Genomic DNA, 56036 nt, shown 5'->3' on the forward strand with positions numbered 1-56036 from the left:
ACCTGCGCCCCGCGCGCCGCCAGCGCCCGCGCCGCCGACACCCCGAGCAGCCCGCCGCCGACGACCACCGCGCGGGCCCCGGGGCGCACCGCCGCCGAGAGCGCCAGGCAGTCGTCCATCGTCCGGAAGGCGTGCACCCCCTCGGGGAAGGAGCCGCCGTCCTCCGCGAACAGCCCGCGCAGCGGCGGAAGCACCGGATTGGAGCCGGTCGCCAGCACCAGCCGGTCGTACCGCAGCACGCCGCCGTCGTCACAGACCACGGCCCGCTCGCCGCGGTCGATCCGCACCACCCGGACACCCCTGCGCACCACCGCGCCGGGCACTCCCGGCAGGGCGACCGCCTCCGGCGCATACCGGCCCGCCAGCACCTCCGCGAGCAGCACCCGGTTGTACGGGGCGTGCCGCTCCTCGCCGACCACCGTGACGTCCGCCCCGGAGGGCGCCAGACGCTGCGCGAGGCGCGCCCCCGCCATTCCGCCGCCGACCACCACCATCCTCATGGCACGAGCCTGCGGTGCCGCTGTTACCCGGCCGGATCCCCGCCGTTTCCCCCGGGGAACAGTGCCCTCAGCGCCGGACCGGCCCCGCTGTGAGCCCGGAGCGGCCGCCGGTCACGGCCGGTCGACCCTGATCATGGGGATGCCGGGCCGGACCTTGGCCACCGACGCGAAGTCCTGATCGGCGTGGATCAGGGTCAGACCGTGGGCCTCGGCGGTCAGCGCGATGAGGATGTCGATGGGCGACGGTCCCCTGTGGTGCCCGATGGCGATCAGATCACGCTGCACGGCGTGGATCCGGCGCCAGGGATCGTCGAGAGCCGGGCACCAGCCGAAGGTCCGGCGCAGTACGGAGAGAAAGGGCTCGTACTCCCGATCGGTGCGCACACCGGTCATCAACTCGGCTTCGACCGGCGGGCACATGGCGACCAGACCCCGGGCCACATGCGTGGGCCACGGCTCGGGGATCTGCCGCCGCAACAGGCGCCACACCGCGGAGGTGTCGGCGAGGTAGCTCATCGGCCGCCGCGCTCCTGCTCCGCCAGGTGGTCGAAGTCCAGGACGTCCTCGGCGTGCTCCTGGAGCCATGCGAGACCGCGGGCTCGGTCGTCGGCGCTCGTCCCGGCCGCTATCGACAGGGCCAGGTTGATCGTCTCGCGCTTCGTCTTGGTGCCGAGCTGCCGCTGGGCGAGGGCGAGCATCGCGTCGTCCAGATCGATGACCGTGCGTGCCATGGCGGCCTCCCTGTTGATATCAGGTGGGATGCCAGTATATCAACAGTGATATCAGACGTCGACGGCCCGTGGTTCCGCCCGCTCGACGCGGACCGCGCACACCTTGAACTCCGGCATGCGGGACGTCGGGTCGAGCGCCGGATTGGTGAGGGTGTTGGCCCGGCCCTCGCCCGCCCAGTGGAAGGGCATGAAGACCGTGTCCGGACGGATGGCGCGGTCCACCCGGGCCGGCGCCACCGCGCGGCCCCGGCGGGACGTGACGGCGACCGGGTCGCCGTCGGCGACACCGATGCGCTCGGCCAGACGCGGGTGGAGCTGCACGAAGGGACCGGGCGCGGCGGCGTTCAGCTCCGCCACCCGCCGCGTCTGGGCGCCCGACTGGTACTGCGCCAGCACCCGGCCGGTCGTCAGGTACAGCGGGAAGTCCCCGTCCGGCTCCTCCGCCGCCGGGCGGTGCAGCACCGGCACGAACCTGGCCCGGCCGTCCGGCGTCGCGAACCGGTCGAGGAACAGCCGGGGCGTACCCGGGTGCGCGGCTGCCCGCCCGGCCGCCGGCTCCGGGCACGGCCAGAACACGCCGTCCTCCGCCTCGATCCGGCGGTAGGTGATCCCCGAGTAGTCCGCGGGCCCGCCCGCCGACGCGCGGCGCAGCTCGTCGAAGACCTCCTCCGGGTCTGCCGGGAAGCCCTTCTCCCGGCCCAGCCGCGCGGCCAGCCCGTTCAGCACGTACAGGTCGCTGCGCACGCCCTCCGGCGGGTCCACCGCCCTGCGCCGCAGCAGCACCCTGCCCTCCAGGTTCGTCGTGGTGCCCGTCTCCTCGGCCCACTGCGTCACCGGCAGCACCACGTCGGCCATCGCCGCCGTCTCCGACAGCACCACGTCGCACACGGCGAGGAAGTCCAGCGCCGCGATGCGCTCCGTGACGTGCGCCGCCCGCGGCGCGGAGACCACCGGGTTGGAGCCCATCAGCAGCAGGCCCCGCACATCCCGGCCCAGCGCGTCCAGCAGCTCGTACGCGCTGCGCCCCGGTCCCGGCAGGTCGTCCGGGTCGACCCCCCACACCCCGGCCACGTGGGCGCGGGCCGCCGGGTCGTCGAGCCTGCGGTAGCCCGGCAGCTGGTCGGCCTTCTGGCCGTGCTCCCGGCCGCCCTGGCCGTTGCCCTGCCCCGTGAGGCAGCCGTACCCCGACAGCGGCCGCCCCGCGCGGCCCGTCGCCAGGCACAGGTTGATCCACGCGCTCACGGTGTCCGTGCCCTTCGACTGCTGCTCCGGGCCCCGCGCGGTCAGCACCATCGCCTCCGGCACGCCGCAGAACATCTCCACCGCCTCACGGAGCATCGGCACCGGCACCCCCGTGATCCGCTCGACCAGCTCGGGCCAGAGCGTCATCGCCGCGGCGCGCGCCTCCGGCCAGCCGGTCGTCCGCTCCGCGACGAACTCCTCGTCCACGCGGCCCTCCGCGACCACCAGGTGCAGCAGGCCCAGGGCGAGGGCGAGGTCGGTGCCGGGGCGCGGCTGCAGGTGCAGGTCGGCGTGCTCGGCGGTGCGCGTACGGCGCGGGTCCACGACGATCAGGCGGCCGCCGTTCTCCTTCAGCTCCGTGAAGTAGCGCAGCGCGGGCGGCATCGTCTCGGCGAGGTTCGAGCCGACCAGGATCACGCAGCCGGTCCGCGGGATGTCCGCCAGCGGGAACGGCAGGCCCCGGTCCAGCCCGAAGGCCCTGGAGTGCGCGGCCGCGGCGGAGGACATGCAGAAGCGGCCGTTGTAGTCGATCTGGGAGGTCCGCAGCACGACGCGGGCGAACTTGCCCAGGGCGTACGCCTTCTCGTTCGTCAGCCCCCCGCCGCCGAAGACGCCGACGGCGTCGGGGCCGTGGGCGGCCCGCACCCGGAGCAGGCCCTCCGCGACCCGGTCCAGGGCGTCCGCCCAGGGGGCCGGCTCCAGCAGCCCGGAGGCGCGGTTCCTGACCAGGGGCCCGGTCAGGCGCGCCTGGGGGGACAGCACGGCGGGCGCGGTACGTCCCTTGCCGCACAGGGCGCCCTTGTTCACGGGGAAGTCCCGCTCCACAACGTCCGGGACGCCCCCGTCCCCGGCGGCGGGGCGGAGGCCCATTCCGCACTGCAGGGCGCAGTAGGGGCAGTGGGTGTCGACGGTTCCGCCTGCGCTCGCGCTCATGCCGTCCACGATGCGGCGCCGGTGTTTCGCGTCGCGCGCGTGGGGGTTACGGCGGGCGCACGGTGCGCTCCCTGCGGGGCTGTGCGGGGTGTGAGGCGATGCGCCGGTGGGTGGGTGCGGGTGCGTCGTGGTTGGCGTGGGGGGTTGCCCACCCGCCCTCCCTCCCCCAGCCTTCGGCCGGGGGGACCCCCACCCGGATGGTTGGTGCGGGGCTGCGCGCGTGCGTGGTGGGCCGGGGTCGGGGCCTCCGGGGCTGGGCATTCTGTACCGCATATTTATGTGCATGGCGGGCGGTCCAGGTCCGGCCCCGCGATGCCGCACAACAAATACACGTCAGCGTCCAGAACGCCCACCCTCCCCCAGCCTTCGGCCGGGGGTGCCCCCAACTCCCCCGCCCCCTCCGTATCGTCGGGCGACCAACGGCCGGTGGGGTGTCAGAAGGCAGTCCGGGGCGCCGTACCCGTCTGACGCACCCCCTGGACAACACGCGCCCGCGCAAGGGGCAGGTGCATGGCGGGTTGCTCCCCCTGGCCGAAGGCCGGGGGCGACGAGCGGTGGACCCGGTGCGTTCTCTACTCCCTTGATGCGCCTAACTAAGGCTATCGAGAATCTCTTCGATGGCAGACTTTCGAGATCGAGCCGCAGATTTGGGAATTTGACTCAACTTGTCGACAGCTGCCGACATCCAGTCGGGATCGCCGAGATGATTTGCCTTGTTTCTTGCGATGACCTGCTTCAGGAACTCGTCCACCAGTTTGATGTGGTGACGCGGATACCTTCGGGAGTGATGATCGAAATCGGCGCCCCAGTCTTCGTATGGGTTTCGCAATGTCGCGCCGACCCGGGCGCCACCGCTGGCCGCATATGGAACCCCCGACAGATGTGCCAGAATTCTGGCTGTCCGCTCGAGACCCTTTGAGCTCGCTATTTTGCCAGGTTGAGTTTCCAGGCCGAAGTTCATGAGCCGCGACCAGGCGATGAGCTGCTGCTCGGTGCCATCCGACCAATGGGCTATCCCTTCTGGCTTCAGCTCCAGATGTTCCCCCGAAGGATCTCCGATGACCCAGTAAGCTCCGGCGTGTTCTAGCGGTCCCAGTTCTCTACGCATTGTCACCTGCGATGTTGTTGTTATGTGCGCCCTTGAAGGTTGAGAAACCAAACCCTACTGATCCGGCGATACCGCAAACGTGGGCAGTCGCGAACGTGCACGCGATGATGGGTGCGTATCCGATGCCTCTGAGCTCAAGCCGTGGGGCCGTTGGGGCAGAAAGCGGTTCGGGGCGCCCTGGACCACCTCCATCCCCCCACCGGCCGTCATGCGCCCCAACAACCGGAGGGGGTGTGGCGGGGTGCGCCCGGAAACGACGAGCGGTTAAGTGCGGCGCGGAATGATGTGGGGGTAAACCGCGAGCGTTCTGGGGGTCCCCCCGGCCGAAGGCTGGGGGAGTGCGCCGGCGCGGCCACGACCCAGGCACACGGTGCGGGACCCGCACTGACCGCGCCGGGTAATCGGGCGGGAGGGCGGGGGATAGCCCGCCGCAGGCGCAACGCACCCGCACCCAACCACCGGCCGCAAGGGGCACCGCACCGCGCACAGAACCGGTACCCCCCCTGGGAAGGAACCTCACCCCAGGGCGCGCCGAACCCCGCCCTCACGCGGGCCGAGGAAACGGGGGTCGGGGGTGAACGCCGCGTCGAAGGCGGCCTTCACGGCTCCCGCAACCTCTCGCGTGCCGCCGTAGTACCAGGTGGCGTCGTGCCGCTCGTCGACCCCGACCCCGTACGCCTCGATCCCGGCGGCCTCGCACAGCGCCAGCGCCCGCCGTATGTGGAAGCCCTGGCTCACCAGCAGCGCCCGGTCGACGCCGAAGACGCGTCGGGCCCGGGCGCAGGAGTCCCACGTGTCGAAGCCGGCGTAGTCGAGGACGACCTTGTCCCGGGGCACCCCGTGCGCGGCCAGGTAGTCGCGCATCGCGGTGGGCTCGTCGTAGTCGGTGCGGCTGTTGTCGCCCGTGACGAGGACCGCCCGCACCTTGCCCGCCGCCCACAGTTCGGCGGCCGCGTCGAGGCGGTGGGCCAGGTAGGGGGAGGGCTCGCCGTTCCACAGGCCCGCGCCGAAGACGACGGCGACGGGCTCCGCGGGGGCGTCCGCGACCGTGCGGACCCGGTCGCCCGCCGTGACCTGGAGCCACATCGCGGGCAGCAGCGCCAGCACGCCCAGCGCCACGGCGGTCCACAGCAGGTGCCGCCACCCCCGCCTGGAGCGCGGAAGCCGCGGCAGACCCGGCAGCCGCGGCGGCCGCCGCAGACCCGGCAGCCGCCGTACGACGGCCGCCACCCGCGATCCCGGCGTCTTCCGGTTCAGGCTTCGTTCCACGTCCGAGTCGACGTCCCGCACGTCCGTGCGGTTCCATGAAGTTGATGCGTGACGACCATTCCCGCCTCCCGTTCTTCGTGTACGGGACCCTGCGGCCCGGCGAGATCAACCACTCCTGGCTGCTGCGGGGCCGGACGACGTCCGAGACGCCCGCGGTGCTGCACGGCGCGCTGCTCTTCGACGGCCCGGGCTACCCGTACGCCGTGGCCGACGAGCGCGGCCGCGTCCACGGCGACGTGATCCATCCGGCCGAGGACCTGTACCAGGAGGTGCTCTCCGACCTCGACCGCCTGGAGGAGTACAGCCCCGGGGCGCCCGGGAACCTGTACGAGCGGGTCGTCCGCGACGTGCGCACCTACTCCGGGCAGACGCTGCCCGCCTGGGTGTACCTGGCGGCCGCCGACCACGAGCGGGACCTGCGCGAGAAGGGCCGCCCCATCGCCGGGGGCGACTGGAAGCACCGCTGACCCGGGTACGCCCTCACACCGGCGCGCACGACGTGTGAAGCGGCGGAAACCAGTCGTGACGCCGGTGCAACGGCCCGGCAACCCACGCTCGCGACACTCGGTGCATGACGGCCGAGCAGCCCGCGCCGCACGGCGCGCCAGGACCGGACCACTTCGACAGCACGGCACAGCTCATGTCCCGGATCACCGCGCAGCTCAGCACCCGGCTCTCCCGGGTGACGCTGCGCTCCGTGCCCCCGCGCCCCCCGGTGCTGGTCGCCGTCGCGCACGGCAGCCGGGACCCGGAGGCGCTGCGCACCGCGCACGCCCTGCTGGACCGGATCAGGGACCTGCGCCCGGGGCTGCCCGTGCGGCTGGGCCACATCGAGATCGACAAGCCGCCGCTCGACGACGCCCTCGCCGCCCTGACCGGCGAGGTGGTCCTGGTGCCGCTGATGCTGACCCGCGGCCACCACGTCGCACGGGACGTCCCCGGGGCGCTGGCCCGGGCCCCGCACCTGCGCGGACGGGTCGCGGCACCGCTCGGGCCGCACCCGCTGCTCGCGGAGGCGCTGTACGACCGGCTGGCCGAGGCGGGCTGGCGCACCGGCTCCGGGCGGGCCGCCCGGAGCGCCGGGGTCGTACTGGCCGCCGCCGGGTCCCGGAACCCGCGGTCGGCCCGCGACACGCAGGCGACGGCGGCCCTGCTGCGGGCGCGGCTGGGCGGTGACGTCCCGGTGGTGCCCGGGTACGCGTCGGCGGGGCCGGACGTCGCCACGGCGGTGCGCCGGCTGGCGGCCGAGGGCCGGGACCGGGTCGCGGTGGCGTCCTGCTTCGCCGCTCCGGGCCGCTTCGCGACGGCGACGGCCGCCGCGGCGCCGTGGATCGCCGCCGCACCGCTCGGCGCGCATCCGGCGATGGCGGCGCTGGTGCTGCACCGCTACGACCGGGCGCTGGCCGGCACGGCCGGTTCCGCCGCCGCGGCGCAGCCGGCCACCGCGTAGCCACCGGTATCCGGTCGCGCCCGCTAACGTCGCGGTATGGACGCGAACCACCCCGCGGCGGCCGACCACGCCCCCTACAGCGAAGCCGACACCGAACGCTATGTGCCCGAGCCCGACAAGCGGCCCGGCCGCACGTCCTTCCAGCGGGACCGGGCCCGCATGCTGCACTCCGCGGGACTGCGCAGGCTGGCCGGGAAGACGCAGGTGGTGGACCCGGTCGACGACGCCCGGGCGATCAACAGCAGCCCGCGGACGCGTCTGACGCACAGCCTGGAGTGCGCCCAGGTCGGCCGGGAGCTCGGGGCGGCCCTCGGCTGCGACCCGGACCTGGTGGAGACCGCCTGCCTGGCCCACGACATCGGCCATCCGCCCTTCGGCCACAACGGCGAGATGGTGCTCGCCGAGGTCGCGGCGGGCTGCGGCGGCTTCGAGGGCAACGCCCAGAGCCTGCGCATCCTGACCCGGCTGGAGCCGAAGCGGTTCGCCCACGCCGACGACGGCACCCTGGTCAGCGTCGGCCTCAACCTGACCCGGGCGGCGCTGGACGCGGCGACGAAGTACCCGTGGCCCCGCGGCGGCCACCCCACCGACCCCGCCAGCCCGAAGTTCGGCGTGTACGAGGACGACCTGCCGGTCTTCGAGTGGCTGCGCCGCACCGCCCCCGCCGACCGCCCGTACGGGCAGTGCTTCGAGGCGCAGGTCATGGACTGGGCCGACGACGTGGCGTACTCCGTCCACGACGTGGAGGACGGGCTGCACGCCGGCCACCTGGACCCGGCGGTGCTGCTCGCCGAGCCCGAGCGCCGCGAGATCTTCGCCGTCGCCGCCGGACGCTACGCCCCCGGGGCGGCCGAGGACGAGCTCGCCGAGGCACTGGACCGGCTGCTGGACATGGAGTGGTGGCCGCACGGCTACGACGGCTCCGCGATCGCCCAGGCCCGGCTGAAGGACGCCACCTCGCAGCTGATCGGCCGTTTCTGCCTGGCCGCGGAGCGCGCCACCCGGGACGCCTACGGCACCGGCCGGCTCACCCGCCACCGCGCCCAGCTGGTCGTCCCGCGCGACCAGCGGCTGGAGTGCGCCGTCCTGAAGGCGGTCGCCGACCGGTACGTCATGCAGCGCGAGGCGCAGGAGCGGCGGCGCGCCCAGCAGCGGGTGGTCATCGGGGAGCTCGCCGAGGCCCTGCTGGCCCGGGCGCCGGAGGGGCTGGACCCGCAGTTCCGCGGCATCTTCGACGCGGCCAAGGACGACCGGGCCCGGCAGCGGGCCGTCGTCGACCAGATCGCCTCGCTGACCGACGCCGCCGCGACCGCCCTGCACGCCCGGCTCAGCGCCTCCCGGTGAGCCCCCGGCGGGCTCCCGCCCGCCCCCGTGCGCCGCGCCGCCCCCGTTCCCGGTCGGCGCGGCACTCTTCACGTCGGCGCCGGGGTGCGGGACGCTCACATGACTGGCAATTGCCAGAGGGAGGGCCGCGGGGCACCCGAGGACACCAGGGAGGCGCACAGTGGTGGACGCAGACCACACATTCGTCATCGTCGGGGCGGGGCTCGCCGGGGCGAAAGCGGCGGAGACGCTGCGCTCCGAGGGCTTCACCGGCCGCGTGATACTGATCGGGGACGAACGCGACCACCCCTACGAGCGACCCGCGCTCTCCAAGGGCTTCCTGCTGGGCAACGAGGAGCGCGACTCGGTCTTCGTCCATCCCGCCGCCTGGTACGCCGAGCACGACGTCGAACTCCACCTGGGCCAGCCGGTCACCGGCCTGGACCGGGCCGCCCGGCGGATCACCCTGGGCGACGGCACCTCCATCCCGTACGACCGGCTGCTGCTGACCACCGGCGCCGAGCCGCGCCGGCTGGACATCCCCGGCACCGACCTGGTCGGGGTGCACCACCTGCGCCGCCTCGCGCACGCCGAGCGGCTGAAGAACGTGCTGACCTCGCTCGGCCGCGAGAACGGCCACCTGGTCATCGCGGGAGCGGGCTGGATCGGCCTGGAGGTGGCGGCGGCCGCCCGCGGCTACGGCGTCGAGGTCACGGTCGTCGAGCCGCAGCCGTGCCCGCTGCACTCCGTCCTCGGCCCGGAACTCGGCGAGGTCTTCGCCGACCTGCACCGCGAGCACGGTGTGCGCTTCCACTTCGGCGCGCGGCTCACCGAGATCACCGGCCAGGACGGCATGGTGATGTCGGTGCTCACCGACGACGGCGAGGAGCACCCCGCCCACCAAGTGCTCGCCGCGATCGGCGCCGCCCCGCGCACCGCGCTCGCCGAGGCCGCCGGGCTCGTCCTCGCCGACCGGGCCGCCGGCGGCGGCATCGCGGTGGACGCCTCCCTGCGCACCTCCGACCCGGACGTCTTCGCCGCCGGCGACGTCGCCAACGCCGAACACCCCCTGCTGGGCGGCCGGTTGCGGGTCGAGCACTGGGCGAACGCGCTCAACAGCGGGCCCGTGGCGGCGCGCGCCATGCTGGGCAAGGACGTCCTGTACGACCGGGTGCCGTACTTCTTCACCGACCAGTACGACCTGGGCATGGAGTTCTCCGGGCACGCCGCCCCCGGCACCTACGACCAGGTGCTGGCCCGGGGCGACATGGGCAAGCGGCAGTTCATCGCCTTCTGGCTGCGCGAGGGCCGGGTGCTGGCCGGGATGAACGTCAACGTGTGGGACGTGACCGACACCGTCCAGAAGCTGATCCGTTCGGGCCGCAGGGTCGACACCGACGCCCTGGCCGACCCCACGGTGCCGCTGGCCTCCCTGCTGGAGTGAGCGCGGTGGTGACCACCTAGCATGGCTGCCATGGAGCCCAGGACCGCCGTCGTACCCGTCGAGGACATCTTCGATCTGCGCTGGAGGGTCCTGCGGCCAGGGCTCCCGCGGGAGTCGGCGATCTTCCTGGAGGACGGTCACCCGCTCGCCTTCCACATGGCGGCCTACGGCGACGGCGGCGACGGCGGCGACGGCGGCGAAGAGGTCGTGGCGTGCGTCACGTTCTTCCCGGAGCAACTGCCCGGCGACACCGCGATCGCGTACCGGATCCGCGGCATGGCCACCGCCCCCGAGGTCCGCGGCCGCGGCTACGGGGCGGCGCTGCTGCACGCGGCGCTGGAGCAGGCCCGGCAGCGCGGGGCCGAGCTGGTGTGGTGCAACGGCCGCACCTCGGCCCGCGGCTTCTGGGAGGGGCAGGGCTTCATGGTGGTGGGGGAGGAGTTCGTGCTGGAGCCGGCCGGGCCGCACTTCCTCTTCGTCGCCAAGCTGGTCTGACCTTCCGCGGGCCGCGCCGTAGAATCCTTTTGTGGCTGGGCGGATCAGGGACGAGGACGTCAAGACGGTGCGGGACGCGGTCCCGATCGACGCCGTCGTGTCCGAGTACCTTCAGCTCAGGAACGCGGGCGGCGGCAATCTGAAGGGCCTGTGCCCCTTCCACGACGAGAAGTCCCCCTCCTTCCACGTCAGCCCGAGCAAGGGGCTCTACCACTGCTTCGGCTGCCAGGAGGGCGGCGACACCCTCGACTTCGTGATGAAGGTCGACCACCTGTCCTTCTCCGAGGCCGTGGAGAGGCTCGCCGCCGTGGCGGGCATCACACTGCGGTACGAGGAGGGCGGCTACACCCCGGGCCGCCAGCAGGGCGAGCGGATCCGGCTGATCGAGGCCCACAAGGTGGCCGCGCAGTTCTACGTCGAGCAGCTGGGCGGCGCCGAGGCCGAGATCGGCCGGAAGTTCCTCGCCGAGCGGGGCTTCGACCAGGCCGCGGCCGAGCACTTCGGCGTCGGCTACGCCCCGGCGGGCTGGGACCACCTGGTCCGCTTCCTGCGCGGCAAGGGCTTCACCGATCGCGAACTGATCGTCTCCGGGCTGGCCAGCGAGAGCCGCCGCGGCGGTGCCATCGACCGCTTCCGCGGCCGGCTGATCTGGCCGATCCGCGACATCACCGGCGAGGTGATCGGCTTCGGCGCGCGCAAGCTGCGCGAGGACGACCAGGGCCCGAAGTACCTCAACACCCCCGAGACGCCGATCTACAAGAAGTCGCAGGTGCTGTACGGCATCGACCTGGCGAAGAAGGAGATCGCCCGCACCAGCCGGGCCGTCGTCGTCGAGGGGTACACCGACGTCATGGCGTGCCACCTCGCGGGTGTCACCACCGCCATCGCGACCTGCGGCACCGCCTTCGGCGGCGATCACATCAAGATCCTGCGCCGGCTGCTGATGGACAACTCCAACGCCGAGGTCGTCTTCACCTTCGACGGCGACGCGGCCGGCCAGAAGGCCGCCCTGCGCGCCTTCGAGGACGACCAGAAGTTCGCCGCCGAGACCTCCATCGCCATCACCCCCGGCGGCATGGACCCGTGCGATCTGCGCCTGGCGGAGGGCGACGCGGCCGTGCAGCGGCTGGTGGACACCCGCACGCCCCTGTTCGCCTTCGCGCTGCGGTCGGTCGTCGCCCGCTACAACCTCGACACCGCCGAGGGCCGGGCCTCCGCGCTGGAGGCCGGCGCGCCCATCGTGGCCGGCATCAAGAACGCCGCCATCCAGCACGAGTACGCGGTGCAGCTCGCCGGCATGCTCGGCATCCTCGACTCGCAGTTCGTGGTGCGCCGGGTCGCCCAGCTCGCCCGCTGGCAGCGCGAACGCCGCCAGTCCGGCGGCCCGTCGGGCCCGGGCCAGGGGCCCCGCAACGGCCCGCCGCAGGGGCACCAGGGGGCTCCCGCCGGTCCTCCCGTGCCGAGCGGCCCCCGGCTGGACCTGCGCAGCCCGGCGCACCGCGTCGAGCGCGAGCTGCTCAAGCTGGCCCTGCAGCACCCCGGGCTGGTCTCCCCGGTCTTCGACGCCTACGGGGAGGACGAGTTCACCGCCCCGCCGTACGTCGCCGTGCGCCGCGCCATCACCGAGGCGGGCGGCGCGGAGTCCGCCGACGCCGGGTACCTGGCCCGCGTCCGGGACGTCGCGCCGGACGACACCGTCCGCAGCATGGTGACGGAACTCGCCGTCGAGGCCGTGATGCACAAGGCCCCCGACATCTACGCGGGCGAGGTCCTCGTCCGGGTCCGCCTGCTCGCGGTCGACCGCCGCGTCGCCGAGGTCCGCGCCTCCCTCGCCCGCCTCGGCCCCCGCGCGGACGAGGCCCAGCTCTCGGCCGTCCAGGGCGAGCTGTGGGCGCTGCAGCAGTACGGCCAGCGCCTGCGCGAACAGGGCGCCGCCGCCCTCTGAGCCGGGCCGCGCGGGGCCGTACGGCCCGTGGACGGACGGGAACGGACGGGAACGGACGGGAACACGGGCGTGACGAGGGGGTTGCCCTCCGTCACAAAAAAGCGGCGCACGACCCTCGTGGGCACGGTGTGCCGTACGCCACACTGGGGGCGGTGCAAGAGTCCTCGGAGCGCGGACTGCCGAGCGGTGTCGATGGTGACGCCACCGCGGTACCGCTGACGGCGAACTCCCGGACGGGCCGCGGCGAGGGCGCCGTGACCGTTCCGGCGGCGCGCGTCTCCGAGCCCGTGGCTGCGCTCACCGTGGAGGTCGCTCCCGTGCACATCCAGACCCTGAGGCCCCCGGCGGCCCCTGCCGACGACCTGCTGGAGCGCGTGCCGGAGCAGAACCACGCGGCCGTGCACCCCGAGGAACCGGCCGGGGAACCCGACGAGGCGGAGGCGCAGGCGCGCGCCGAGGCCGCGGCCGAGGCGGGCTCCGACCCCGACCCCGAGTCCGATCCCGACCCGGGACCGGTACGGCGGGCCGCCGACGAGGTCGCCGGCCCGTCCGCCGACCTGTTCCGCCAGTACCTGCGCGAGATCGGCCGGATTCCGCTGCTCACCGCCGAGGAGGAGGTCGAGCTCGCCCGGCGCGTCGAGGCGGGCCTCTTCGCCGAGGAGAAGCTGAACGGCACCCAGGACCCCGACTCACGGCTCGCCGTCGACCTCGACCGGCTGGTCGTGCTCGGCCGGATGGCCAAGCGCCGCCTGATCGAGGCCAATCTGCGCCTGGTCGTCTCCGTCGCCAAGCGCTACGTGGGCCGCGGTCTGACGATGCTGGACCTGGTGCAGGAGGGCAACCTCGGGCTGATCCGCGCCGTGGAGAAGTTCGACTACGCCCGGGGCTACAAGTTCTCGACCTACGCGACCTGGTGGATCCGCCAGGCCATGAGCCGCGCCCTGGCCGACCAGGCCCGCACGATCCGGGTCCCGGTGCACGTCGTGGAGCTGATCAACCGCGTCGTCCGAGTCCAGCGCCGCCTGCTGCAGGAACGCGGTTACGAGCCCACCACCGAGGAGGTGGGCGCCCACCTGGAGATCTCCCCGGAGCGGGTGAGCGAGGTGCTGCGCCTGGCGCAGGAACCGGTGAGCCTGCACGCCCCGGTGGGCGAGGAGGAGGACGTCGCCCTCGGCGACCTCATCGAGGACGGCGACGCCGCCTCGCCCGTGGAGTCCGCGTCCTTCCTGCTGCTGCGCGAGCACCTGGAGGCGGTGCTGTCCACCCTCGGCGAGCGCGAGCGCAAGGTCGTCCAGCTGCGCTACGGCCTGGCCGACGGGCGCCCGCGCACCCTGGAGGAGATCGGCCGGATCTTCGGCGTCACCCGTGAGCGCATCCGGCAGATCGAGTCCAAGACCCTCAACAAGCTGCGCGACCACGCCTTCGCCGACCAGTTGCGCGGCTACCTCGACTGAGGACGCGGGAGCCCCCGCCGGCCGGGCCGGCGGGGGCTCGTGTCGCGGTGGCGCCGACGGTCAGTCGACCTCCGCCACCGCCTGCGCGAACTGCGCCGCGTACAGCCGGGCGTAGGCACCGTCCTTGGTCAGCAGCTCCTCGTGGGTGCCCTGTTCGACGATGTCGCCGCTCTCCATCACCAGGATGACGTCCGCGTCGCGGATCGTGGACAGCCGGTGCGCGATGACGAAGCTGGTCCGCCCGTGGCTGAGTTGCGCCATGGCCCGCTGGATCAGCACCTCGGTGCGGGTGTCGACCGAGCTGGTGGCCTCGTCCAGGACGAGGATCACCGGGTCGGACAGGAACGCCCGCGCGATGGTGATCAGCTGCTTCTCGCCGGCGCTGACGCCGGTGCCCTCGTCGTCGATGACGGTGTCGTACCCGTCGGGCAGGGTCCGGATGAAGCGGTCCGCGTGCGCGGCGCGCGCGGCCTCCTCGATCTGCTCGCGGGTGGCTCCCTCGGTGCCGTACGCGATGTTCTCCGCGATCGTGCCGCCGAACAGCCAGGTGTCCTGCAGCACCATGCCGATGCAGGAGCGCAGCTCCTCGCGCGGCATGGACGCGATGTCGGTGCCGTCGAGGGTGATCCGGCCGCCGGTGACCTCGTAGAAGCGCATGAGCAGGTTGACCAGGGTGGTCTTGCCCGCGCCCGTGGGGCCGACGATGGCCACCGTGTGGCCCGGCTCGACGGTCAGCGACAGGTCCTCGATCAGGGGCTTCTCCGGCTCGTAGCGGAACGCCACGTCCTCGAAGCGGACCTCGCCGCGCCGCACCTTGCGCAGCCCCGGCGTTTTCGGCTCCGGGCTCTGCTCCTGTGCGTCGAGCAGTTCGAAGACCCGCTCGGCGGAGGCGACCCCGGACTGCACCAGGTTGGACATGCTCGCCACCTGGGTCAGCGGCTGGCTGAACTGCCGGCTGTACTGGATGAAGGCCTGGACGTCGCCGATGGACAGCGCGCCGCTCGCCACCCGGAGGCCGCCCACCACGGCGACCAGGATGTAGTTGATGTTCCCGATGAACATCATCGCGGGCTGGATGACGCCTGAGATGAACTGCGCCCGGAAGCCCGACTGGTAGAGCGCCTCGTTCTGCTCGCGGAAGGCCTCCGCGGACTCCTCCTGGCGGCCGAAGACCTTCACCAGGGTGTGCCCGGTGTACATCTCCTCGATGTGCGCGTTGAGCTTGCCGGTGGTCCGCCACTGCTGCACGAACTGCGGCTGGGCCCGCTTGCCCACCGCCGTGGCGACGAACACCGACAGCGGCACGGTCACCAGTGCCACCAGCGCGAGCAGCCAGGAGATCGAGAACATCATCACCAGCACGCCGACGATCGACAGCAGCGCGAAGATGATCTGCCCCATCGTCTGCTGCAGCGTCTGGCCGATGTTGTCGATGTCGTTGGTGGCCCGGCTCAGCACCTCGCCGCGCGCCTGCCGGTCGAAGTACGACAGCGGCAGCCGGGACAGCTTCGCCTCGACGTCCTGGCGCAGCCGGAACACGGTGCGCTGGATGACCGTCGTGGCGAGCCGGCCCTGGACGATCGCGAAGACCGCGGCGCCCGCGTAGATCGCGAGGGCGGTCAGCAGCACGTGGCCCACGGCGTCGAAGTCGATCCCGGCGCCGGGGGTGAAGTCGGCGGACTGCAGCAGGTCGGCGAGCGTGTCGTTGCCCTGCTGCCGCAGGTGCTCGATCGCTCCGGCCTTGTCGGTGCCCGCGGGCAGCGAACGGCCGAGGACCCCGGCGAAGATCAGGTCGGTGGCCTTGCCGAGGATCCTCGGGCCGATGACGTTGAGGGTGACGCCCAGCGTCGTGCAGGCCAGCATGGCGACGACCAGGGCGCGTTCGGGACGCATCAGCCCCAGCAGGCGCTTGCCGGAGCCCTTGAAGTCCATGGACCGCTCGGTGGGCTGGCCGCCCATGAACCGCATCGGCCCCGCCGTGGGTGCGGGCCCCCTGCGGGGCGCGGGGACGCTCATGCCGCCTCCTGCTCGGTGAGCTGGGAGAGCACGATCTCCCGGTACGTGGGATTGCCGTCCATCAGTTCGCGGTGGGTGCCGGTGCCCACCACGCGGCCCTCGTCGAGGACCACGATCCGGTCGGCGTCTCGGATGGTGCTGACCCGCTGCGCGACGATCACGACCGTCGCGTCCGCCGTCTCCCGGCCCAGCGCCCGGCGCAGCGCGGCGTCGGTGGCGTAGTCCAGCGCGGAGAAGGAGTCGTCGAAGAGGTAGATGCCGGGCTTGCGCACCAGGGCCCGCGCGATGGCGAGGCGCTGGCGCTGGCCGCCGGAGACGTTGGTGCCGCCCTGCGCGATCGGGGCGTCGAGCCCGGAGCCGCCGTCCTCCTGCGCGAGCCGTTCCACGAAGTCCCGGGCCTGCGCGATCTCCAGGGCGTGCCACAGGTCCTCGTCGGTGGCCTCGGGGTTGCCGTAGCGCAGGTTGGAGGCGACCGTCCCGGAGAACAGGTACGGCTTCTGCGGGACCAGGGCGACCGTCTCGGCCAGCTGCACCGCGTCCAGTTCGCGGACGTCCGTGCCGTCGATCAGCACCCGGCCTCCGGTGGCGTCGAACAGCCGCGGCACCAGCCCGAGCAGGGTCGTCTTGCCGCTGCCGGTGGAGCCGATCACCGCCGTGGTCTCACCGGGCCGGGCGATCAGGTCGACACCGCGCAGCACCTCGGCCTCGGCCCCGGGGTACGCGAAGTCCGCGGCGCGCAGTTCCAGCTCGCCGCGCCGTGCCGGCAGCCGCACCGGCGCGGCGGGCGGGACGACGCTGGGGTCGGTGCCGAGCACCTCCTCGATGCGCTCGGCGCACACCTCGGCGCGCGGCACCATCATCACCATGAAGGTGGCCATCATGATCGACATCAGGATCTGCATCAGGTAGCTGATGAAGGCGGTCAGCGCGCCGATCTGCATGCCGCCGCTGTCGATCCGGTGGGCGCCGAACCACAGCACGGCCACGCTCGTGACGTTCACGACGGCCATCGCGACCGGGAACATCAGCGTCATCATCCGCCCGGCGCGCAGCGCGACGTCCGTCAGGTCGTCGTTGGCCTTGCGGAAACGGTCCTGCTCGAAGTCGTCCTTGACGAAGGCGCGGATGACCCGGATGCCGGTGATCTGCTCGCGCAGCACCCGGTTCACCGTGTCGAGCCGCTCCTGCATGGAGCGGAAGAGCGGCCGCAGACTGCGCACCAGCAGCAGCACCAGCACGCCCAGCACCGGCACCACCGCCAGCAGCAGCGAGGACAGCGGCACGTCCTGGCCGAGGGCCATGATGATGCCGCCGAAGCACATGATCGGTGCCGAGACCATCAGCGTGAAGGTCATCAGCACCAGCATCTGGACCTGCTGGACGTCGTTGGTCGTACGCGTGATCAGCGAGGGGGCGCCGAACTGCCCGACCTCGCGCGAGGAGAAGCGCTGCACCCGGTCGAAGACCGAGGCGCGGATGTCCCGGCCGACGGCCATCGAGGTGCGGGCCCCGTGGTAGGTGGCGCCCACCGAGCAGGCGAGCTGGACCAGGGTCACGGCGAGCATGACGCCGCCGATCCTGAGGATGTAGCCCGTGTCCCCCTTCACGACGCCTTCGTCGATGATGTCGGCGTTCAGGGTGGGCAGGTAGAGCATGGCGAGGGTCGCCACGAGCTGCAGTACGACGAGCACGGAGACGGCACGCCTGTAGGGCAGGAGATGGGACCGCAGGAGACGGATCAGCACGACGGATGACCCTATAGTCCGATGGTTGCCGCAGGCACACGGTTTACCGGCTCATGGCCGACATCGGGATCAACCCGGGAACGCCCCCGGATGCGTCTGCTCACGCACCGACACGTACTGCTGCCGCACCGAGTGCCCGATCGGCCCGTCGTCCTCCCCCGGCTCGACCACGGCGTAGTCGGAGGGGTGCCAGTACGGGGGCTGCTCCGGCGAGTCCGTGCCGTTCACCACGCCCAGCGACCACGCCGCCTGCCGGGCCGCGCCCAGCGCCGCGTACTCGCCCGGCGGGGGAACCACGAGCTGCGCGCCCAGCAGCGCCGGGGCCATCGACCGCACGGCGGGCAGGTCGCCCGCCGGGCCCAGCAGGAAGATCCGGCGCACCTCCACCCCGCGCGCCCGCAGCACGTCCAGCGCGTCCGCCAGCCCGCACAGCATCCCCTCGAACGCGGCCCGCGCCAGGTGCTCCGGCTTCATGCTCTCGCGCCGCAGCCCGTGCAGCGTCCCCGCGGTGTGCGGCAGGTCCGGCGTGCGCTCGCCCTCCAGGTAGGGCAGCAGCACCAGGCCGTACGAGCCGGGCGTGGAGCGCATCGCCAGCTCGGACAGGCCGGCCAGGTCGGTGCCGAGCAGCTCGGCGGTGCCGCGCAGCACCCGTACCGCGTTGCGGGTGTGCACCACGGGCAGGTGGCGGCCGGTCGCGTCGGCGAAGGAGGTGATCATGCCCGACGGGTCGCTCAGCGCGTGGTGGTGCACCGCGAAGACCGTCCCCGCCGCGCCCAGCGACACCACCGCGTCCCCGGGGCCGACGCCCAGGCCGAGCGCGGCCGCCATGTTGTCCCCGGTGCCGGCCGAGATCAGCAGCCCCTCCGGGGTCCGGCCGGCCGGCTCGGCGGGGGCCAGCACCTCGGGCAGCTGCACCGGATGGCCGAGGGCCAGCTCCACGATGTCCGTACGCCACCGGCCGGTCGCCGCCGACCAGTAGCCCGTGCCCGAGGCGTCGCCCCGGTCCGTCGTACGCCGCTGGGGGCGGCCCATCAGCTGCCACACCAGCCAGTCGTGCGGCAGCAGTACATGGGCCGTGCGCTGCGCCGAGGCGGGTTCGTGCCGGGCCATCCAGCGCAGCTTCGCCACCGGGTACGCGGCCTGCGGCACCGCCCCGACCGCCTCGGCCCAGGCACCGGGACCGCCCAGCTCCTCGGTCAGGTCGGCGGCCTGGATCTGCGCCCGCTTGTCGTTCCACAGCAGTGCGGGCCGCACCAGCGCCCCGCCGGCGTCCAGCGCCAGCATCCCGTGCTGCTGTCCGGAGACCCCGATGGCCTCCACGCCCTCGAGCATCCCGCCCTTGGCGGCCTCGCCCAGCGACAGCAGCCACGCCTCGGGGTCGACCTCGGTCGGCGTCCCGGCGCCCTCGCCGCCCGGCAGCGGGTGCGGGGCGTGCGTCTGCCGGAGCACGGCCCCGCTCCCGGTGTCGCACACGACCACCGTCGTGCCGGTGCCCGAGCTGTCGATCCCCGCCACAATCCCCATGCGGGCATCATGCCGCACCCGGCGCGTACGGCGGAAAACCGGGCACTCGCACCCGCACTCGCGTTCGTCCGCGCCGCGCCGCGGCGTCAGGTGTTGCTGGTGCCCCAGTCGTCCTCGCCGGCGGAGCCGTTGCCGCGCACCCGGCGCAGCCGCTCCGCGACCGCCGGCGGCAGCCGGTCCCCGACCTTGGCGGTCACCACGTCCACGGCCTTCACGGCCGCCCCGCGCCCCGCCTGTCCCGCCGACTCCACGCTGTTCCGTACCGCCGGGTTCTGCGCGATGCGCTGCGCGCTCTTGCGCAGCTGCTCGTACCGCTCGCGGCCGGCCCGCGCCCCGAGCACGTACCCGACGGCGACCCCGCTGATGAACGTCAGCCGGTAGCGCATGGCTCCACCCTCTCCTCGTCTCGGGGCTGTGCTTCGCGCCTACCCGCCGTGGCCTGCGGACAACCACGGAGATACCGGTTGGCGGAGCACCCCCCACCTTGCGCTAATGTATGTGTCGCAGCGAGCGCACGCCGTCCGGGATGCCGGAAACGGGTGCATTCGGTGCAAGCGGAGCGATCCCCTGTAGCTCAATTGGCAGAGCAGCCGGCTGTTAACCGGCAGGTTACTGGTTCGAGTCCAGTCGGGGGAGCTCGCGCTCCTCTATCCCCTGTAGCTCAATTGGCAGAGCAGCCGGCTGTTAACCGGCAGGTTACTGGTTCGAGTCCAGTCGGGGGAGCAGCGGTCAAGGACCCCCTCGGGGGTCCTTTTTCGTGCCCCGGGGAACCGATCACCCGGTGATCGCAGTCCACCAGGTGGTGCGTCTGTGACCCGCGAGGGCGACAGATCGTATGAGCAGCTATGCTGCGGCAGACGGCGTGCACGGGATGGTGACGGCACGCCGTACGGGGCGGTAGCTCAGCCGGTTAGAGCAGCGGACTCATAATCCGTCGGTCGTGGGTTCGAGTCCCACCCGCCCCACCGAGGGCCGCGGGCCCGCAGGTTCGGGACCCGCAGCGAGATAACGAACGAAGCCCCTCCGGGTCACCCGGAGGGGCTTCATTGGTCGTTAGGCGGGCCGCTGTCGCTTGGAGTTGCCGGTGGGCCGCGCCCGACGCGCCGTCATCCCGGCAGGCTCTCGCCGGACATGAGGTGGCCCCGTCGGGCGGTGAGAGGGCGAGGGCCCCGGCCGTCAGCGGGGGCCGGTGTGGAGCGGGGCGGGCGCCCGCGCGATGCAGGCCTCGGCGTCGGCGCAGAGGACCAGGATGCCGCCCGGGCCGGAGCCGGTCTCGACGAGGCGGGAGACGGCGTCCTCGGTGTACCTCTGGCAGCGGGCGCAGGTGCCCGTGACGCGGTCGTCGGCGGCGCTCATCGCGGGCCCTTCCGGTGGCATCCGCAGCCGCAGCGCGGGGTGACGACGATGCCGGGGGAGCCGGGCAGGGTGTAGTCGGCGTCGCGCCTGCAGTCGTGGTGCAGGTCCTCGTAGCCCGGGCGCCCGGCCAGTTCGCAGTGTTCCGACAGGGCGGTCGCCTCGGCGGCTGCCCCTCGGGCGCGCGTGTCGGTGCCGTGCGGCATGTCGACCCCTTCCGGTCGGGCTTTCTCCTGCCACAATAGCCCTAGTGCTGGGTAGTACACCCCCTTATTCTACCGATCGCCGGTGCATACGGTGCATGCCTACCGTGCACTCGTGATCGACGAATGGGCCGAGGACCGGCCGAAGTGGGAGCAGATCGCCGACGTGATCCGGCAGCGGATCGCTGACGGCACCTACCCGCCGCGGTCCCGCGTGCCGTCCGTGCAGCAACTCGTCGCCGACACCGGAGTCGCCGTCGACACCGCGCAGAAGGTTCTCGCGAACCTGCGGGAAGAGGGCGCGATCTACACGGTGCGCGGCCTGGGCAGCTTCGTCGCGGAGCTGCCGGCGCCGGAAGCCTGATGGGCCGCAAGCGGGCCCCGCAGGCGGTCTGCACCGAAGTGTGGCGGGCCGGAGCCCGTCGGTCCTGAACGTACGAGAGAGCCCCCTGTCCGACACGTCATGTGCCGGACAGGGGGCGCTTCATGTCGCCGCGCGACGGGGCGTCACACCGTGGAGAGGTCGATCGCCCGGTCGGTGTCCGCGGGGCGCAGGACGCGGAGGATGCCCTCCAGGAGGTAGTAGTCGGCGTAGGGGACCGAGACCTCCACGCCGTCCTCGGCGGGGCGGTTGCGGGTGCAGCGGGCGACGACGGCCTGGGCGCGGGCGGAGCGGGTCGTCAGGCAGGTGCGGGACAGGGCGAGGAGCAGGCGCAGCGCGCTGTCGCGGTAGCGGGCCGTGCCGGTGGCCGCCGCGAGGTCGAGCAGGCCGCAGGCCATGACCGCGCCGGCCGAGGCGTCCTTGACGTCGTTCGGCTGCTGCGGGGCGAGGTAGTCCCAGACCGGTACGTGATCGGGCGTCAGCGCCCCGAGCGCGAAGTCGGCGAGCCTGCGGGCGGTGGCGAGGAACTGCGGGTCGCCGGTGCGGCGGAACATCGTGGTGAAGCCGTAGACGCCCCAGGCCTGGCCGCGGGACCAGCAGGAGTCGGGGCTGTAGCCCTGCACGGTGTTCGGGCCCACGGGGGCGCCGGTGGCAGGGTCGAAGTCGAAGGCGTGCGGGGTGGAGCCGTCGGGGCGCAGGAAGTGGCGCTGGGTGGTCCGCGCGTGCGCGACGGCGATGTCGAGGTAGGCCGTGTCCCCGGTCTGCCGGGCGGCGAAGGCCAGCAGGTCGAGGTTCATCATCGTGTCCATGATCACCCGGCCCGCGTTGTCCGGGCTGCCGAGCGCGCCCCAGGCCCGGATGAAGCGGCCCGCCGTGTTGTACCGCTTGCGCAGGGTGGACGCCGCCTGCAGTGCGCCGTCGCGCCACTTGGGGTCTCCGGTGAGACGCCAAGCGGTCACCCAGGACGGGTAGAAGAGGAAGCCGAGGTCGTGCGTGCCGGTGTCGGTGCGCCGGGGCGCCAGCCGTTCCGCGGCGGCGAGGGCCAGGGAGCGGAACTGCGCGTCGCCGCTGTGCAGCCAGGCCATCCAGAGCGTGCCGGGCCAGAAGCCGCCGACCCAGTCGCCGCCCGCGGAGTAGGTCCACTTCTCGAACTTCGTGATGACGGGGAACGAGGTCACGCCCGGTGCCACCGTGCGCAGTTTCGCCACGGCGTAGTCCGCCGCCTCGCGCAGCGTGCGGGTGGTCTCGGCCGGGTCGTCGGCGTACGTGGCGAACGAGCCGGTCCCGCCGGCCGCAGCTCGTGCCGGGGGTGTGAGCGCGGTGGTCGCCGCGGCCGCGCCGGCGGCGGTGGTCAGCAGATGGCGCCGGGAGATGCCCATGGGTGCCTGCCATTCGGTGTGGGGGGCGGTGCACGAGGAGGCCGCAGTCAGCGTGGCATGGCTATGACATCTCTGTACACCTATGTAGCGTCGATTCCTGTACGTGAACCCTGGCATCGGTGCGTTTGGCTGGAGAGACGCTCTTGACGCCCCAACGGCACCACCCTTGGATTCCGATTACGCGTTCCTGGAGCCGTGCTCTGTTCACGTACGCAAACCACGCGCCGAGCACGCCGCCCGCATCCTGCGCACCTGGTTCGTGGACCCGGCGACGCGGATGAACCCGAACCGGAGCAACGCCCAGGCCATGCCGTGCCGTTACTACGGCAGGGCCATCGGCATCGTCGACTTCTCCCGGGAGAACGGCTTCCACGACTGGCTGGCGGCTGATCGCCCCTCAGATCGCCGCCGACGGCAGCCGGCTGCAGGACCTCGCGCGGACCCGCAGCCGGCATTGCTCCACCTTCAACCCGGTGGCCTTCACCCGGCCCGCCGCCGTCGGCGACGACGTCGGGGTCGATCTGCGGCGCCACACGGGACCGGACGGCGCGTCACTGCGGCGGGCCGTCGGCTTCCTGCCGCCGGCCGCCGGCCGCCACCGGCGCCGCGCCCTGGCCCCACCCCGAGCCGGACCTCCACGCCTGCGCCGCCTCCGACCACGGTGACCGGGACGGCATCGCGGGCTGAACAGGGACGGCCGGGCCCGGTTCCGCTCCGGATGCGCCATCCGGGTGACTGTGATGTGCTGGGTCTGTCGATGACGGCCCGGCACCCGCGGGTGCCCCGGGCCCCGGCTATCCCGCCCCTCCCCAGGGGGCCGGTGATCCGCGCTCCCTCGCAGGCACCGTCGTGTGCCCGGTGCCTCGGGAGCGCCGGCACCGGCCGATCCGACCACCCGACCCGAGGCGGATCCCATGGCTCTCTCGAAGAAGCTCGCCGCAGGAACGGCCGCCGCGCTCGCGGCGGGTGCCCTGGCCTTCGGCGGCACCGGTACGGCCCTCGCCGACGACGGCTGCCACGGCGGGGACGCCCAGGGCGGTTCGCCGTCGCACTGCCTGCCCGGCGGATCGCAATGGTCCGCGGCGGACGTCCAGGAGGCGCTGCAGTCCTTCCTGCAGGCCCATCCGGACATCGCCGCCGATCCCCATGTGCAGGCCTTCGCCGCACTCGCCACGCAGTGGCTGGAGGCGCATCCCGGGATGACGGCCGACCAGTTGACGGCGGCGCTGGGGCCGGTCGTCTCCTGCCTGGAGGCGGGCGGCGCACCGGAGTCCTGCGTGACGCCGCCCTCCTGACGGAACCGGCGGAGCGGCCCGATGACGTCCGACAGCCCGATGATCCTCGTGACCGGCGCCGCCGGGAGCGTGGGAGCGGTCGGGCACATCACCGTCGAGTTGCTGAGGGAACGCGGCCTCCCCGTCCGCGCCTTCGTCCACCGGGAGGACGAGCGGGCCGAGCAGTTGCGGGCCACCGGGGCGGAGGTCTTCGCCGGCGACCTGACCAGGACCGCTGACGTCGCGCGGGCCTCGGAGGGCTGCGGCCGGATGTACTTCGGGATGGGCGTGTCGGCGCAGTACCTGCAGGGCGCCGCGACGACGGCGGCCGTGGCCCGCGCCCACGGGGGCCTCGACGTCCTGGTCAACATGTCGCAGATGACGGTCTCCCAGATGGACCTCACCAGCACCACCGAGTCGAAGCAGCAGTGGCAGCAGTGGCTGGCGGAGCAGGTCATGGACTGGTCCGGGGTCCCGGTCTGCCACATCCGGCCGACGGTCTTCATGGAGAACCCGCTCTTCCTCGGGCTCGGCTTCCGCTCGATCGCCCGGGACGGCACGATCCGCCTGCCGTTCGGCGACGGGCGGACCTCGCCCGTCCTGGCCCGCGACGTCGCCGAGGTGGTCACGGCCGTGCTGGCGGACCCGGCGCCGCACGTCGGCCGGGTCCACGAGCTGACCGGGGCGGAGTCCCGCGACATGACCGCGATCGCCGCCGAGTTCACCGAGGCGCTGGGGCGGAAGGTCCGCTACGTCGACGTGCCGTACGAGGAGTGGACGGGGGAGCTGGACGCCCTGGGGCTCCCCGACCACGTACGGCAGCACATCGCCACCATGGCCCGCCTCCACGCCGCGAACCGCTACGACCGCGCGACCGACGACATCGGGGAGATCCTGGGCAGACCGGCCTCCGGCATACCGGAGTTGGTCCGCGAGCACCCGGAGGTCTTCGGCTGACACCTCCCGCCGCCGCCGGAGCCGTCAGTGGTCCGCGCAGCAGGGCGTCGGGTTGGGCACCTCGAACGGGGCGAGACGTCCGCCGGCCGCGGGGACCAGCGGCAGGACGAGTTCGCCCGCGCGCCACTCGGGGCGGACATGGCCGCTGGTGAGGATCTCCGCGGACGGCCCGGGCGGCTCGTCCGCGGGGGAGCCGAGCACGACCAGCCGGGTGATCGGGGTGCCGGCCAGGAGTTCGGCGACGGTGACCGTGCCGGTGAGTCCGTCGGCGCCCGGGTAGACCACCGCCCGGCCCCCGGTGCGTGCCGCGGCCTCGGCGGCGGCACCGGCCGCCGCCTCGGCCAGGGCGGCCGGGCCGTGGCGGCGGCCGGCCAGGAAGACACCCAGCGGTGCGGCGCCCTCCGCCCCGGCCCCCCGCGCCTGCGTGAGCGCGTGCCACGCCGCCTCGGCGGCGGCGGGGTCCGCCGCCGTCAGGGAGACCGCCGTGTGCGGATCGCCGCCGCGGACGAAGTGCGTGCACGCGACGGTGCCCGCGGGGAGGCCGAGCCGGCCCACCAGGTGGTGGACCAGGTGGTCGGCCTTCCTCAGACCGGGGGAACCGGCGTCGACGCCGAGGACCGGGGGCGTTGTCACGCGGGCAGCACCCAGATCGGGTTGGAGTAGAACCACAGGTCCTTCCACGGGTCGGCGTCGCCCAGGACGTCGATCGCGGGACCGGCCGGGTCCACGGCGGCACCGTTGACGCCGACGGCGCCGCGGTTGCCGTCCGTACCGCGCAGGCGGACGTAGAGCGGCTTGTCGACGCGGCCCAGGGAGTAGGTCAGCCGTACCGACCCGGTCGAGCGGCCCACCTCGAAGGACTTCACGACCTTGGTGTCCGGGGTGGCGAAGGCGTCCTTGTCGGAGACCCGGCCGGTGACAGCGCCGCGGATGACGTCCAAGCGGGCCAGCTTCGGCACGAACTGCGCCCAGTTGGGGCCGTTCGCCAGGTCGATGTCGACGACGAGGTCGACCTTGTCGCCGCGGCGGACCCGCAGCATGCCGCCGAGCGTCTGCTCGCGGCCGCCGGAGCGCAGACGGGCGTCGAGGCCGCTGATCAGCCCGCCGTGGTCGACCCAGACGCGTCCCTCGCGGATGGCGTCCATGACCGCGTGGTACGAGAAGCCGTCGGCCCCGACGTGGGTGCGGCTGTACTGGCCGGGCCAGAAGTCGCCGTCGGTCAGGCTGAGGCCGCCGCCGTAGACCGGGTCGTCGTAGTGGCCCTGGGTGGCGAAGTCGCCGCCGCCGCGGACCGCGGTGTCGGCGTACACGTTGTGCGCGTCGGAGTTGGCGGTGATCCACCACGGCTTGCCCTCGGCGAGGAGGCTGTCCCACAGACCGCCGACGGTCGCGGTCATCCAGTCGAAGCCGCCCCAGGTGCGGTAGCTCTCCAGCGGGTAGCCGGGCCACGACTGGGCGCTCGGGCTGCTGTCGTAGAAGCCGCGGCCCGAACCGGGGCCCTGCGGCGCGGGCAGGCCGGCCGCCTGGTGGCCGGGCGCGCCCTCCATGCCGACCGCGATGGCGGGCTGGGCGTCGCGCCAGGCACGGATCTCGTGCGGGGAGTCCAGGCCCTTGCGCGCCGGGTGGTTGGCCAGGAACAGCGCGTCCTGCACCTTCTTGCGGCGGACGGCGTCGGCCAGGAAGTCCAGACCCGCGATGGCCAGCGCCTCGTTGGCGGGGGTGGGCGCGGTGGCGCCCTTGACCGAGCCGTCGAAGGAGTTCTCGAACTCCTTGAGCACGGCGACCTCGTTGCGGCCGGGGTGGACGAAGACCGTGCCGTGCTCGGCGGCCGGGATGTTCCACTCCAGGCCCTGGAAGACCAGGGTGTCGGAGATCTCGTCGCGGGCCGCGACGATCTGCGGGTTGACCTTCTCCACACCGATCTTGGCGTGCTGCTCGCTGCCGTGGTCGGTGATGACCATCCAGTCCAGGCCGTTCGCGTTCGCGTGGCGGACGTGGTCGATGACGCGGTACTTGGCGTCGGAGCTGAACTGGGTGTGGATGTGGTGGTCGCCGGCGAGCCACAGGTAGCGACCCGAGTTCGTCCCGCCGTGCCCCGGGTGCCCGTGCGAGGAGGAGCCGTGGGCGGCGGCCTGGCCGGCACCGGCGAGCACGCTGCCCGCGGCCAGCCCGGCGCCGAGCAGTCCGGTGCGGCGCAGCATGGAACGCCGGGACAGCTGGCTCGGCGTCAGTTCCCCGTCCGGGACGGAGAGGTCCAGCGCGGGCGGCAGGGACTCCGTGCCGTCGCCGTGGTGGTGTCCGTGGGTGTGGTCGTGTCCGTGCTGGTGGCCGTGGCCCATGATCCGCTCCTTGCCCTCCGGGAGGGCGCCGGTCCGCGCTGATTGGGGCGTGCGTCAGGAGAGCCTGCGGAGGCCGGATGAACGTCCCGGGCCACGGAGGTGGACACCACCGGGACGCGACATGTGGTCTGGGGCAAGCGGAACGGAGCCGATCACTCCACCGCGGCGTGGCACCGGTCGACGGCCGGGCCGGCGTGGAGCCTTGCGGGGGACGGCAGTTGGGCGTGCGGGCCGATGGCGCGGGGGCGTGGCGCCGGCCGATGCGCCGCCGCTGCCGGCGCGGAGCCCGGGGCCGCCGGGCCCTCGGGGCGGTGGCGCGGCCGCCGCCGGGCCGGTTTCACCCGTGGGACACCGGCTGCCGCCAGGCCGTTCACCGGGCGTTCCCTCGCCCGTCCGGCATCCGCGTCATCCTTGCGCCTCCGTTCCGACGCGATCAAGGAAACCCGCATGGCCCAGCTGCCCGATCTCCTGCCCGATTCCGCCGTGAAGCCCGACAGATGGGCCCAGTTCCGGGGACTTTCCCCGTGGCAGGCCGGGGGCACGGTCCTTCCGCTGGTGCTGATCGTCGTCGGCGGACTCCTCGGCGGACTCGCCGGCGGAGCGGCCACCATGATCAACCTGAAGATCGCCCGTTCCGGCTTGTCCTCCGCGATGCAGGCGCTCGCCATGGTGGGTGTCGTCCTCGCCGCCGCCATCGCCTACCTCGTGGCCGCCGCTCTCCTCTCCGCGGCGCTCGGCTAGGGGCCCGTCGAAGGGCCCGCCGAAGCGGCCGCAGGGGCGAAGGGACGAAGCGCCACGAGCCGGCTCTTAGGGTGGGGTCATGGCCACCTCGACCCCACCGAACGCCGCACCGAACGCCGCACCGGACGCAACGCCGCCCGGCCGGAGCCCCGTTGACCCCGCCGAGCTGATCGCCGACCCCTACGGGGCGTACGGCAGGCTCCGCGAGGCCGGTCCCGTCCACCGCGTCACCGGTACCGACGGGCGTCCCGCCTGGGTGGTGACGCGGTACGAGGACGTGCGCCAGGCGCTCGGCGACCCGCTGCTGTCCCTGGACAAGCGCAACGCCCTGCCCGGCAACTACTCCGGGTTCGCGCTGCCCCCCGCCCTCGACGCCAACCTGCTGAACATGGACCCGCCGGACCACACCCGCATCCGGCGCCTGGTGTCGCAGGCCTTCACCCCGCGCCGTGTCGCGGACCTGCGCGAGCCGGTCCGCCGTACCGCCGCCGAACTCCTGGACGCCGTCGCCCCCGACGGCCGCGCGGACCTGATCGCCGCCTACGCCGCACCGCTGCCCATCCGGGTGATCTGCGACCTGCTCGGTGTGGCCCCCGGCGACCGCCGCGACTTCCGGGGCTGGACGGACGCCCTGGTCGCGCCGGACCCGCAGCGCCCCTCCGCGGCGAAGGAGGCGGTCGGCGCGATGCTCGCGTACTTCGGGCAGCTCATCGCGCGCAAGCGCGCCCACCCCGAGGACGACCTGCTCTCGGCGATGATCGCCGCCCGCGACGACGGCGACCGGCTCAGCGAGGACGAGCTGATGTCGCTGACCTTCCTCGTCCTGTTCGCGGGGTACGAGAACACCGTGCAGCTCATCGGCAACGCCGTCCTGGCGCTGCTGACGCACCCCGGGCAACTGGCGGCGCTGCGTGCCGAGCCGGGCAGGACCGCGGCGGCGGTCGAGGAGCTGACCCGCTGGGACGGTCCGGCGCCGCTGGCCATCCGGCGCTTCCCCCTGGAGGACGTCACCATCGGCGGCGTCACGGTCCCCGCCGGGGAGACGGTGCTGCTGTCGCTGGCCGCGGCCAACCGCGACCCCGCCCGCTTCCCCGAGCCCGACCGGCTCGACCTCGGCCGCTCCGACACCGCGCACCTCGGCCTCGGACACGGCATCCACTACTGCCTCGGCGCGCCCCTGGCCCGGCTGGAGACCGAGATCGCGCTCGACGAGCTGCTCACCCGCCTCCCCGGGCTCGCCCTCGACGCCGACCCCGCGGAGCTGCGGTGGCGCGCCTCGATGCGCACCCGCGGCCTGATCGCCCTCCCGGTCCGCTTCTGAGGCGCGGTACGGGCCGGGTCACCGGCGGGCGGCGACGGTCGCCGCCGCGGCCACCGCCAGCGCGCACCCGGTGGCCGCGGCGAGTGCGGCGGGCGGTGTCACCAGGAGCACGAGGAGGCCCCCGGCGAGGGCGCCGCACACCAGGGCTGCGACGCTCAGCGCCTGGCGTACGGCGACCCGCCGGTCGTGCGCCGCGGTGCCGGTGTCGCCGAGCAGCCCGACCAGGGTGCGGGTCATCACGGTCGTGGTCAGGCCGGCGATGCCGACGCGGCCGGCCATGGCGTTCTGGATGCCCATCGCCGCCGCGCAGACCACCACCAGCACGCGCCGCGGCCCGTCCAGCGCGTGCAGCACCGTGGCCGAGGCGAGCAGTGCGGTCTCGCACAGCGCGGCCGCGCTCACCAGCGCGACCGGGGGGCTCAGCCGGGACAGCGCCGCCCGGCAGAAGAGGATGCCCACCGCGAAGCCGCCGAGGGCCACCAGCGAGGTGACGACGGAGAACTCGGGCGCCCCGGCGAGGCCCAGGCTGACGAAGACCAGGTTGCCCGTCATGTTCGCCACGAAGACATGGCCGAGGCTGAGGATGCTCACGGCGTCGACCAGCCCGCTGAGCACGGTGAGGACCAGCAGCAGCACGGTCAGCAGGCGCCGCCGTTCCCCTTCCGGGCAACCGCTCATGTCCAGCCGCCTTCCCCAGGGGTTCGGTGCCGCTCCTGGTCAGGATGCACCGGACCGGGCCCCGGAGCAGACTTGAGCGTGTCCGCCCGGACCCGGGCGCGCCCCGACACGAAGGAGCGTGGTGATGGCGGAACCGCTGCCGCAGCCGGTGCTCAGCCCTCTCACCACGTCCGCGATCTTCCTGGTCGTGACGGTCGACCCCGGCGGGGAGTCCGTTGTCCGCGATCTGCTGGAGGACCTGTCCGGACTGCAGCGCTCGGTCGGCTTCGGCACCCCGGACGGGCGGCTCAGCTGCGTCGCGGGAGTGGGGTCGAACGTGTGGGGCCGCCTCTTCGGCGGGCCGCGCCCCGCCGAGCTGCACCCCTTCGTCGAGCTGACCGGGGCCCGCCACCAGGCGCCCGCCACCCCGGGCGACCTGCTCTTTCACATCCGCGCCGGCCGGCTGGACCTGTGCTTCGCGCTGGCCTCCCTCGTGATGGACCGGCTGCGCGGCCATGTCACGGTCCGTGACGAGGTGCACGGCTTCAAGTACCTCGACATCCGCGACCTGCTGGGGTTCGTCGACGGCACCGAGAACCCGGTGGGTCCCGAGGCGACCGAGGCGGTCCTGACCGGCGACGAGGACCCGGACTTCGCGGGCGGCAGCTATGTGATCGTGCAGAAGTACGTGCACGACCTCGACACCTGGAACGCCCTGCCCGTGGAGGCGCAGGAACGGGTGATCGGCCGCAGCAAGCTGGGCAACGTCGAGATGGACGACGAGGTGAAGCCGGCCGACTCCCACGTCGCCCTGACCACGATCGTCGAACCGGACGGCACCGAACGGCAGATCCTCCGCGACAACATGCCCTTCGGCCGCGTGGGCACCGCCGAGTTCGGGACGTACTTCATCGGCTACGCCCGGACCCCCGAGGTCACCGAGCGGATGCTGCGCAACATGTTCCTCGGCGACGGGCAGGCGAGCCACGACCGGATCCTGGACTTCTCCCGGGCCGTGACCGGCTCGCTGTTCTTCGTGCCCTCCGCCGACTTCCTGGACGACCTTCCCGATCCCCCCGCCGTCGCGGCCGTCCCGGCCGCGAAGTCGCTGGGGATCGGCGACCTGAGGAAGACCGTCACATCATGAACAACCTGCACCGGGAACTCGCCCCGATCTCCGAAGCCGCCTGGGCCGACCTGGAGGAGGAGGCGCGGCGCACCTTCGAGCGCCATGTCGCCGCCCGCCGGATCGTCGACGTGCCCGAGGCCGCCGGGCCCGCGTTCGCCGGGGTGAACACCGGCCACCTGGACCCGGTCGAGGCGCCCCACGAGGACGTCCTCGCCCGCGTGCGCCGCGCGCAGCCGGTCGTCGAGCTGCGCGTGCCCTTCACGGTCGACCGCCGTGAGGTCGACCTCGTGGAGCGCGGTGCCCAGGACGCCGACTGGCAGCCCGTGAAGGACGCCGCCCGGCGCATCGCGTTCACCGAGGACCGGGCGGTGTTCGAGGGGTACGCGGCGGCCGGCATCGCCGGCATCCGCGCGAGCGCGTCGAACCCGCCGCTGGGCCTTCCTGGGGACGTGCGCGACTACCCCGACGCCGTCAGCCAGGCCATCTCGGCGCTGCGCCTCGCGGGCGTCGGCGGCCCGTACACGCTCGCGCTGAGCGCCGACGCGTACACCGCCGTCAACGAGACCTCCCACTACGGCTACCCGGTCCACGCGCACCTCGCCCGGCTCCTCGACGGGGAGATCGTGTGGGCGCCCGCCATCGACGGGGCGTTCCTGCTCTCCACCCGGGGCGGCGACTTCGAGCTGCGGATCGGCGAGGACGTGTCCATCGGCTACCTGTCGCACGACGACACCAGTGTGCGGCTGTACTTCCAGGAGACCCTCACCTTCCTGGTGCACACGGCGGAGGCGGCGGTCGCGCTCACGGCCGCGTGAGGGGCAGCGCGTGACGGCTGACGGGTGACGGGCGCCCGGGACGGGTATTCGCCCGTTATGACCGGAAAACACAGGAAGACCTCGCTCTGGCCGCACCGCTCCCAGGCCAGGACCGGCGGCCCCGCCCGCCACGCCGCCCCGCAGGGCGAGGACGGCCGCGGCGGTGAGCGCGTCCCGGAGGACCTCCCGCCGGCCCACGCCCCGGTGGTGCCCGGCACCCATGTGGACGGCACGGAGGCGCCCCACCACCGCGCGTGAGGGCGGCGCCTCGAACACGTGCAGGTGACGGGCCGCAACGTGCCCCGCCGACTGCGGACGTCCGGCCGGCGCACGGGGTCCGGAAAGGGCCGCTGACGGTCCCTCACGAAGTGTGCCCCCGTCCGGGTGGAGCGGGACGGGAGGGCGTGACACGCTCCGTCACCGCGGGGACCGATTGTGTGATTATTCGGCCCGCTTGTTGGAGGTAGTACCCCCATGAAACCAGTGACGGAACGTCAGCCCGGCCACCGCGCCGCGGAGGTGCGGACCCGATGACGATGCACACCGAGAACGAGATCGTCATCGACGCACCCCTGCGGTACGTGTGGCTGCGGACCAACGACGTCGCCGGCTGGCCCACCCTCTTCAGCGAGTACGCCGAGGCCGAGATCATCTCCCGGGAGGGCGACACCACCCGCTTCCGCCTCACCATGCACCCCGACGAGAAGGGCCGCGTCTGGTCCTGGGTGTCCGAGCGCACCGCCGACCCCGAGACCCGCACCGTGCGGGCCCGGCGATTGGAGACCGGCCCCTTCGAGTTCATGAACATCTACTGGCAGTACGAGGAGCTCGGCCCCGAGAGCACCCGTATGCGCTGGCTGCAGGACTTCCGGATGAAGGTGGACGCGCCCGTCGACGACGAGGGCATGCGCCAGCGGATCAACAGCAACTCCCGCGTCCAGATGCAGCTCGTCAAGGACCGCCTGGAGTCCCGCCGGATCCGTCCCGTCGGCACCCTGGACACCCACGCGGACACCCGCCGCGGCGGCGACATCCGCACCCTGCTGACCACCGCCTCGGTCGGTACGACGGACGGCTTCTGCGGCATGGTCACCGTCGGCCCCGGTGAGGCCGTCGCCGAGCACTACCACCCGTACTCGCAGGAGCAACTGGTCGTCGTCGAGGGCGAGGTGCGGGTCGACCTCGACGGTTCGCCGCGCAGCGTCGCCGCCAACGAGGCCCTGCTCGTGCCGCGCGGGGTCCGCCACCGGCTGGTGAACACCTCCGACGCCGTGGCCCGCGCCGTGTTCTTCCTGGCCCCGCTGGCGCCGCGCCCCGAACTGGGGCACGTCGACACCGAGACCCGTGAGCAGGCCGCCGCCGTCGCACGCGCCGCCACCGCGGCGGGCCCGGCGACGGAGGGCCCGCCGCCGGGCCGCGAACTGGTCGACCGGTGACCGCGGGCCGTACCGCGCGCAGGGTGGTGGTGACGGGCGTCGGAGCCGTCGCCGCCGGCGGCGTCGGGCGGGAGGCGTTCTGGGAGCGGATCGTCGGGGGCAGGCCGGCGATCCGCCGGATCACCCGCTTCGACCCCTCGCGGTACCGCTCGCGGATCGCCGCCGAGGCCGACTTCGACCCCCTCGCGGCCGGGCTCACCCCGCGGGAGATACGCCGCAACGGACGGTTCGCCCAGTTCGCGCTCGCCGCCGCGGCCGAGGCGCTCGCCGACAGCGGACTGCGCACGGAAGCCGAGGACACCGACCGCTTCGGGGTCTGCCTCGGCACCGCCGTCGGCGCCACCGTCACCCTGGAGGACGAGTACGTGGTCGCCAGCGACGGCGGCCGGCACTGGGAGGTCAGCCCCGACCACGGCATGCCCTTCCTGCACCGGGCGATGCACCCATCCTCGGCCGCCGCCGAACTCTCGCTCCGGCACGGCCTGCACGGCCCGTCCTCGGTCGTCTCCACCGGCTGCACCTCCGGCGTCGACGCGATCGGCTGCGCCTTCCGGACGCTGAGCGACGGCGAGGCCGACGTCATGCTGGCGGGCGCGAGTGAGGCGCCCATCTCCCCGGTCACGGTGGCCTGCTTCGACGCGATCCGCGCCACCACCGCCTTCACCGGCGATCCCGAGCTGACGCCGGCACCCTTCGACGCCCGGCGCGACGGCTTCGTGCTCGGCGAGGGCGGCGCCGTGCTCGTGCTGGAGGAACTGGAGCACGCCCGCGCCCGGGGCGCGTCCGTCTACTGCGAGGTCCGCGGCTGGGACAACCGGACCGGCGCCTACCACATGACCGGTCTGCGCCCCGACGGCTACGAGCTGAGCGAGGCGATCATCTCCGCCATGTCGGAGGCCGGCATCGCTCCCGAGCAGCTCGACTGGATCAGCGCCCACGGCTCCGGCACGGTGCAGAGCGACCGCTACGAGACCGCCGCGTACAAACGCGCCCTCGGCGAGTACGCGCGCAAGGTCCCGGTGAGCTCCGTCAAGTCCGTCATCGGCCACTGCCTCGGCGCGGCGGGCGCCCTGGAGATGGCCGCCTGCGCCCTCGCCGTGCGGCGCGGGGTGATCCCGCCGACCGCCAACCTGCTGCGGCCCGACCCGCGGTGCGACCTCGACTACACCCCGGTCCTCGCCCGCGAACGGCGGGTGCGGCACGCGCTGTCGGTGGCCTGCGGCCTCGGCGGCTTCCAGTCGGCGATGGTCTTCTCGGCCCCGGAGCCGGACCCGGAACGGGAGGCGGAGGCATGACCACACGCGCGGTCATCAGCGGGCTCGGGGTCGTCGCCCCCACCGGCGTCGGCGCCCGCCCCTACTGGCGGGCCACCGTCGCCGGGCGCAACGGCATCCGGCCGATCGGCAGGCCCGACGCGAGCCGCTCCCCGGTCGTGCTGGCCGGGGAGGTCACCGGGTTCGACGCCGCCCGCTTCATCGACGACGAACTCCGCGCCGAGACCGACCGCTGGACCTGGTTCGCCCTGGCCGCGGCCGAGATGGCGCTGGCCGACGCGGCGCTGCGGCCCGCCGACCACCCCCCGTTCCACCTGTCGGTGGTGACCTCCAGCGGCTCCGGCGGCAACGAGTCCGGCCAGCGGGAGACCCACGCCCTGTGGGCGCGGCAGCCCGGCGAGGCCGGCGCCCACCAGTCCATCGCCTGGTTCCACGCGGCCGGCGCCGCCCAGATCTCCATCCGGCACGGGCTGACCGGCGGCTGCGGCGTCGTCGCCGCGGACGGCGCGGGCGGCCTGGACGCGCTCAAGCACGCCTGGCGGCGGCTGCGGCGCGGCGGCAAGGCCGTGATCGTCGGCGGCACCGAGGCGCCGCTGTCGCCCTTCGCGCTCGCCTGCCAGTCGACCCTGCCCACGGTGCACCGCGGCACCGACCCCGAACGGGCCTACCTGCCCTTCAGCCCGCACGCCTCGGGTTTCGTCCCCGGGGAGGGCGGCGCCCTGGTGGTCCTGGAGGAGAAGGCGCACGCCGCGGAGCGCGGGGTACGCGGCTACGCCGAACTGCTGGGCCACGCCGCCACGCACGACGCCCACCACCACACGGCGCCCGCAGCCGACGGCGTCCAGCTGGCCCGCGCCGTCACCACGGCACTGGAGCAGGCCGGCCGCGCCCCCGAGGACGTGGACGTGGTCTTCGCCGACGGCGCGGGCGACCCGGCCGGGGACGCGGCCGAGGCGGCGGCGCTCCGCCGGGTCTTCGGCGACCGGCTGGCGCAGGTCCCGGTGACGGTGCCCAAGGCCGGCGTCGGCCGGCTGACCTCCGGCGCGGGCGCCCTGGACGCGGTGACCGCGGCCCTCGCCCTGCGCACCGGGATCGTCCCGCCCACCCGCGGCGGCGACGCGGGGGCCGCCCGCGAGCGGTACGGCCTCCGCCTCGTCACCCGCTGGACGCGGCCGGAACGCCTGACGACGGCCGTGGTCCTCGCCCGCGGGACCGGCGGGTTCAACAGCGCCGTCGTCCTGGGGTCGTTGGACGCGGACTCCTCGTATTAGCGGCGCGCCCTACGGCCTGGGAGTGAAAGAGGGGGAACCTGGAGCAATGGCCGTCACGTCCACCCGGTGGGGGGCGTTGCTCCTGGTGTCGGCGTCCGGAGGACGTCGTTGAACCCCCAGAGGAGAAACTCCCCATGCTGAAGAAGGCTCTCGCCTGCGCTTCACTCGCCGTCGCGGCCGCCGGCGCCGTCGCCCCCGCCGCCGTGGCCTCCGACACCTCGGGCGGGAACTACTCGCAGAACGTCAACCTGATCCCGCACCCCTGCCTGGACGTGAAGCGCATCTACGCCCTCAACCCGCTGGCGATCGACCTGCTGACCGAGACCAGCGGCCAGCAGTGCAACGAGAAGTCGAAGGTCGTCGACGGGCACAAGTCCGCGCTGTCGGACCTGATCGACGCCGGCGCCTACCAGAACTGACGTACCGGGCGACAGGGCCCGGCCCCACGGAACTCCGTGGGGCCGGGCCCTTCTCCTGTGTGTCTTCTGTGTGCGGGCGGGAACGAGCGGCGGCCGCCCCCGTACGCCGGGGGCGGCCGCCGTGGATCCCGCCCGGAATCAGTTCTGGTACGCGCCGACGTCGGCGAGGTCGGACAGCGCGGACTTGTGCCCGTCCACCACGCTGGACTTCTCGTTGCACTGCTGGCCGCTGGTCTCGGTCAGCGCGTCGAGCGCGACGGGGTTGAGGGCGTAGACGCGCTTCACGTCCAGGCAGAGGTGCGGCAGGACGTTGACGTTCTGCGAGTAGTTCCCGCCGTGGACGTCGGAGGCCTGGGCGGTCGGCGCGAGGGCCGCGGCGCTGCCGGTCGCGGCCACCGCGAGGGTGGCGCAGGCGAATGCCTTCTTCAGCATGTTGCGGAGCTCCAGAATGAGGTGCGGACGGATGGCGGGGCGCCCGGGGCGGGCGCCGCCGTCAGACGTTGAAGCAGGCGTTGCCGGCCGTGGGGTTCAGCAGCGCGCCGGCGTTGATGCCGTTGCCGCAGATGTTGACCGGGATGTTGACCGGGATCTGGATGACGTTGCCGCTGAGGACGCCCGGGGAGCCGACGGCCGCAGCCTCGGCCGAGGCACCGCCGCGGTCGTGGTGGCGGTCCTTGCCGCCGTCGCTTGCGAGGGCGCCACCCGCGCTGCCCATCACCGCGACACCGGCCGCGACGGTCAGAACTGCGGCCTTCGAGAGACGCTTCACGAGCTCTTCCTTTCCTTGGGTCACTGACGTGCGGACTGGACAACGACACTCAAGGCGGGGCGGATGCGGCGCGTCACCCGAACAGCCGCCGGAACCGGGCGTCCGGGATGGTGAGCTGATAACCAGAAACCTGGGGGGCCATCAGATTGCCTACCGGTCAAGGAGCTCCGCGGATGCGAACCTCTCTGCGGCGGACCGCCACCGCCGCCCTGATGACTGCCCTTCCCGCCGTCGCCCTGGCGGCTCCCCTCCCGAGCGCGGCGGAACCGCTGCCCGGTCCTCCCGGGGCGATTCCGGACCAGTACATCGTGACCCTGGACCACGGCACCGCGCCGCAGACCGTCCTCGGCGGGCTGGGCGTCCAGCCGCTCTTCACCTACCGGCACGCGCTGGCGGGCTTCGCCGCCCGGCTCACACCGGCCCAGGTGCAGCGGGTGCGTGCCGCGCCCGGCGTCGACGAGGTGGAGCAGGACGCGGTGGTCGCCATCCCGCTCGGCGAGGACGCCCCGGCCGACAGCGACCTGGAACCCCCCTACCCCGGCGACGTCCCGGGTGAGCCGACCGGCCCCGTCGACTTCCCGCAGAACACCGCCGCACCCGGGGCACCCGGGGCACCCATGCCGGCGGGTCCGGGTCCGGCGGTATCGGACCCGGCGGTGTCCGGCCCGGCGGTGTCCGGCCCGGCGGCGCCGGATCTGACGGTGCCGTACCTGGCGGAGCCGGAACCGGCCGCGCCCGGGGAGGCGGCGCCCGCGGCGCCGGGGGAGTCCGTCGCCCCGAGGCCCGGCACCAAGCCGGTCCCGGTCCCGTCCCCGATCCCGCAGACCGTCCCCGGTACGGCCGTGCCCTCGGCGCCGGTGCCGGACTCCTCCGGGCCCCGGTCGAAGGGGCTGCGCGGCATGGGCGGGTTCACGCCCTGGGGCCTGACCCGGATCAACAACCGGGCCCTCGGCGGCTCCGGCTTCCAGGTGCGGGCCACCGGCGCCAAGGTCACCTCGTACATCGTCGACAGCGGCATCGAGTTCTCCCACCCGGACTTCGGCGGCCGCGCCGTGCCGGGGTACGACGCGATCGGCGACGGCCTGGACGGCGGGGACTGCAACGGCCACGGCACCCATGTGGCGGGCGTCGTCGGCGGCGGCTACACCGGTGTCGCCCGCAAGACGACGCTGGTGTCGGTGCGGGTCTTCCCGTGCGTCGGGCGGACCTCGAACTCCGCGGTGATCGCGGGCGTCGACTGGGTCGCCGGGCACGCGAAGAAGCCCGCCGTGGCGAATCTGTCGCTTGCCGGGCGCTGGTCGCAGGCGGCCAATCGGGCCGTCGAGGGTCTGGCCAAGGCCGGGGTGTTCCCGGTGGCCGCGGCCGGGAACGACAACCTCAACGCGTGCTTCGTCTCGCCGGCGAGCTCGCGGACGGCCTTCACGGTCGGGGCGATCGACCCGGAGGACCGCCGCGCCTGGTTCAGCAACTGGGGCACCTGCGTGGACATCCACGCACCGGGCACGGGCATCCTGTCGGCGTACCTCAACGGGAGTTTCCGCGACATGGACGGCACGTCGATGGCCGCCCCGCACGTCACCGGGATCGCCGCCCTGTACAAGGACACCCACGGGGACGCGTCCTTCGAGGCGCTCAGCGCGTGGCTCACCGGCCACGCCGTCCGCAACGTGCCCATCGACGGCGGCTACGGCACCGCGCGGCTGTCGGCCTACACGAACGGCCTGTGACATGGCGGGGCCGCCGGAGGAGGTGCCCTCCGGCGGCCCCGGGGTGCGACGGGAGCGTCAGCCGTTGATGCAGACGTTGCCCGCGGTCGGGTTGAGCAGGCCGATCGCGTTCAGGCCGTTGCCGCAGACGTTGATCGGGACGTTGATCGGCACCTGGATGACGTTGCCGCTCAGGATGCCGGGGGAGCCGACGGCGATGGCACGGGCGTTGGCACCGCTGCGGCGGTTGCCGTAGCCGTAGCCGTCGAAGCCGTAGCTCTTGCCGTAGCTCTTGCCGTAACCCTTGCCGTAGCCGTGGCCGCCGCCCTTGCCGCCGCCGTCGTATCCGCTGGCGAGGGCGGTGGTGGCGGAACCGAGGACGAGGGCACCGGTGGCGACAGTCAGGGCGACAGCCTTGGAGAAACGCTTCACTTGTGTTCCTTTCGGACTGGAGGGGACCAAAGGTCGTGATCTGATCAACGACCCAATTTGTCCATGGATGCGCATGATCACCCGAATAGTCGTACCGGATTCTGACACCGCGTGACGATTCGTCGGTTCTCCGGGGCGCGGGCGGCGTCGCGATCCGCCCCGGCGCCGCCCGCGTGGACCTCCTCGGTGAATGCCCCGGCCCCGGTGGCCGCCCCGCTTCAGGTGTCCGCCCCGGCTTCGGCGGCCGCGGGGGACGGCGAGGGCGAGGCCGGGAACAGGCGAGGACGGCCGCCCGGTGGCGGCCGTCCTCGCTGCTTCGGTTCTCGCGCGTCCCTCAGCGCCGCGCCAAGTGGCGCCTCACCGCCGCGATCCGGGTGGACGCGCGCTGCCTGGGCGCGCGGTGCCGGCCCCGGGTCGTCGGGGCCCGCCGTGCGGACAGGGCGCCCGCCACCTGGCGCCGCAGCACACTGCACCGCCAGACCAGCAGCGGGACGAGGGCCGTCAGCAGCGCGATCGCCGCCCAGGTGAGCATCGCCGCGTGGGTGTGGCCCAGCCGGAGCGAGGCGAGCAGCGAACCGGCGAACAGGGCCGCCCACAGCAGGTGGACGCGGAAGGTGGCGAGCCGGTCCGGGCGGGCCGGGTCGCCCGCGGCGACCGGGCCCGGCGTGCGCCGCAGCGGTGTCGTCACGAGGGCGAGCACATAGAGGGGGGAGGCCACCGCGGACATCACCGTCCCGGCGACGCCGAAGGAGCCCCTGGGCCGGTGGGGGCTGACGTTGCGTCCGCGGTTGCCCAGGCAGAGGGCGACCCGGAACGCGACGGCGGTGCCGTGGAGGGTCAGCCACACCGCGGGGTCGACGGGGGCCACGGAGGCGCCGAGTCCGGCGAACAGGACGCAGGCGAGCGCGGTGAGGAGCCAGCCGAGGCCCGCCAGGGGGTAGTGGGCGGCCGCCAGCGTGTAGGTGAGCAGGCTGCCCGGACGCAGCTTCCACGGGGCCTTCCAGAACTGGCGCAGGACCGCTTCGCAGGTGCCGCGGCTCCGGCGCCGCTGCTGGTCGAAGAAGCCGGACCAGGAGGACGGCCCCTCGCCGACGGCGACCACGTCCGGGGTGTGCACCGAGCGCCACTTGCGGCCGGTGGCGGGGTTGCGGCGGCCGTGGATCTCCAGCCCGGTGGCCAGGTCGCCGGCGGCGGAGTCGTACAGCCCGCCGGCCTGCCGCAGCGCCGAGACGCGGACGACGTTGGTGGTGCCGCTGAACAGGGCGGAGCCGTAGCGGTTGGCAGCCCGCTGGGCGGACGCGTCGACGAGGGACCGGTGGCTCTCGGCGGCCCTCGTCACGGCCGTGCCGCGGCTGCCGTGGCCGCCGTGGACCTGGGGGCCGACGACGAAGGCGACGTCCGGGTCGTGGAAGTAACCGAGCATCCGCTCCAGGTAGTTGGGGAGCGGCACCCGGCCGGTGCCGATGGAGGCCGTGAACTCGTAGTCGTCGCCGTGGGCGTCGAGCCAGGCGTTGTGGCCGCCGTGCCGGGCGCCGGCACGGAAGGCGCCCTTGGGCTGGTTCCAGCGTTCGACGCCCTTGCGGGTGAAGTGCCGTACGCCCATCGCCTCGCAGAGCCGCCGGACCTCCGGGTCGTCGTCCTCGTCCAGCAGCCACACGTCGACGGGGCCGTCGTGCCGGACGCGCACCGCGCCCTCCAGGGCGGCCCGCACCCGCACCAGGGACTCCTCACCCGGGGCGGAGGAGGTCAGCAGGGCGACCCGCGTGCCCGGTGCCGGGGCGACCGGGACCGGGTCGCGGGCGACCAGCGTGGCGTGGGCGTGGGACACGACGGCGACCAGCCGGAAGAGTGCGACGAGGCCGAGGCAGACCAGCACCGTGACGTCCGCGACGTGCGCCCACTGCGGCACGGCCGCACGGGTCGCCCAGTGGCGGGGCTGCAGGAGCCAGGCCAGGACGCCCAGCGAGGCCAGGGGCGCGGCGGTGAGCAGCAGCCAGGTGCGGACGCGGTGTCCTTCGCGGGACATCAGGCTGCGGTACCTGACCTGGTACAGCACCCCCGGTCGCGGCGGGTCGTTGAGGGGCCCGGCGAGCGTGCCGTGGCGCGCGTAGTCGTGGCGGCGGGCGGCCCCCGGGTCCGTGCCCGGCCGGTCGCCGTCGCCGGTTGCCGGGGAGGGTACGAGCCCGCCGGGCCGGGCGGGTGTCTTGCGCATGCTGCTGGGCGTGATCGTCACGGCGACCCCGTAGGAGGAGAGAGGTGAAGGAATCACCGAACGGTTGGAAAACAGTGCAAAGCACCTGATGGGCACTGAGAAACTAGCAAATGGCCCTAGAGTTGTCCGACAAGACGACAATCGGCGTGGCGTGGATGCGCGCCCATTGCCCGTTACGACCCGGCGCGGCTACGCTGCGTTCGCGATACCGATCGTTATACGGAATTTCGAACAGGCGCCGGAGAGGCCGGAGAGAGCGAGCAGAGATGGGACGTCTCGTACCCGCCGTGACCAGAGCCCTGGACATCCTGGAGCTCTTCCTCGAAGGCGACGGCTCGATGTCCGCGCCCGAGATCACCCGCAGGCTGGGGCTGCCGCGCACCACCGTGCACGAGCTGGTGACGACCCTGGCGGCGCGCAACTACCTGGTGCCGCAGCCCGGTCAGGCCGGCCGCTACCGGCTCGGCGTGCGCACGTACCAGCTCGGCAGCCGCTACGCCGAGCAGCTGGACCTCGCCGCCGAGGGCCAGCAGGTGGCCCGTTCGGTCGCGGAGACCTGCGACGAGACGGTGCACGTGGCGGTCCTGGAGGGGACCGACGTCATCTACATCGCGAAGGTGGACAGCACCCACGCGGTGCGGATGGTGTCGGCGGCCGGGCGGCGGCTGCCCGCGCACTGCACCTCCGTCGGCAAGATGCTGCTGGCCTCGCTGCCCCCCGACGACCTCGACGAACGCCTGCCCGGGGACGGGCCACTGCCCGCGATGACCGAGCACAGCATCACCACGGCCGGCGAACTGCGGCAGCAGCTGGACGCGGTGCGCGAGCGGGGCGTCGCCGTCGAGCGGCGCGAGTCCAACCCCGACGTCTCCTGCGTCGCCGCCCCGGTCCGCGACTCGGTGGGGCGGGTGGTGGCCGCGCTCAGCATCTCGGTGCCGATGATCCGCTGGAACGAGGAGCGCCGGGCCGAGCTGGAGGAGCTGGCCGTCAAGGGCGCCGCCGAGCTGTCCGAGCGCCTCGGCCACCGGGGCGGTGCGCGGTGAACGGGGTCGAACTCGCCCTGAAGGCCGAGGCGCGGCTCGGCGAGGGGCCCACCTGGGACCCGGTCGGCGCGCGCTTGCTGTGGGTGGACATCCTCGCCTCCCGGGTGCACTGGTACGACCCGGCCGGCGGCGGGCAGTCCGTGATGGCGACCGGGCAGCACGTCGGCGCGGCCAAGCCGCGAGCGGCCGGCGGCGTGGTGGTCAACCTGCGAGACGGCGTGGGGCTGTACGACGCGGACGGCGCCTTCCGCTGGCTGCACCACGACCCCGTCCCCGGGCGGCGGGCCAACGACGCGGCCGTGGACGCCGCCGGCACCCTGTGGGCGGGCACCATGCGCTACGACGAGGCGCCCGGCGGCGGGACCCTGCGCCGGGTCGGCCCGGACGGGACGGTGGTGCCGGTGCTGGACGACGTGACCGTCAGCAACGGCACCGACTGGAGCCCCGACGGCTCCCTCATGTACTACGTGGACAGCCCGACCCGGCGCGTCGACGTGTTCGACGTCGACAAGGACACCGGACTCGTAAGCGGGCGGCGGCCGTTCGCGGCCGTCGAGGAGGCCGCGGGTCTCCCGGACGGGCTCACCGTGGACGCCGAGGGCTGCGTATGGGTGGCCCTGTGGGACGGGGCGGCCGTCCGCCGCTACACCCCGCGGGGCGACCTGGACCGGGTCGTGGAGGTGCCGGTACGGCGGCCCACGGCCTGCGCCTTCGGCGGCCCGTCCCTGACGGATCTCTACATCACCTCCGCGAGCACGGGCCTTGACGCCCGGGAGCTGGCGGAGCGGCCCCTGTCGGGATCGCTGCTGGTGGTGCCGGGAGCCGGGCAGGGGATGCCCGATGTGCCGTTCGGTGGTTGATTCCGTGGTGGTTCGGGGTTGATTCGGGGCTGATCGGCGCCCTAAACCCGCATGTCCCGGGTTTCACAGAGGTTTCACGGGATCGACGGGCAACTCATATGTACGTCGTATCGGTGCGTCCCATACGCTGCCGGGGCAATGGACTACTGCGCAGCCTGCCGACGGCACATCAACGGCGCCCTTTCTTGCCCGGGGTGCGGAACGCCCGCCCACCAACTCGGTGCGCAGGGGCCTGCCGACGCGCCCGCGCAAGCATCCGCGACCGACGGCGAGAACGCCGCCGCCGAGAGCGGTCGCGCCGAACGACGCAAGGGGGCGGGGCGGGGCCCCTCGGAGGGCGCCCCGCGCCGCTCCGGCAGCCGGGCCCGTACCCGCCGCGTCCGTACCCGCCGCCGCTCGCGGCTGGTGGTCGGCACCCTGGTGGGCGCCGCCATCGTGCTCGTCGGCTGGAGCGTGGCGGAACTCCCGCTCGCCGGCTACGTGACGGGCGCGAACTCGGCCGCCGCGGACCACACGCGGACCGACGGCGCCTCCCCGAGCGCGACCTCCTCGCCCGGCGGCAAGACCTCCGGGGACCCGAAGGCGCCCGCATCGGACGCCTCGGCGTCCGAGAGCGCGAGCACCTCCGCGTCGCCCAGCGTCTCGGAGAGCGCCAAGAAGTCGCCGTCCCCCAAGGTCTCCGTCTCCGCCACGGCCAGCCACTCGTCCGCCGGCTCCGGGTCCACGGCCCCCGCCGGCGGCGCCCCCACGGCCTCGGCCCCGCCGCAGTCCGCCCCGGCCTCGCAACCCGCCACGCACACGCCGAAGCCGACACCCTCCTGCACCCGTTTCCTGTGGTGGTGCACCTGACGGGCACCCGGCCCGTCCTCCCCGGCTCCTCCGCAGATCCGCCCCGCCTCCGTCCCACCGGCTCACCGCGCCGGCCGGTTCCACCGGCCGGCGCTCCGGTGTGCGACGGGACACGCCCATGCCGATTTATTTGACTTCCTCAAACATCCAGGCTCATGGTTAGTTAAGAACCTAAAGCTTTGGAGGCGTTCCCCCCATGCCGAAGAGCCGTGAATGGCACCTGGTAGCCCGCCCTCACGGGTGGCCGAAGCCCGAGGACTTCGCGCTGCGCGAGACCGAGGTCCCCGAGCCCGGACCCGGTGAGATCCTCGTGCGCAACCTCTACGTGTCGGTCGACCCCTACATGCGCGGCCGCATGAACGACGCGAAGTCGTACGCGGAGCCGTACCGACTGGACCAGCCGATGCACGGCGGCGCGGTCGGCCGGGTCGTCGCCTCTGGAGCGGAGGGCTTCGCCCCCGGCGACCATGTGCTGCACCCCCTCGGCTGGCGCGAGTACGCCCTGGTCAAGGCGGAGAACGTGGTCAGGGTCGACCCCGGCCTCGCCCCGCTGAGCACCTACCTGGGTGTGCTCGGGATGACCGGCCTCACCGCCTACGCGGGCCTGCTGCGCGTCGCCGGCCTCAAGGAGGGCGACGCGGTCTTCGTCTCCGGCGCGGCGGGGGCGGTCGGCAGCCAGGTCGGCCAGATCGCCCGGCTCAAGGGCGCCTCCCGGGTGATCGGCAGCGCCGGCTCGGACGAGAAGGTCAAGCTCCTGGTCGAGGAGTACGGCTTCGACGCCGCCTTCAACTACAAGAACGGCCCCGTGGCCGAGCAGTTGGCGGCGGCCGCGCCCGACGGCATCGACGTCTACTTCGACAACGTGGGCGGCGAGCACCTCGAGGCGGCCATCGGCGCCCTCAACCTGCACGGCCGGGTGGCGGTCTGCGGCATGATCGCCCTCTACAACGCCACCGAGCCCGCCCCCGGCCCCCGCAACCTGTCCCGGCTCATCCAGAACCGGCTGCGCATCGAGGGCTTCCTCGTCGGCGACCACTACGACCTGCAGCCGCAGTTCGTCCAGGAGGTCGGCGGCTGGATCCGCGAGGGCCGGCTGCACTACCGCGAGACCGTCGTCGACGGGATCGAGAACAACCTGGAGGCCTTCCTCGGCGTCCTGCGCGGCGACAACACCGGGAAGATGCTGGTGCGCCTGCCCGAATAGCGGCGGACGGCAACGGGGACGAGGGGCGCGCCCGGGCGGGCGCGCCCCTCACGTGCCGGCGGGCTCCCCGTCGCGGCCACCAGCAGCGGGGCGGCCTGCTCGGGGGTGAGGCCGCCGGGCAGCGTGTCGCCGTACCGGCACGCAGGGAGTCGGCGGCCCGGCGGCGCACCCGCGTATAGCGGTCCCTGAAGTACTCCCGGGCGGGATGGCCCCCGGTGACGCTGTCGCCGGCCGGCACGGTGAAGACCTGGACGACGCCCGGCCGGGTGGCGTTGTACTCGACCAGGTCGGCCACCGTCTCCATCGGCCAGGCCGTGCCGTGCAGCGCGGCCGAGGCCATGTCCCACCGGTCGCGGACCTCGAGTACCGCGACGAGCAGGGCCTCCTTGGTCGGGAAGTAGTGGAGCAGCCCCTGCTGGGTGAGCCCGACCCGTTCCGCGACGGCGGCCGGCGAGGCGCCCCGGTAGCCGCGCACGGCGATCACTTCGAGGGCGGCCCGGACGATCTCCGCCTTGCGGACCGCACGGCCCGGTCCCCGGCCGCGGCCGCGGTCACCGTCACGGTCGTCGGCAGTCACAGGCGGGAGCCCGGGCCCGGGCGCGGCGCGCGGACCACCGAAGGCAACGAACGGGTGACGACGCCTACCGATCTGACGCCTACCGATCAACAGGGCGCGGGCCGGAGGATGGTGACCGGCCAGGCACGCAGCAACCGGGTTGTCACGTCCTCACGAAGGAGTCCACCCCATGAGCGACACCTCCGGAACCCCGCTCGACGACGCGGTCGAACACGCGCTGGGCAAGCTCGACCTCGACGCGAAGACACGGCTGCTGGCCGGGCAGGACATGTGGTCGCTGCCCGCGCTGCCCGAGATCGGACTGGGCTCGCTGGTCATGTCGGACGGGCCCATCGGGGTGCGCGGCGTGCGCTGGACCGCGGACGACCCCTCGATCGCGCTGCCCAGCCCCACGGCGCTCGCCGCCGGCTGGGACCCCGCCCTGGCCCGCCGCGCCGGGCGGCTGCTCGCCCAGGAGGCCCGCCGCAAGGGCGTGCACGTGCTGCTCGCGCCGACCGTCAACCTGCACCGGTCGCCGCTGGGCGGACGGCACTTCGAGGCGTACTCCGAGGACCCGTACCTCATCGGCGAGATCGGCACCGGCTACGTCGCGGGCGTGCAGGACGGCGGGGTCGGCACCACCGTCAAGCACTTCGTCGCCAACGACGCCGAGACCGAGCGCTTCACCGTCGACAACGTGATCGGCGAGCGCGCCCTGCGCGAGCTCTACCTCGCCCCCTTCGAGGCCATCGTCAGGAACGCCCGCCCCTGGGGCGTCATGGCCGCCTACAACTCCGTCAACGGCACCACCATGACCGAGCACCACCGTCTGCAGAACGGGGTGCTGCGCGGGGAGTGGGGCTTCGACGGCTTCGTCGTCTCCGACTGGGCGGCCGCCCGTGACACCGTCGCGGCGCTGGCCGGCGGCCTCGACGTGGCCATGCCCGGACCGCGCACCGTCTACGGGGAGGCGCTGGCCCGCGCGGTGCGCGAGGGGCGGGCCGAGGAGTCCGCCGTGGACGCGGCGGTACGCAACGTGCTGCGGCTCGCCGCCCGGGTGGGCCTGCTGGCGGGCACCCCCGCGGCGGTGCCCCCCGAGCGGATCCCCGCCGCGATCGACGGGCCCGCGCTGGCCCGGGAGATCGCCTGCCGCTCCTTCGTCCTGCTGCGCAACGAGCCGCGCGGCGAGCGGCCCGTCCTCCCCGTCGACCCCGCCGGGGTGCGCCGGATCGCGCTCATCGGCGCGGCCGCCCGCGACGCCCGGGTGCTCGGGGGCGGGTCCGCGCAGGTCTTCCCCGGCCGCGTCGTCTCGCCGCTGGACGGTCTGCGCGCGGCGCTGCCGGAGGGCGCCGCCCTGACCTACGCCGTCGGTGCCGACCCCAACGGCGAACTGTCTCCCGCCGGGACCGGGTTCGCGCTGCGCGCGGTCTGCCGGGACGCCGCCGGAGAGGTCCTGGGCACCTGCACGCTGCCCGGTGGCCATGTGCAGTGGATGGGCGGCGACCTGCCCGGCGGCGTGACCCACGACGCCCTGCGCTCCGTCGAGGTGACCGGCACCTTCACGCCCCGCGAGAGCGGCGCCCACCACTTCGGCACCCGCGGGCTGGGCGGCTTCCGGCTCGTCGTGGACGGCGCGGCGGTCTTCGACGGGACCCAGGTCGCCGGCCCGGAGTCCGGGCCCTTCGAGGGCATGTTCGGCGCGCCCGTCGAGCGGGGCCGGGTCGTGCTGACCGCGGGGGTCCCCGTCGCCGTCTCGCTGACGCATGTCGTCCCCCGGGACGGCAGGGGGCCGGTCCGGGCGGTCGTCTTCTCGCTGGTGCACGCCGAACCGCGGCGGGACGGGGACGAGTCGATCGCGGAGGCGGTCGCGGCGGCCCGGGACGCCGAGGTGGCGGTGGTCGTCGTCGCGACCACCGAGCGGGTCGAGAGCGAGGGCTTCGACCGCGCGGACCTGCGACTGCCGGGCCGGCAGGACGAACTCGTGCACGCGGTGGCCGCGGTGAACCCCCGGACGGTGGTCGTGGTCAACACCGGCTCGCCGGTGGAGATGCCGTGGCGCGAGGAGGTCGCCGCGGTGCTGATCGGCTGGTTCCCCGGGCAGGAGGCCGGCGCGGCGCTCGCCGACGTGCTCCTCGGCGCGGCCGAGCCCGGCGGCCGGCTGCCCACCACCTGGCCGGCCCGGCTGGCCGACGCCCCGGTCGCCGAGGTCGCGCCCCGGGACGGGACGCTGCGCTACGACGAAGGCGTCCTCATCGGCTACCGCGCCTGGGAACGGGCCGGTACGGCGCCCGCGTACCCCTTCGGACACGGCCTCGGCTACACCGACTGGGCCTACGAGGACGCCTCCTTCACGCCCGCGGAGGGCACCGCGGACGGCGGGCCGGACACGCTGGGCACGCTCACCGTACGTCTGCGCAACACCGGCGACCGGGCGGGGCGCGAGGTCGTCCAGGTCTACCTGGCGGCGCCGGCCGGCGAGGACCCGGCGGTCGGCCGTCCGGTCCGGGTCCTGGCCGGGTTCCTCTCCGTCGAGCTCGCCGCGGGCGCCGTGACGGAGGCCCGTATCGCGCTCGCGCGGCGCGCCGCGCAGATTTGGGACCCCTCGGAGGGTGACTGGCGCACTCTTGCGGGTACGTACACCGCCGAGGTCGCGCGCAGCGTCGCCGACCGCCGTCTCACGGTGCCGGTGGCCGTGAACGGCTGACCACACACCCCGGGGAGGTCCCTGACAGCCTCCCCGGGGTGCGGGGTCGTCGAGCGGTCCCGCCGCGTGCCGGCGCGGGGCGGGCGTGCGGTGCTGTCGGCGTGGCGGTTCGTGCTCCGCCTCCCGGGCGTGCCGGGCTGTGCACACCCGCCCGTGCCCCGACGGGGCGCGGCCCCGGGCCCGTCGTGCGCCGCGTCCGGCAGGTGCCGCGGCCCTTCCGGGGACGGCCACCACTCGGTGACGGGTCGTCAGGCGCCGCGCCGGGACGGTCCCCCGGGCGGACCCCGCCCGATTGCGGGCCGCGTGCCGTGACGTGACGCTCGTGCCAACCGCGCCCCACTCCAGGCGTCCACCCGAGGAGCAGCGATGACGGCACGAACGCGCATCCGTCCGGTCCTGGCCGGCGCGGCACTCCTCCTGGCCGGCGCGTCCGTGCTGCCGGCCGGCTCCGCGCTGGCCGGCGAAGCGCCCGCGTCCGCCGTCGCCGGCTGCTCGGTCAACGGCCGGCCGGTCACCGGCGCCGCCGTCACCGGCACCGAGGGCTTCGACGAGATCGACTGCTTGCACGGCGTCCCCGCCGGCGTGGTGGTCGCCGGAGGCGGAGGTGTGGACGTCATCACCGTCCACGGCGGCAACGCGGGGACCGTCGACGGCGGCGGCGGGGCCGACATGATCGAGATCAGCGGCGGGAACAGCGGGATCGTCACGGGAGGCGACGGGGGCGACCTCGTCGACCTGATCGGCGACGCCGACGCCAACTCCGGCACCGTCAGCGGCGGGCCGGGCGACGACGTGCTCTTCCTGAGGGCCGAGGACATCGCCGGCACCGGCGTCGTGACCGGTGACACGGGCTCCGACGTCTGCCTCTTCGACCCCGACCCCTCGGGCCTCCGGGACTGCGAGGTCATGGTCTGAGCCGTCCCCGGCCGCCCGCGGTTCGCATACCCTGTCGCGCATGCGAGATCTTGCCTCCGGTATACGGCTCTTCGTGGACGGCCAGCGCTGGGTGCTCCGGCACGGCCGCTGGTTCGGCTTCGGACTGCTGCCCGCGCTGATCACCCTCGTCGGCTACGCGGGGGCACTGGTCGCCCTCGCCTTCTGGGCCGACGACGCGACCGCCTGGGCCACGCCCTTCGCCGACGACTGGGACTCGCCCTGGCGCGGCCTGTTCCGCGGGCTGCTCACCGCGGTCGCCTTCGGCGGCGGTCTGCTGCTGGCGGTGATCTCCTTCACCGCGGTGACCCTGCTGGTCGGCCAGCCCTTCTACGAGTCCCTGGCCGAGCGCGTCGACGTCTCCGAGGGCGGCGCCCCGGACGGGCCCGACCTCCCGCTGTGGCGGGAGTTGCTGCAGTCCGCCCGGGACAGCCTGCGGGTGCTGGTCCGGGTCGCGATCTGGGGCGTCCTGCTCTTCGCGGCCGGCTTCATCCCCGTCGTCGGCCAGACCGTCGTCCCCGCGATCGGCTTCTGCGTCTCCGGCTACTTCCTCGCCCTCGAACTCACCGGCGTCGCCTTCCAGCGCCGGGAGGTGCCGCTGCGGGAGCGGATGCGCATGCTGCGCGGCCGGATGGCGCTCACGCTCGGGTTCGGGGTGCCGCTGATCCTGTGCTTCCTGGTGCCGCTGGTCTCCGTCCTGCTCATGCCCGGCGCGGTGGCCGGCGCCACGCTTCTGGTGCGGTCCCTGATGCCGCCGCAGGGAGTCCCGGAGCCGCGGCCGGAGTCCGGTGCGCCCGTGGAACCGCTGGACTTCCGCAAGCCGTAGCCACCGGGGCGAACCGGAGGGAACCATTCCGCACCCGTCGTGTGACCTATGTACGGGGACGAGCACGCGAGGGGGAGGCGCGCCATGGCGCAGCGCACCAACCAGTACGACGACAACCCGCAGAGCTACCGCACCTACTGGGTGAGCCGCGGCTACGAACACGACGCCGAGGTGGCCGCGTTGCGCAGGCTGCTCGAAGGGCGGCACTTCGGCCACGCGGCGGACGTCGGCGGCGGCTACGGCCGGCTCGTGCCCGTGCTGCGGGAGTTCGCCGACCGGGTCACGCTGGTGGACGCCAGCCGCAAGCAGCTGAACGACGCGGAGGTGTACCTCAAGGGGCTCGCCGGGGTGAGCATGCGGCTGATGAGTGCCGACGGCCTCGGCCTGCACTCCGCGAGCGTGGACCTGGTCACCCTGATCCGCGTCATGCACCATCTGCCCGACCCGCGGGCCGCACTGACCGAGATCGCCCGGGTGCTGCGCCCGGGCGGCACCGCCGTCGTCGAGACCGCCAACCTCGCGCACGCCGCCAACCGGCTCCGCTACGCGGCGCACCGCCGGCGGGTGCCGCTGTCGCCGGTGGACATCCGCTCGGCGGAGAACCGCGAGCGCGACAGCATCCCGTTCGTCAACCACCACCCGCGCACGGTCGCCGCGCAACTGGAGGCCGCGGGGCTGCGCGTCGAGCGGCGGCTGTCGGTGTCCAACCTGCGCAGCACGCGGCTGAAGCGGGTGGTTCCGCACTCGGCGCTGGTACGGGCCGAGGGCGCGCTGCAGTCCCCGCTGGCCCGCGTGGGGTTCGGGCCGAGCATCTTCTTCCTCGTCCGCAAGCCGGGCTAGGCCCCGGGCACGGTCGGGCTCGGCCCGGCAGCCGGCCGCTGGCGGAGCGGGGCTCCGGTGCGGCATGCTCCGGGCGGCCGACCCTTACCCGACCGACCGGAGGTCCCCCGCGATGCGGCTGCCGCTCCACCCCGGCGTGCCCGCCGACGTCCCGCCGCCGACGGGCGAGGAACTGCGCCTGGAACGGGCGGTGCCGCGGGAGATCCTGCGCCGCAGCGGCTTCCACACCGCGGCTCCCCGGTTCGCCCGGGCGCTGGCGGAGGCCCGCGACCCGGCCGAGGCCGCCAGGACCGTACGACGGCACGGGCGCGCCCTGTGGCGGGCCGCCGTGGACCGGGCGCAGGGCCGCGGGCCGGTGGCGGGCGCCCTGGGGCACGACGACGACCGGCCGCTGTACTGGGCCCGGCTCGCCCTCGCCGGGGAACTGCGGCGGTGGGAGCCGGCGTTCACGCTGCCCGCCGCCGTCCGCACGGCGCTGGCGGCCCGTCTGGAGCGTGCCTCGCGGGGGCAGGACGCCGTCCGCCCTCCCGTGGCCGAGGGCGTGCGGCGTGTCCTGCTGACCGGCTTCGACCCCTTCCGGCTGGACGCCGACATACGCCGCGGCAATCCCTCCGGGGCCGCGGCGCTCGCCCTGGACGGCGTCACGCTGGAGACCTCCGCGGGCCCGGCCCGCGTCGAGACCGTCGTCTTCCCGGTGCGCTGGGGCGACTTCACCGACGGCACGGTCGAACGCGTGCTGCGCCCCCGGTTCCGGCCCGGCCCGCGCCGTGTCGACCTCTTCGCCACCGTCAGCCAGGGCCGGGACGGACGCTTCGACCTCGAACGCTTCAACGGCGCGTGGCGCGGCGGCCACCCCGACAACGCGGGCCTGTCCGTCACCGGCCCGGTCCCCGTCGCCGCCCCCGGCCGGCAGCCGCAGTGGACGGCGTCCACCCTGCCGTACGCGGCGATCGCCGCCGCCGGGACCGGTGCCTTCCCGGTGCACGACCGCACCACCGTCACCGAGGTGCCCGCCGGGGCCACCGCCCCCGTCACCCGTGAAGGGGGCCCGACGGCCGGCTCCGCCGCCCGCGCCGGGGGCGGCGGCGACTACCTCTCCAACGAGATCGCCTACCGGGCCACCCTGCTCCGGGACAGGCTCGCGCTGCCCGCCCCGGGCGGCCATGTCCACACCCCGGTGCTCCACTTCGGCCCCGGCAACACCGAACCGGCCACCGGCACGGTCTCCGACCCCGTCTTCGTCGCCCAACGGCTCGCGGTCACGGCCCAGATCCGCGCCCTCCTCGTCGCGGCAGCGGGCACCCTCGGCTGAGAGGGGCACGCCGGCCCCCGTCCCCGTCCCCGCCCCGCCGTCGACGTCCGAGGGAAGGGGCGGCGGTCACTGAACGGAAGCGCGCCCGGGCCCGTATGAGACGCGGGAAGGCCGCAAGATAGCCGAACCGCGCACCACTTGTCCCACGATCGACCCACATGTACTAGATGTGAGGAATGTGTGACAAGGTCGTGCAGGCAAGGGGAAGCGGGCCGCCGCGGCGCGGCCCCCGTGATCGAGGGAGGTTCTGCCGTGACCGTCGCTGTCGGCGTCACCGGTAATGCCACCGAGTTGTTCCGCGCCAACACCGCGCACAGTCCCTCGTACTTCGCGCTGCGCCGCGCCGCCGGCGGCCTGTCGCCCTCCGGCGGAGGGCGCGACATCGTCGACTTCTGCATCCCGTGCAACCCGTACTTCCCGAGCCCGGCCATGTACGACAAGCTCCAGGAGTCGATGCGGGACATCCTCACCTACTACCCGAGCAGCACGGACGTCATCACCAACGAGCTGTGCTCGCTGCTCGGCCTCAACCCGCAGACCGTGGCCATGGGCAACGGCTCCACCGAGCTGATCACCTGGATCGACCACCTGCTGGTCCGCGAGAGCCTGGCGATCCCCATACCGACCTTCGGCCGCTGGACCGACCAGCCGATGGAGACCGGCAAGCGCGTCGACATGTTCCTCCTCCCGGAGGCCGCCGGATTCGCCCTCGACCCGGCGGCCTTCGTCGCGTTCGTCCGCGCCCGCGGCTCCCGTACGGCCGTGATCTGCAACCCCAACAACCCCGACGGCGGCTTCCTCCCCAAGCACGCCGTCGTGGCGCTCATGGACGCCCTGTCCGACCTCGACCTCGTCGTGATCGACGAGTCCTTCCTCGACTTCAGCGACGCCGAGGCCTGGCCGAGCGTCGCCGACGAGGCCGTCCTGCGGCCCAACGTGATCGTCCTGCGCAGCCTCGGCAAGAACTTCGGCCTGCACGGCATCCGCTTCGGCTACCTGGTCGCCAATCCCGCGCTGGCCGGGAAGGTCCGCCGCATGCTGCCGAAGTGGAACCTCAACTCCTTCGCCGAGGCGGTGGTCTTCATGCTCAAGGACCACCGCGAGGAGTACGCGCAGAGCCTGCGCATGGTCTCCCGCGACCGCCAGGAGATGACCTGGCAGCTCGCGGCGCTGCCGGGGCTCACCGTCTACCCGTCGCAGGGCAACTTCGTCTTCGTCAAGCTCCCCGACGGCGTCGACGGCGCCGTGCTGCGCGACCGGCTGCTGGCCGAGCACGGGGTGCTGGTCCGCGAGTGCGGCAACAAGCTGGGCAGCAGCAGCCGTTTCATGCGGCTGGTGGTCCGCCCCCAGGCCGACGTCCAGCGGCTGCTCACCGGGCTGAGCACGGTGCTGTACGGCAGCACCTGGTACGCCGCCCCCGCGCCCGCCCCCGCGGCTGCCGCGCCCGTCCAGGAGCAGCCCCCGCCGCCCCCGCAGCCCGCGCCGCAGCAGCTGCCGCAGATCCAGCCCGCCCCGCCGCCGCAGCCGCTCCCGCAGATCCAGCAGGCCCCACCGCCCCAGCCGCTGTACGAGCAGCCCTTCGCGCCGCCTCCGGCGCCGCCGCAGCCCGTCTACGAGGTCAGACGCGAGCCGCAGCCTCAGGTCCAGCCGCAGCCTCAGCCCCAGGTGCAGCCCCAGGTCCAGCCGCGGGCCGAGGGGCCCGCCACGGACATGTACCCCGCGCTGGCCGCCGAGGTCCCGCCGGCCTTCGCGGCGGTACCGTCCGGCACCCCGCGGCCGGCCCTGTACTGGCAGGACGCCTCCTGACGCACCGCGCCCGCGCGGGCCGGCAGCTCACCGGCCGGCGCGGGCGCGGGGTCACCTGGCCGAGCGGAAGGAGCGGCTCTCCAGGGTCTTCCACTCCCCGCACGAGCTCTGCTTGCCGCGGGTCTCGTGGATGGTGCAGTGCGTCTCCACCACCCGGCCGTCCCGGGTGATCGCCTTGACCCACACGCCGGAGCCGACGGAGGTCACCGTGGCCCCGCAGACGCCGCGCGGGTAGCCCCGGTTGCCGCTGAGGGAGTGCCACACGAAGCGCCCGCGGGGAAGGGTGCGGCCGCCGATGAAGATCCGTCCCTCGAACACCGCGACGGAGATCTCCTGGTCGTTCTTGCGGAGGGTGGAGTCGATGCTGACGCAGTCGCCCTCGCGGCCGCCACGTGCGTCGCCCTGGTCGTCCCGGCGTCCGTCGTCGCGGTTCCCGCCCTGGTCGTCGCGGTGCTGCTGCTGCGGGCGCTCGTCCCGGCCCTGGTCACCGCCCTGGTCACGGCCCTGGTCGCCGCCCTGGTCGCCGCGTTCGTTCCCGCTCTCGTTCCCGCCCTCGTCCCGGCCGTTGTCGCCCCGGTCGGTCTCCCGCTCGCCCCGCTGGTCCGTGCGCTCCCCGCCGTCCCCGCCGTCCCCGCCGTCCGCGCCGTCCTCGTCGCGGGCCTCCTGCTCGCGGCCGCCGTCCTCGCCCTCCTCCGCCTCTTCCTCGTCGTCGTCGGCGGCGACGCTCCGCGTGACGGGCGGCCGGGGGTCGTTCACGGCCGCCCTCGTGCCGGCCGCCGTGGTCACGGTGCCGGGGGTCGTGGCGAGCACGGGCGCCGACACCGCGGCCGCGGCGACGGCGAGCGGCACGACCACGCCGGTCAGCCGTCCGTACCGCCGGAACCTGCGCGGCGAAGACGGCCTGCCGTCAGGACTCATGGGGGACTCCTCGTCGAATGCGAAAGCCGCAGGGCCTGATCGACGGGATGCGTACCCCCCGGCGCGCGGACTGTGTGCCGCTGTCATTCCGGTGGCCCAGAACATTCCCGTACGGCCCAGGGGAAGTTCACCCGGAGCCGTCCCCCAAGTCGACAGGCGGGGGCGCCCGGGAGAGAATCCCGGCCGCCCCCGCCCGCGGGGAGGGTGGCGCCGCTCAGTGGGTGCCGAAGGAGTGCACGGTGGTGGAGCGGTAGGTCTGCCCCGGCCGCAGGACCGTCGACGGGAACGAGGGCTGGTTGGGGGAGTCCGGGAAGTGCTGGGTCTCCAGGCAGAAGCCGTCGCCCTGCCGGTAGACCCGGCCCGAGGAGCCGGCGAACGCACCGGTCAGGAAGTTGCCCGTGTAGAACTGCACACCGGGCTCGGTGGTGGCGATCCGCATGACCCGGCCGGAGACGGGCTCGGTGACCGTCACGATGTGCTCGGGCGCGGCCGTGCGGCCCTTGTCGAGCACGAAGTTGTGGTCGATGCCCTGGCCGTACAGGATCTGCTGGTGCGCGGAGCGGATGTCGCGGCCGATCGTCTTCGCCGAGCGGAAGTCAAACGGGGTGCCCGCGACGGGCGCCAGTTCACCGGTGGGGATCAGGGTGGAGCCGACCGGGGTGTAGCGCCGGGCGGCGATCTGGACCTCGTGGTCGTAGATGCCGCCGTCGCCCTCGCCGCGCAGGTTGAAGTACGTGTGGTTGGTGAGGTTGACGACCGTCGCCTTGTCGGTGGTGGCGGTGTAGTCGATCCGCCACCGGGCGTCGGCGGTCAGGGTGTAGACGACCTTGACCTTCAGCGTGCCCGGGTAGCCCATCTCGCCGTCCGCGCTGGTGTAGCGCAGCACCAGACCGGCGTCCGAGCCCGCCTTGAAGCCCTCGACCGCCCAGACCCGCTT

Annotated in this window: 53 protein-coding genes, 3 tRNA genes and 1 pseudogene (2 of these 57 running past the window's edge); 34 read left to right on the top strand and 23 right to left on the bottom strand. The window is 73.8% G+C overall.

Features of this window, described 5'->3' with window-relative positions; translation table 11 throughout:
- The 6 genes from CHF15_RS00280 to CHF15_RS00300 form a co-directional block, all read right to left on the bottom strand.
- Window positions 1-494 carry the beginning of an NAD(P)/FAD-dependent oxidoreductase gene (locus CHF15_RS00280; RefSeq protein WP_089221528.1) on the bottom strand. Its footprint begins 787 nt before the window's first position, so only the first 494 of its 1281 coding nucleotides appear in the window; it begins with the start codon at window positions 492-494; its stop codon lies off the left edge, out of view.
- Window positions 495-611: 117 nt separating this feature from the next.
- Window positions 612-1016 carry a PIN domain-containing protein gene (locus CHF15_RS00285; protein WP_089221529.1) on the bottom strand — a complete coding sequence of 135 codons (405 nt, stop codon included), beginning with the start codon at window positions 1014-1016 and terminating at the stop codon, window positions 612-614.
- Window positions 1013-1231 (bottom strand): type II toxin-antitoxin system VapB family antitoxin, encoded by a 219-nt coding sequence (locus tag CHF15_RS00290; protein ID WP_089221530.1) that lies wholly within the window; start codon window positions 1229-1231, stop codon window positions 1013-1015. Before CHF15_RS00290 ends, CHF15_RS00285 begins: the two co-directional genes overlap by 4 nt.
- A gap of 51 nt (window positions 1232-1282) precedes the next feature.
- Window positions 1283-3406 carry a molybdopterin oxidoreductase family protein gene (locus CHF15_RS00295; protein ID WP_089222139.1) on the bottom strand — a complete coding sequence of 708 codons (2124 nt, stop codon included), beginning with the start codon at window positions 3404-3406 and terminating at the stop codon, window positions 1283-1285.
- A gap of 589 nt (window positions 3407-3995) precedes the next feature.
- Window positions 3996-4514, bottom strand: a complete 519-nt coding sequence (locus tag CHF15_RS44290) for a hypothetical protein (protein ID WP_143681499.1) — start codon at window positions 4512-4514, stop codon at window positions 3996-3998.
- 516 nt (window positions 4515-5030) lie between these two features.
- A complete protein-coding gene (locus CHF15_RS00300; protein WP_410169615.1) occupies window positions 5031-5723 on the bottom strand; it encodes a SanA/YdcF family protein in 693 nt (230 codons plus the stop codon).
- A gap of 104 nt (window positions 5724-5827) precedes the next feature.
- Here CHF15_RS00300 and CHF15_RS00305 point away from each other — a divergent pair, with 104 nt between their 5' ends.
- From CHF15_RS00305 to CHF15_RS00335, 7 genes are all read left to right on the top strand, one after another.
- A complete protein-coding gene (locus CHF15_RS00305) occupies window positions 5828-6250 on the top strand; it encodes a gamma-glutamylcyclotransferase family protein (protein ID WP_089221531.1) in 423 nt (140 codons plus the stop codon).
- A 104-nt stretch (window positions 6251-6354) separates the two neighbouring features.
- Complete coding sequence (locus CHF15_RS00310; RefSeq protein ID WP_089221532.1) at window positions 6355-7233, top strand: sirohydrochlorin chelatase; 879 nt, start codon at window positions 6355-6357, stop codon at window positions 7231-7233.
- 36 nt (window positions 7234-7269) lie between these two features.
- The gene (locus CHF15_RS00315) at window positions 7270-8577 is read left to right on the top strand and encodes a deoxyguanosinetriphosphate triphosphohydrolase (protein ID WP_089221533.1); all 1308 of its coding nucleotides are present in this window, start codon (window positions 7270-7272) and stop codon (window positions 8575-8577) included.
- Window positions 8578-8737: 160 nt separating this feature from the next.
- Window positions 8738-10000 carry an NAD(P)/FAD-dependent oxidoreductase gene (locus tag CHF15_RS00320; RefSeq protein WP_089221534.1) on the top strand — a complete coding sequence of 421 codons (1263 nt, stop codon included), beginning with the start codon at window positions 8738-8740 and terminating at the stop codon, window positions 9998-10000.
- A gap of 30 nt (window positions 10001-10030) precedes the next feature.
- Window positions 10031-10495, top strand: a complete 465-nt coding sequence (locus CHF15_RS00325; RefSeq protein WP_089221535.1) for a GNAT family N-acetyltransferase — start codon at window positions 10031-10033, stop codon at window positions 10493-10495.
- A 31-nt stretch (window positions 10496-10526) separates the two neighbouring features.
- Window positions 10527-12440 carry a DNA primase gene (gene dnaG / locus CHF15_RS00330; RefSeq protein ID WP_089221536.1) on the top strand — a complete coding sequence of 638 codons (1914 nt, stop codon included), beginning with the start codon at window positions 10527-10529 and terminating at the stop codon, window positions 12438-12440.
- Window positions 12441-12592: 152 nt separating this feature from the next.
- The gene (locus tag CHF15_RS00335; RefSeq protein ID WP_245938606.1) at window positions 12593-13894 is read left to right on the top strand and encodes an RNA polymerase sigma factor; all 1302 of its coding nucleotides are present in this window, start codon (window positions 12593-12595) and stop codon (window positions 13892-13894) included.
- A 60-nt stretch (window positions 13895-13954) separates the two neighbouring features.
- Here the strand turns inward: CHF15_RS00335 and CHF15_RS00340 are convergent, their stop codons facing one another.
- The 4 genes from CHF15_RS00340 to CHF15_RS00355 all read right to left on the bottom strand — a co-directional run bounded on the left by CHF15_RS00340 (window position 13955) and on the right by CHF15_RS00355 (window position 19565).
- Window positions 13955-15910, bottom strand: coding sequence for an ABC transporter ATP-binding protein (locus CHF15_RS00340; RefSeq protein ID WP_322975656.1), 1956 nt, complete (start codon window positions 15908-15910; stop codon window positions 13955-13957).
- Window positions 15907-17655 carry an ABC transporter ATP-binding protein gene (locus CHF15_RS00345; protein ID WP_089221538.1) on the bottom strand — a complete coding sequence of 583 codons (1749 nt, stop codon included), beginning with the start codon at window positions 17653-17655 and terminating at the stop codon, window positions 15907-15909. Before CHF15_RS00345 ends, CHF15_RS00340 begins: the two co-directional genes overlap by 4 nt.
- A gap of 69 nt (window positions 17656-17724) precedes the next feature.
- The gene (locus CHF15_RS00350) at window positions 17725-19179 is read right to left on the bottom strand and encodes an FGGY family carbohydrate kinase (RefSeq protein WP_089221539.1); all 1455 of its coding nucleotides are present in this window, start codon (window positions 19177-19179) and stop codon (window positions 17725-17727) included.
- Between the two features lie 86 nt (window positions 19180-19265).
- Window positions 19266-19565, bottom strand: coding sequence for a hypothetical protein (locus CHF15_RS00355; RefSeq protein WP_018556692.1), 300 nt, complete (start codon window positions 19563-19565; stop codon window positions 19266-19268).
- A 177-nt stretch (window positions 19566-19742) separates the two neighbouring features.
- Between CHF15_RS00355 and CHF15_RS00360 the strand changes: the two genes are divergently transcribed.
- The 3 genes from CHF15_RS00360 to CHF15_RS00370 all read left to right on the top strand — a co-directional run bounded on the left by CHF15_RS00360 (window position 19743) and on the right by CHF15_RS00370 (window position 20144).
- Window positions 19743-19815, top strand: a tRNA-Asn gene (locus CHF15_RS00360).
- 14 nt (window positions 19816-19829) lie between these two features.
- Window positions 19830-19902: transfer RNA gene (locus CHF15_RS00365), tRNA-Asn, on the top strand.
- Between the two features lie 168 nt (window positions 19903-20070).
- A tRNA-Ile gene (locus CHF15_RS00370) sits at window positions 20071-20144 on the top strand.
- Window positions 20145-20355: 211 nt separating this feature from the next.
- Here the strand turns inward: CHF15_RS00370 and CHF15_RS00375 are convergent.
- Window positions 20356-20535, bottom strand: a complete 180-nt coding sequence (locus tag CHF15_RS00375; RefSeq protein ID WP_089221540.1) for a hypothetical protein — start codon at window positions 20533-20535, stop codon at window positions 20356-20358.
- Window positions 20532-20738 (bottom strand): hypothetical protein, encoded by a 207-nt coding sequence (locus CHF15_RS00380; protein ID WP_089221541.1) that lies wholly within the window; start codon window positions 20736-20738, stop codon window positions 20532-20534. Before CHF15_RS00380 ends, CHF15_RS00375 begins: the two co-directional genes overlap by 4 nt.
- Window positions 20739-20850: 112 nt before the next feature.
- On the opposite strand from CHF15_RS00380, the gene CHF15_RS00385 reads away from it, so the two are divergent.
- On the top strand, window positions 20851-21099 hold the full coding sequence (locus tag CHF15_RS00385; protein ID WP_322975657.1) for a GntR family transcriptional regulator: 249 nt from the start codon (window positions 20851-20853) through the stop codon (window positions 21097-21099).
- Window positions 21100-21242: 143 nt separating this feature from the next.
- On the opposite strand, the gene CHF15_RS00390 is transcribed toward CHF15_RS00385, so the two are convergent.
- Window positions 21243-22496, bottom strand: coding sequence for a glycoside hydrolase family 88 protein (locus CHF15_RS00390; RefSeq protein ID WP_089221542.1), 1254 nt, complete (start codon window positions 22494-22496; stop codon window positions 21243-21245).
- Window positions 22497-22918: 422 nt separating this feature from the next.
- Here CHF15_RS00390 and CHF15_RS46550 point away from each other — a divergent pair, with 422 nt between their 5' ends.
- The 3 genes from CHF15_RS46550 (at window position 22919) to CHF15_RS00405 (ending at window position 24727) form a co-directional block, all read left to right on the top strand.
- Window positions 22919-23161 (top strand): alginate lyase family protein, encoded by a 243-nt coding sequence (locus CHF15_RS46550; protein ID WP_322975662.1) that lies wholly within the window; start codon window positions 22919-22921, stop codon window positions 23159-23161.
- Window positions 23162-23410: 249 nt separating this feature from the next.
- A complete protein-coding gene (locus tag CHF15_RS00400) occupies window positions 23411-23791 on the top strand; it encodes a hypothetical protein (protein WP_089221543.1) in 381 nt (126 codons plus the stop codon).
- A 21-nt stretch (window positions 23792-23812) separates the two neighbouring features.
- Window positions 23813-24727, top strand: a complete 915-nt coding sequence (locus tag CHF15_RS00405) for an NmrA family NAD(P)-binding protein (protein WP_089221544.1) — start codon at window positions 23813-23815, stop codon at window positions 24725-24727.
- Between the two features lie 24 nt (window positions 24728-24751).
- Here the strand turns inward: CHF15_RS00405 and CHF15_RS00410 are convergent, their stop codons facing one another.
- Together CHF15_RS00410 and CHF15_RS00415 are read right to left on the bottom strand one after the other, a co-directional pair.
- Window positions 24752-25360, bottom strand: a complete 609-nt coding sequence (locus tag CHF15_RS00410; protein ID WP_089221545.1) for a hypothetical protein — start codon at window positions 25358-25360, stop codon at window positions 24752-24754.
- Complete coding sequence (locus CHF15_RS00415; protein ID WP_089221546.1) at window positions 25357-27066, bottom strand: PHP domain-containing protein; 1710 nt, start codon at window positions 27064-27066, stop codon at window positions 25357-25359. Before CHF15_RS00415 ends, CHF15_RS00410 begins: the two co-directional genes overlap by 4 nt.
- A gap of 447 nt (window positions 27067-27513) precedes the next feature.
- Between CHF15_RS00415 and CHF15_RS00420 the strand changes: the two genes are divergently transcribed.
- Window positions 27514-27807 (top strand): hypothetical protein, encoded by a 294-nt coding sequence (locus CHF15_RS00420; protein ID WP_089221547.1) that lies wholly within the window; start codon window positions 27514-27516, stop codon window positions 27805-27807.
- A 79-nt stretch (window positions 27808-27886) separates the two neighbouring features.
- The gene (locus CHF15_RS00425; protein WP_245938607.1) at window positions 27887-29128 is read left to right on the top strand and encodes a cytochrome P450 family protein; all 1242 of its coding nucleotides are present in this window, start codon (window positions 27887-27889) and stop codon (window positions 29126-29128) included.
- 18 nt (window positions 29129-29146) lie between these two features.
- Here the strand turns inward: CHF15_RS00425 and CHF15_RS00430 are convergent, their stop codons facing one another.
- On the bottom strand, window positions 29147-29806 hold the full coding sequence (locus tag CHF15_RS00430) for a YoaK family protein (RefSeq protein ID WP_089221548.1): 660 nt from the start codon (window positions 29804-29806) through the stop codon (window positions 29147-29149).
- A 124-nt stretch (window positions 29807-29930) separates the two neighbouring features.
- Between CHF15_RS00430 and CHF15_RS00435 the strand changes: the two genes are divergently transcribed.
- The 7 genes from CHF15_RS00435 to CHF15_RS00465 all read left to right on the top strand — a co-directional run bounded on the left by CHF15_RS00435 (window position 29931) and on the right by CHF15_RS00465 (window position 36129).
- Entirely contained in the window at window positions 29931-30932 is a 1002-nt protein-coding gene (locus CHF15_RS00435) for a Dyp-type peroxidase (protein WP_089221549.1), read from the top strand.
- Window positions 30929-31729, top strand: a complete 801-nt coding sequence (locus CHF15_RS00440; RefSeq protein ID WP_089221550.1) for a family 1 encapsulin nanocompartment shell protein — start codon at window positions 30929-30931, stop codon at window positions 31727-31729. The genes CHF15_RS00435 and CHF15_RS00440 overlap by 4 nt, the downstream gene beginning before the upstream one ends.
- A 57-nt stretch (window positions 31730-31786) precedes the next feature.
- Window positions 31787-31987 carry a hypothetical protein gene (locus CHF15_RS00445; RefSeq protein ID WP_089221551.1) on the top strand — a complete coding sequence of 67 codons (201 nt, stop codon included), beginning with the start codon at window positions 31787-31789 and terminating at the stop codon, window positions 31985-31987.
- Window positions 31988-32259: 272 nt separating this feature from the next.
- Complete coding sequence (locus CHF15_RS00450; RefSeq protein ID WP_089221552.1) at window positions 32260-33165, top strand: cupin domain-containing protein; 906 nt, start codon at window positions 32260-32262, stop codon at window positions 33163-33165.
- A complete protein-coding gene (locus CHF15_RS00455; protein WP_089221553.1) occupies window positions 33162-34460 on the top strand; it encodes a beta-ketoacyl-[acyl-carrier-protein] synthase family protein in 1299 nt (432 codons plus the stop codon). The genes CHF15_RS00450 and CHF15_RS00455 overlap by 4 nt, the downstream gene beginning before the upstream one ends.
- Window positions 34457-35710, top strand: coding sequence for a beta-ketoacyl synthase N-terminal-like domain-containing protein (locus CHF15_RS00460; RefSeq protein ID WP_089221554.1), 1254 nt, complete (start codon window positions 34457-34459; stop codon window positions 35708-35710). The genes CHF15_RS00455 and CHF15_RS00460 overlap by 4 nt, the downstream gene beginning before the upstream one ends.
- Before the next feature lie 134 nt (window positions 35711-35844).
- A complete protein-coding gene (locus CHF15_RS00465; RefSeq protein WP_089221555.1) occupies window positions 35845-36129 on the top strand; it encodes a hypothetical protein in 285 nt (94 codons plus the stop codon).
- 138 nt (window positions 36130-36267) lie between these two features.
- Here CHF15_RS00465 and CHF15_RS00470 read toward each other — a convergent pair whose 3' ends face one another.
- Entirely contained in the window at window positions 36268-36561 is a 294-nt protein-coding gene (locus CHF15_RS00470) for a hypothetical protein (protein WP_089221556.1), read from the bottom strand.
- 61 nt (window positions 36562-36622) lie between these two features.
- Window positions 36623-36898, bottom strand: coding sequence for a chaplin (locus tag CHF15_RS00475; RefSeq protein ID WP_089221557.1), 276 nt, complete (start codon window positions 36896-36898; stop codon window positions 36623-36625).
- A 173-nt stretch (window positions 36899-37071) separates the two neighbouring features.
- Between CHF15_RS00475 and CHF15_RS00480 the strand changes: the two genes are divergently transcribed.
- On the top strand, window positions 37072-38625 hold the full coding sequence (locus CHF15_RS00480) for a S8 family peptidase (protein ID WP_089221558.1): 1554 nt from the start codon (window positions 37072-37074) through the stop codon (window positions 38623-38625).
- A 57-nt stretch (window positions 38626-38682) separates the two neighbouring features.
- On the opposite strand, the gene CHF15_RS00485 is transcribed toward CHF15_RS00480, so the two are convergent.
- Together CHF15_RS00485 and CHF15_RS00490 are read right to left on the bottom strand one after the other, a co-directional pair.
- Window positions 38683-39036: a chaplin gene (locus CHF15_RS00485; protein WP_089221559.1), complete on the bottom strand. Its 354-nt coding sequence runs from the start codon at window positions 39034-39036 to the stop codon at window positions 38683-38685.
- Window positions 39037-39370: 334 nt separating this feature from the next.
- Window positions 39371-41269 (bottom strand): glycosyltransferase family 2 protein, encoded by a 1899-nt coding sequence (locus tag CHF15_RS00490; protein ID WP_245938608.1) that lies wholly within the window; start codon window positions 41267-41269, stop codon window positions 39371-39373.
- A 245-nt stretch (window positions 41270-41514) separates the two neighbouring features.
- Between CHF15_RS00490 and CHF15_RS00495 the strand changes: the two genes are divergently transcribed.
- From CHF15_RS00495 to CHF15_RS00510, 4 genes are all read left to right on the top strand, one after another.
- Window positions 41515-42291 carry an IclR family transcriptional regulator gene (locus CHF15_RS00495; protein ID WP_089221560.1) on the top strand — a complete coding sequence of 259 codons (777 nt, stop codon included), beginning with the start codon at window positions 41515-41517 and terminating at the stop codon, window positions 42289-42291.
- Window positions 42288-43151, top strand: coding sequence for an SMP-30/gluconolactonase/LRE family protein (locus CHF15_RS00500; protein WP_089221561.1), 864 nt, complete (start codon window positions 42288-42290; stop codon window positions 43149-43151). Before CHF15_RS00495 ends, CHF15_RS00500 begins: the two co-directional genes overlap by 4 nt.
- 138 nt (window positions 43152-43289) lie before the next feature.
- Window positions 43290-44000 (top strand): SCO2400 family protein, encoded by a 711-nt coding sequence (locus CHF15_RS44295; RefSeq protein WP_143681500.1) that lies wholly within the window; start codon window positions 43290-43292, stop codon window positions 43998-44000.
- Between the two features lie 196 nt (window positions 44001-44196).
- Window positions 44197-45204 carry an NADP-dependent oxidoreductase gene (locus CHF15_RS00510; protein ID WP_089221563.1) on the top strand — a complete coding sequence of 336 codons (1008 nt, stop codon included), beginning with the start codon at window positions 44197-44199 and terminating at the stop codon, window positions 45202-45204.
- A 74-nt stretch (window positions 45205-45278) separates the two neighbouring features.
- Here CHF15_RS00510 and CHF15_RS00515 read toward each other — a convergent pair.
- Window positions 45279-45781: pseudogene (locus CHF15_RS00515) on the bottom strand (TetR/AcrR family transcriptional regulator); the annotation flags it as partial.
- Between the two features lie 169 nt (window positions 45782-45950).
- Here CHF15_RS00515 and CHF15_RS00520 point away from each other — a divergent pair.
- The 6 genes from CHF15_RS00520 to CHF15_RS00545 all read left to right on the top strand — a co-directional run bounded on the left by CHF15_RS00520 (window position 45951) and on the right by CHF15_RS00545 (window position 54181).
- Entirely contained in the window at window positions 45951-48464 is a 2514-nt protein-coding gene (locus CHF15_RS00520) for a glycoside hydrolase family 3 protein (protein ID WP_089221564.1), read from the top strand.
- 366 nt (window positions 48465-48830) lie between these two features.
- Entirely contained in the window at window positions 48831-49379 is a 549-nt protein-coding gene (locus tag CHF15_RS00525) for a hypothetical protein (protein WP_089221565.1), read from the top strand.
- 40 nt (window positions 49380-49419) lie between these two features.
- Window positions 49420-50223: an EI24 domain-containing protein gene (locus CHF15_RS00530; protein WP_089221566.1), complete on the top strand. Its 804-nt coding sequence runs from the start codon at window positions 49420-49422 to the stop codon at window positions 50221-50223.
- Window positions 50224-50307: 84 nt separating this feature from the next.
- Window positions 50308-51063 (top strand): class I SAM-dependent methyltransferase, encoded by a 756-nt coding sequence (locus CHF15_RS00535; protein ID WP_179279599.1) that lies wholly within the window; start codon window positions 50308-50310, stop codon window positions 51061-51063.
- A gap of 112 nt (window positions 51064-51175) precedes the next feature.
- Window positions 51176-52375, top strand: a complete 1200-nt coding sequence (locus CHF15_RS00540) for a C15 family peptidase (RefSeq protein ID WP_245938609.1) — start codon at window positions 51176-51178, stop codon at window positions 52373-52375.
- A 252-nt stretch (window positions 52376-52627) separates the two neighbouring features.
- Window positions 52628-54181 (top strand): pyridoxal phosphate-dependent aminotransferase, encoded by a 1554-nt coding sequence (locus CHF15_RS00545; RefSeq protein ID WP_089221569.1) that lies wholly within the window; start codon window positions 52628-52630, stop codon window positions 54179-54181.
- A gap of 51 nt (window positions 54182-54232) precedes the next feature.
- Here the strand turns inward: CHF15_RS00545 and CHF15_RS00550 are convergent, their stop codons facing one another.
- Both CHF15_RS00550 and CHF15_RS00555 read right to left on the bottom strand, forming a co-directional pair.
- Complete coding sequence (locus CHF15_RS00550; RefSeq protein WP_143681501.1) at window positions 54233-55099, bottom strand: hypothetical protein; 867 nt, start codon at window positions 55097-55099, stop codon at window positions 54233-54235.
- Window positions 55100-55313: 214 nt separating this feature from the next.
- A protein-coding gene (locus tag CHF15_RS00555) for an aldose epimerase family protein (protein ID WP_089221571.1) crosses the window boundary here: on the bottom strand, window positions 55314-56036 show its 3' portion. It continues 459 nt past the right edge of the window; only the last 723 of its 1182 coding nucleotides appear in the window; the start codon falls outside the window, past its right edge; its stop codon occupies window positions 55314-55316.

This window comes from Actinacidiphila glaucinigra (genome assembly GCF_900188405.1).
GTDB lineage: Bacteria > Actinomycetota > Actinomycetes > Streptomycetales > Streptomycetaceae > Actinacidiphila > Actinacidiphila glaucinigra.

Excerpts from the sequence above, each read along its gene's own strand:
- CHF15_RS00375 (WP_089221540.1), bottom strand. The coding sequence starts at position 20,535 with ATGAGCGCCGCCGACGACCGCGTCACGGGCACCTGCGCCCGCTGCCAG.
- CHF15_RS00425 (WP_245938607.1), top strand. The coding sequence starts at position 27,887 with ATGGCCACCTCGACCCCACCGAACGCCGCACCGAACGCCGCACCGGAC.
- CHF15_RS00550 (WP_143681501.1), bottom strand. The coding sequence starts at position 55,099 with ATGAGTCCTGACGGCAGGCCGTCTTCGCCGCGCAGGTTCCGGCGGTAC.
- CHF15_RS00430 (WP_089221548.1), bottom strand. The coding sequence starts at position 29,806 with ATGAGCGGTTGCCCGGAAGGGGAACGGCGGCGCCTGCTGACCGTGCTG.
- CHF15_RS00355 (WP_018556692.1), bottom strand. The coding sequence starts at position 19,565 with ATGCGCTACCGGCTGACGTTCATCAGCGGGGTCGCCGTCGGGTACGTG.
- CHF15_RS00285 (WP_089221529.1), bottom strand. The coding sequence starts at position 1,016 with ATGAGCTACCTCGCCGACACCTCCGCGGTGTGGCGCCTGTTGCGGCGG.
- CHF15_RS00450 (WP_089221552.1), top strand. The coding sequence starts at position 32,260 with ATGACGATGCACACCGAGAACGAGATCGTCATCGACGCACCCCTGCGG.
- CHF15_RS00535 (WP_179279599.1), top strand. The coding sequence starts at position 50,308 with ATGGCGCAGCGCACCAACCAGTACGACGACAACCCGCAGAGCTACCGC.
- CHF15_RS00290 (WP_089221530.1), bottom strand. The coding sequence starts at position 1,231 with ATGGCACGCACGGTCATCGATCTGGACGACGCGATGCTCGCCCTCGCC.
- CHF15_RS00480 (WP_089221558.1), top strand. The coding sequence starts at position 37,072 with ATGCGAACCTCTCTGCGGCGGACCGCCACCGCCGCCCTGATGACTGCC.
- CHF15_RS00495 (WP_089221560.1), top strand. The coding sequence starts at position 41,515 with ATGGGACGTCTCGTACCCGCCGTGACCAGAGCCCTGGACATCCTGGAG.
- CHF15_RS00340 (WP_322975656.1), bottom strand. The coding sequence starts at position 15,910 with ATGAGCGTCCCCGCGCCCCGCAGGGGGCCCGCACCCACGGCGGGGCCG.
- CHF15_RS00530 (WP_089221566.1), top strand. The coding sequence starts at position 49,420 with ATGCGAGATCTTGCCTCCGGTATACGGCTCTTCGTGGACGGCCAGCGC.
- CHF15_RS00415 (WP_089221546.1), bottom strand. The coding sequence starts at position 27,066 with ATGGGCCACGGCCACCAGCACGGACACGACCACACCCACGGACACCAC.
- CHF15_RS00540 (WP_245938609.1), top strand. The coding sequence starts at position 51,176 with ATGCGGCTGCCGCTCCACCCCGGCGTGCCCGCCGACGTCCCGCCGCCG.
- CHF15_RS00440 (WP_089221550.1), top strand. The coding sequence starts at position 30,929 with ATGAACAACCTGCACCGGGAACTCGCCCCGATCTCCGAAGCCGCCTGG.
- CHF15_RS00435 (WP_089221549.1), top strand. The coding sequence starts at position 29,931 with ATGGCGGAACCGCTGCCGCAGCCGGTGCTCAGCCCTCTCACCACGTCC.
- CHF15_RS00405 (WP_089221544.1), top strand. The coding sequence starts at position 23,813 with ATGACGTCCGACAGCCCGATGATCCTCGTGACCGGCGCCGCCGGGAGC.
- CHF15_RS00315 (WP_089221533.1), top strand. The coding sequence starts at position 7,270 with ATGGACGCGAACCACCCCGCGGCGGCCGACCACGCCCCCTACAGCGAA.
- CHF15_RS00310 (WP_089221532.1), top strand. The coding sequence starts at position 6,355 with ATGACGGCCGAGCAGCCCGCGCCGCACGGCGCGCCAGGACCGGACCAC.
- CHF15_RS00350 (WP_089221539.1), bottom strand. The coding sequence starts at position 19,179 with ATGGGGATTGTGGCGGGGATCGACAGCTCGGGCACCGGCACGACGGTG.
- CHF15_RS00465 (WP_089221555.1), top strand. The coding sequence starts at position 35,845 with ATGCTGAAGAAGGCTCTCGCCTGCGCTTCACTCGCCGTCGCGGCCGCC.
- CHF15_RS00295 (WP_089222139.1), bottom strand. The coding sequence starts at position 3,406 with ATGAGCGCGAGCGCAGGCGGAACCGTCGACACCCACTGCCCCTACTGC.
- CHF15_RS00460 (WP_089221554.1), top strand. The coding sequence starts at position 34,457 with ATGACCACACGCGCGGTCATCAGCGGGCTCGGGGTCGTCGCCCCCACC.
- CHF15_RS00390 (WP_089221542.1), bottom strand. The coding sequence starts at position 22,496 with ATGGGCATCTCCCGGCGCCATCTGCTGACCACCGCCGCCGGCGCGGCC.
- CHF15_RS44290 (WP_143681499.1), bottom strand. The coding sequence starts at position 4,514 with ATGCGTAGAGAACTGGGACCGCTAGAACACGCCGGAGCTTACTGGGTC.
- CHF15_RS00445 (WP_089221551.1), top strand. The coding sequence starts at position 31,787 with ATGACCGGAAAACACAGGAAGACCTCGCTCTGGCCGCACCGCTCCCAG.
- CHF15_RS00420 (WP_089221547.1), top strand. The coding sequence starts at position 27,514 with ATGGCCCAGCTGCCCGATCTCCTGCCCGATTCCGCCGTGAAGCCCGAC.
- CHF15_RS00380 (WP_089221541.1), bottom strand. The coding sequence starts at position 20,738 with ATGCCGCACGGCACCGACACGCGCGCCCGAGGGGCAGCCGCCGAGGCG.
- CHF15_RS00400 (WP_089221543.1), top strand. The coding sequence starts at position 23,411 with ATGGCTCTCTCGAAGAAGCTCGCCGCAGGAACGGCCGCCGCGCTCGCG.
- CHF15_RS44295 (WP_143681500.1), top strand. The coding sequence starts at position 43,290 with ATGGACTACTGCGCAGCCTGCCGACGGCACATCAACGGCGCCCTTTCT.
- CHF15_RS00325 (WP_089221535.1), top strand. The coding sequence starts at position 10,031 with ATGGAGCCCAGGACCGCCGTCGTACCCGTCGAGGACATCTTCGATCTG.
- CHF15_RS00525 (WP_089221565.1), top strand. The coding sequence starts at position 48,831 with ATGACGGCACGAACGCGCATCCGTCCGGTCCTGGCCGGCGCGGCACTC.
- CHF15_RS00520 (WP_089221564.1), top strand. The coding sequence starts at position 45,951 with ATGAGCGACACCTCCGGAACCCCGCTCGACGACGCGGTCGAACACGCG.
- CHF15_RS00510 (WP_089221563.1), top strand. The coding sequence starts at position 44,197 with ATGCCGAAGAGCCGTGAATGGCACCTGGTAGCCCGCCCTCACGGGTGG.
- CHF15_RS00470 (WP_089221556.1), bottom strand. The coding sequence starts at position 36,561 with ATGCTGAAGAAGGCATTCGCCTGCGCCACCCTCGCGGTGGCCGCGACC.
- CHF15_RS00305 (WP_089221531.1), top strand. The coding sequence starts at position 5,828 with ATGCGTGACGACCATTCCCGCCTCCCGTTCTTCGTGTACGGGACCCTG.